The 57,671-nt window shown below is 63.8% G+C and carries 51 protein-coding genes and 3 pseudogenes (2 of these 54 only partly in view); 26 read left to right on the forward strand and 28 right to left on the reverse strand.

Annotated elements, in window-relative coordinates:
- The 3 genes from ctaD to ACIGGF_RS17415 all read left to right on the forward strand — a co-directional run.
- Positions 1-630: the final stretch of a cytochrome c oxidase subunit I gene (ctaD, locus tag ACIGGF_RS17405; protein WP_072692203.1), read on the forward strand. The gene continues 1,143 nt to the left of window position 1, outside the view; 630 of the gene's 1,773 nt are visible here — the last part of the coding sequence; its start codon lies off the left edge, out of view; its stop codon occupies positions 628-630.
- Positions 631-721: 91 nt separating this feature from the next.
- Positions 722-1,315 carry a copper resistance CopC family protein gene (locus ACIGGF_RS17410; RefSeq protein ID WP_008720475.1) on the forward strand — a complete coding sequence of 198 codons (594 nt, stop codon included), beginning with the start codon at positions 722-724 and terminating at the stop codon, positions 1,313-1,315.
- A gap of 10 nt (positions 1,316-1,325) precedes the next feature.
- Positions 1,326-2,282 carry a cytochrome c oxidase assembly protein gene (locus ACIGGF_RS17415; protein WP_027494218.1) on the forward strand — a complete coding sequence of 319 codons (957 nt, stop codon included), beginning with the start codon at positions 1,326-1,328 and terminating at the stop codon, positions 2,280-2,282.
- Positions 2,283-2,366: 84 nt separating this feature from the next.
- Here the strand turns inward: ACIGGF_RS17415 and ACIGGF_RS17420 are convergent, their stop codons facing one another.
- The 3 genes from ACIGGF_RS17420 to ACIGGF_RS17430 all read right to left on the reverse strand — a co-directional run bounded on the left by ACIGGF_RS17420 (position 2,367) and on the right by ACIGGF_RS17430 (position 5,274).
- Complete coding sequence (locus ACIGGF_RS17420; protein WP_237606110.1) at positions 2,367-3,488, reverse strand: M23 family metallopeptidase; 1,122 nt, start codon at positions 3,486-3,488, stop codon at positions 2,367-2,369.
- Between the two features lie 239 nt (positions 3,489-3,727).
- Positions 3,728-4,486 carry a DUF305 domain-containing protein gene (locus tag ACIGGF_RS17425; protein WP_008720482.1) on the reverse strand — a complete coding sequence of 253 codons (759 nt, stop codon included), beginning with the start codon at positions 4,484-4,486 and terminating at the stop codon, positions 3,728-3,730.
- Complete coding sequence (locus ACIGGF_RS17430) at positions 4,483-5,274, reverse strand: DUF3105 domain-containing protein (RefSeq protein WP_032373348.1); 792 nt, start codon at positions 5,272-5,274, stop codon at positions 4,483-4,485. The genes ACIGGF_RS17425 and ACIGGF_RS17430 overlap by 4 nt, the downstream gene beginning before the upstream one ends.
- 80 nt (positions 5,275-5,354) lie before the next feature.
- On the opposite strand from ACIGGF_RS17430, the gene ACIGGF_RS17435 reads away from it, so the two are divergent.
- The 3 genes from ACIGGF_RS17435 (at position 5,355) to ACIGGF_RS17445 (ending at position 8,513) form a co-directional block, all read left to right on the forward strand.
- Positions 5,355-5,666 carry a DUF4229 domain-containing protein gene (locus tag ACIGGF_RS17435; protein WP_008720486.1) on the forward strand — a complete coding sequence of 104 codons (312 nt, stop codon included), beginning with the start codon at positions 5,355-5,357 and terminating at the stop codon, positions 5,664-5,666.
- Between the two features lie 846 nt (positions 5,667-6,512).
- Positions 6,513-7,238 (forward strand): YoaK family protein, encoded by a 726-nt coding sequence (locus ACIGGF_RS17440; protein ID WP_008720488.1) that lies wholly within the window; start codon positions 6,513-6,515, stop codon positions 7,236-7,238.
- 978 nt (positions 7,239-8,216) lie between these two features.
- A complete protein-coding gene (locus ACIGGF_RS17445) occupies positions 8,217-8,513 on the forward strand; it encodes a hypothetical protein (RefSeq protein WP_008720468.1) in 297 nt (98 codons plus the stop codon).
- 494 nt (positions 8,514-9,007) lie between these two features.
- On the opposite strand, the gene ACIGGF_RS17450 is transcribed toward ACIGGF_RS17445, so the two are convergent.
- Together ACIGGF_RS17450 and ACIGGF_RS17455 are read right to left on the reverse strand one after the other, a co-directional pair.
- Positions 9,008-9,964: a M56 family metallopeptidase gene (locus tag ACIGGF_RS17450; protein WP_008720467.1), complete on the reverse strand. Its 957-nt coding sequence runs from the start codon at positions 9,962-9,964 to the stop codon at positions 9,008-9,010.
- Entirely contained in the window at positions 9,961-10,338 is a 378-nt protein-coding gene (locus tag ACIGGF_RS17455; protein WP_008720466.1) for a BlaI/MecI/CopY family transcriptional regulator, read from the reverse strand. Before ACIGGF_RS17455 ends, ACIGGF_RS17450 begins: the two co-directional genes overlap by 4 nt.
- A 428-nt stretch (positions 10,339-10,766) precedes the next feature.
- On the opposite strand from ACIGGF_RS17455, the gene ACIGGF_RS17460 reads away from it, so the two are divergent.
- The 9 genes from ACIGGF_RS17460 to ACIGGF_RS17500 all read left to right on the forward strand — a co-directional run bounded on the left by ACIGGF_RS17460 (position 10,767) and on the right by ACIGGF_RS17500 (position 21,598).
- Positions 10,767-11,126 (forward strand): MerR family transcriptional regulator, encoded by a 360-nt coding sequence (locus ACIGGF_RS17460; protein WP_008720465.1) that lies wholly within the window; start codon positions 10,767-10,769, stop codon positions 11,124-11,126.
- Between the two features lie 297 nt (positions 11,127-11,423).
- Positions 11,424-11,804: a helix-turn-helix transcriptional regulator gene (locus tag ACIGGF_RS17465; RefSeq protein ID WP_008720464.1), complete on the forward strand. Its 381-nt coding sequence runs from the start codon at positions 11,424-11,426 to the stop codon at positions 11,802-11,804.
- A complete protein-coding gene (locus ACIGGF_RS17470) occupies positions 11,801-13,756 on the forward strand; it encodes a cation-translocating P-type ATPase (protein ID WP_008720463.1) in 1,956 nt (651 codons plus the stop codon). The genes ACIGGF_RS17465 and ACIGGF_RS17470 overlap by 4 nt, the downstream gene beginning before the upstream one ends.
- The gene (locus ACIGGF_RS17475; RefSeq protein ID WP_008720462.1) at positions 13,753-14,298 is read left to right on the forward strand and encodes a signal peptidase II; all 546 of its coding nucleotides are present in this window, start codon (positions 13,753-13,755) and stop codon (positions 14,296-14,298) included. Before ACIGGF_RS17470 ends, ACIGGF_RS17475 begins: the two co-directional genes overlap by 4 nt.
- A 94-nt stretch (positions 14,299-14,392) precedes the next feature.
- Positions 14,393-14,995 (forward strand): cadmium resistance transporter, encoded by a 603-nt coding sequence (locus ACIGGF_RS17480; protein ID WP_008720461.1) that lies wholly within the window; start codon positions 14,393-14,395, stop codon positions 14,993-14,995.
- 339 nt (positions 14,996-15,334) lie between these two features.
- Positions 15,335-17,944 (forward strand): AMP-binding protein, encoded by a 2,610-nt coding sequence (locus ACIGGF_RS17485; RefSeq protein WP_237606109.1) that lies wholly within the window; start codon positions 15,335-15,337, stop codon positions 17,942-17,944.
- Positions 17,941-18,969 carry an iron ABC transporter substrate-binding protein gene (locus ACIGGF_RS17490; RefSeq protein ID WP_008720459.1) on the forward strand — a complete coding sequence of 343 codons (1,029 nt, stop codon included), beginning with the start codon at positions 17,941-17,943 and terminating at the stop codon, positions 18,967-18,969. Before ACIGGF_RS17485 ends, ACIGGF_RS17490 begins: the two co-directional genes overlap by 4 nt.
- Before the next feature lie 71 nt (positions 18,970-19,040).
- On the forward strand, positions 19,041-20,555 hold the full coding sequence (locus tag ACIGGF_RS17495; RefSeq protein ID WP_080733225.1) for an iron ABC transporter permease: 1,515 nt from the start codon (positions 19,041-19,043) through the stop codon (positions 20,553-20,555).
- The gene (locus ACIGGF_RS17500) at positions 20,552-21,598 is read left to right on the forward strand and encodes an ABC transporter ATP-binding protein (protein ID WP_008720455.1); all 1,047 of its coding nucleotides are present in this window, start codon (positions 20,552-20,554) and stop codon (positions 21,596-21,598) included. The genes ACIGGF_RS17495 and ACIGGF_RS17500 overlap by 4 nt, the downstream gene beginning before the upstream one ends.
- Before the next feature lie 428 nt (positions 21,599-22,026).
- Here ACIGGF_RS17500 and ACIGGF_RS17505 read toward each other — a convergent pair.
- The 3 genes and pseudogenes from ACIGGF_RS17505 to ACIGGF_RS17515 all read right to left on the reverse strand — a co-directional run bounded on the left by ACIGGF_RS17505 (position 22,027) and on the right by ACIGGF_RS17515 (position 24,891).
- Positions 22,027-22,375 (reverse strand): annotated as a pseudogene (locus tag ACIGGF_RS17505) (divalent metal cation transporter).
- Positions 22,376-22,651: 276 nt separating this feature from the next.
- Positions 22,652-23,719, reverse strand: coding sequence for a hypothetical protein (locus ACIGGF_RS17510; protein WP_032373364.1), 1,068 nt, complete (start codon positions 23,717-23,719; stop codon positions 22,652-22,654).
- Positions 23,720-23,724: 5 nt separating this feature from the next.
- Positions 23,725-24,891, reverse strand: a complete 1,167-nt coding sequence (locus ACIGGF_RS17515; RefSeq protein ID WP_008720452.1) for a site-specific integrase — start codon at positions 24,889-24,891, stop codon at positions 23,725-23,727.
- Positions 24,892-25,400: 509 nt separating this feature from the next.
- On the opposite strand from ACIGGF_RS17515, the pseudogene ACIGGF_RS17520 reads away from it, so the two are divergent.
- Positions 25,401-25,541: pseudogene (locus ACIGGF_RS17520) on the forward strand (hypothetical protein); the annotation flags it as partial.
- Here the strand turns inward: ACIGGF_RS17520 and ACIGGF_RS17525 are convergent.
- The 3 genes from ACIGGF_RS17525 to ACIGGF_RS17535 form a co-directional block, all read right to left on the reverse strand.
- Positions 25,511-25,702, reverse strand: a complete 192-nt coding sequence (locus ACIGGF_RS17525; RefSeq protein ID WP_032407491.1) for a hypothetical protein — start codon at positions 25,700-25,702, stop codon at positions 25,511-25,513. The pseudogene ACIGGF_RS17520 and the gene ACIGGF_RS17525 sit on opposite strands and share 31 nt — an antisense overlap.
- Positions 25,703-25,706: 4 nt before the next feature.
- Positions 25,707-27,386, reverse strand: coding sequence for a Mu transposase C-terminal domain-containing protein (locus ACIGGF_RS17530; RefSeq protein ID WP_397522465.1), 1,680 nt, complete (start codon positions 27,384-27,386; stop codon positions 25,707-25,709).
- Between the two features lie 722 nt (positions 27,387-28,108).
- Entirely contained in the window at positions 28,109-28,912 is an 804-nt protein-coding gene (locus ACIGGF_RS17535) for a ParA family protein (protein WP_032407517.1), read from the reverse strand.
- A 1,494-nt stretch (positions 28,913-30,406) separates the two neighbouring features.
- Between ACIGGF_RS17535 and ACIGGF_RS17540 the strand changes: the two are divergent.
- Positions 30,407-31,579: pseudogene (locus ACIGGF_RS17540) on the forward strand (integrase).
- 466 nt (positions 31,580-32,045) lie between these two features.
- Here ACIGGF_RS17540 and ACIGGF_RS17545 read toward each other — a convergent pair.
- The 6 genes from ACIGGF_RS17545 to ACIGGF_RS17570 all read right to left on the reverse strand — a co-directional run bounded on the left by ACIGGF_RS17545 (position 32,046) and on the right by ACIGGF_RS17570 (position 39,409).
- Positions 32,046-32,528 carry a WhiB family transcriptional regulator gene (locus ACIGGF_RS17545; RefSeq protein WP_072692200.1) on the reverse strand — a complete coding sequence of 161 codons (483 nt, stop codon included), beginning with the start codon at positions 32,526-32,528 and terminating at the stop codon, positions 32,046-32,048.
- A gap of 36 nt (positions 32,529-32,564) precedes the next feature.
- Positions 32,565-34,034: a pyruvate kinase gene (gene pyk, locus ACIGGF_RS17550; protein WP_032407516.1), complete on the reverse strand. Its 1,470-nt coding sequence runs from the start codon at positions 34,032-34,034 to the stop codon at positions 32,565-32,567.
- A 57-nt stretch (positions 34,035-34,091) separates the two neighbouring features.
- Positions 34,092-35,378 carry a phosphopyruvate hydratase gene (gene eno / locus ACIGGF_RS17555; protein WP_222090467.1) on the reverse strand — a complete coding sequence of 429 codons (1,287 nt, stop codon included), beginning with the start codon at positions 35,376-35,378 and terminating at the stop codon, positions 34,092-34,094.
- Between the two features lie 97 nt (positions 35,379-35,475).
- Positions 35,476-36,648, reverse strand: a complete 1,173-nt coding sequence (locus ACIGGF_RS17560; RefSeq protein ID WP_052060747.1) for a glycerate kinase — start codon at positions 36,646-36,648, stop codon at positions 35,476-35,478.
- A 55-nt stretch (positions 36,649-36,703) separates the two neighbouring features.
- Positions 36,704-38,173 (reverse strand): C4-dicarboxylate transporter DctA, encoded by a 1,470-nt coding sequence (dctA, locus tag ACIGGF_RS17565; protein ID WP_397522466.1) that lies wholly within the window; start codon positions 38,171-38,173, stop codon positions 36,704-36,706.
- A 135-nt stretch (positions 38,174-38,308) separates the two neighbouring features.
- Entirely contained in the window at positions 38,309-39,409 is a 1,101-nt protein-coding gene (locus ACIGGF_RS17570) for a tartrate dehydrogenase (RefSeq protein ID WP_027494113.1), read from the reverse strand.
- A gap of 205 nt (positions 39,410-39,614) precedes the next feature.
- On the opposite strand from ACIGGF_RS17570, the gene ACIGGF_RS17575 reads away from it, so the two are divergent.
- The 6 genes from ACIGGF_RS17575 (at position 39,615) to ACIGGF_RS17600 (ending at position 45,516) form a co-directional block, all read left to right on the forward strand.
- Positions 39,615-40,523, forward strand: a complete 909-nt coding sequence (locus ACIGGF_RS17575; protein WP_027494114.1) for a LysR family transcriptional regulator — start codon at positions 39,615-39,617, stop codon at positions 40,521-40,523.
- 536 nt (positions 40,524-41,059) lie between these two features.
- Entirely contained in the window at positions 41,060-41,677 is a 618-nt protein-coding gene (locus ACIGGF_RS17580; RefSeq protein WP_027494115.1) for an SMI1/KNR4 family protein, read from the forward strand.
- A gap of 148 nt (positions 41,678-41,825) precedes the next feature.
- A complete protein-coding gene (locus ACIGGF_RS17585) occupies positions 41,826-42,404 on the forward strand; it encodes a hypothetical protein (protein WP_027494116.1) in 579 nt (192 codons plus the stop codon).
- A gap of 143 nt (positions 42,405-42,547) precedes the next feature.
- Entirely contained in the window at positions 42,548-42,754 is a 207-nt protein-coding gene (locus ACIGGF_RS17590) for a hypothetical protein (RefSeq protein ID WP_027494117.1), read from the forward strand.
- 204 nt (positions 42,755-42,958) lie between these two features.
- A complete protein-coding gene (locus ACIGGF_RS17595; RefSeq protein ID WP_237606104.1) occupies positions 42,959-43,960 on the forward strand; it encodes a hypothetical protein in 1,002 nt (333 codons plus the stop codon).
- Between the two features lie 383 nt (positions 43,961-44,343).
- A complete protein-coding gene (locus tag ACIGGF_RS17600; RefSeq protein ID WP_027494118.1) occupies positions 44,344-45,516 on the forward strand; it encodes an ATP-binding protein in 1,173 nt (390 codons plus the stop codon).
- A gap of 206 nt (positions 45,517-45,722) precedes the next feature.
- On the opposite strand, the gene ACIGGF_RS17605 is transcribed toward ACIGGF_RS17600, so the two are convergent.
- The 3 genes from ACIGGF_RS17605 to ACIGGF_RS17615 all read right to left on the reverse strand — a co-directional run bounded on the left by ACIGGF_RS17605 (position 45,723) and on the right by ACIGGF_RS17615 (position 50,207).
- A complete protein-coding gene (locus ACIGGF_RS17605; protein ID WP_139278506.1) occupies positions 45,723-47,552 on the reverse strand; it encodes a hypothetical protein in 1,830 nt (609 codons plus the stop codon).
- A 523-nt stretch (positions 47,553-48,075) separates the two neighbouring features.
- The gene (locus tag ACIGGF_RS17610) at positions 48,076-49,155 is read right to left on the reverse strand and encodes an acyl-CoA dehydrogenase family protein (protein WP_051364802.1); all 1,080 of its coding nucleotides are present in this window, start codon (positions 49,153-49,155) and stop codon (positions 48,076-48,078) included.
- Positions 49,152-50,207 (reverse strand): DUF3068 domain-containing protein, encoded by a 1,056-nt coding sequence (locus ACIGGF_RS17615; protein ID WP_051364804.1) that lies wholly within the window; start codon positions 50,205-50,207, stop codon positions 49,152-49,154. Before ACIGGF_RS17615 ends, ACIGGF_RS17610 begins: the two co-directional genes overlap by 4 nt.
- Positions 50,208-50,534: 327 nt before the next feature.
- Here ACIGGF_RS17615 and ACIGGF_RS17620 point away from each other — a divergent pair, with 327 nt between their 5' ends.
- The gene (locus tag ACIGGF_RS17620) at positions 50,535-50,879 is read left to right on the forward strand and encodes an isoprenylcysteine carboxylmethyltransferase family protein (RefSeq protein ID WP_231893830.1); all 345 of its coding nucleotides are present in this window, start codon (positions 50,535-50,537) and stop codon (positions 50,877-50,879) included.
- Here the strand turns inward: ACIGGF_RS17620 and ACIGGF_RS17625 are convergent.
- From ACIGGF_RS17625 to ACIGGF_RS17660, 8 genes are all read right to left on the reverse strand, one after another.
- Entirely contained in the window at positions 50,869-51,717 is an 849-nt protein-coding gene (locus ACIGGF_RS17625) for a hypothetical protein (RefSeq protein ID WP_139278505.1), read from the reverse strand. The two genes, ACIGGF_RS17620 and ACIGGF_RS17625, sit on opposite strands and share 11 nt — an antisense overlap.
- Before the next feature lie 92 nt (positions 51,718-51,809).
- A complete protein-coding gene (locus ACIGGF_RS17630; RefSeq protein WP_027494121.1) occupies positions 51,810-52,421 on the reverse strand; it encodes a hypothetical protein in 612 nt (203 codons plus the stop codon).
- The gene (locus ACIGGF_RS17635) at positions 52,421-52,768 is read right to left on the reverse strand and encodes a hypothetical protein (protein ID WP_139278504.1); all 348 of its coding nucleotides are present in this window, start codon (positions 52,766-52,768) and stop codon (positions 52,421-52,423) included. The genes ACIGGF_RS17630 and ACIGGF_RS17635 overlap by 1 nt, the downstream gene beginning before the upstream one ends.
- A gap of 320 nt (positions 52,769-53,088) precedes the next feature.
- Positions 53,089-53,904, reverse strand: a complete 816-nt coding sequence (locus tag ACIGGF_RS17640) for a cytochrome c biogenesis CcdA family protein (protein ID WP_068049642.1) — start codon at positions 53,902-53,904, stop codon at positions 53,089-53,091.
- Positions 53,901-54,485, reverse strand: a complete 585-nt coding sequence (locus ACIGGF_RS17645) for a TlpA disulfide reductase family protein (protein WP_397522473.1) — start codon at positions 54,483-54,485, stop codon at positions 53,901-53,903. Before ACIGGF_RS17645 ends, ACIGGF_RS17640 begins: the two co-directional genes overlap by 4 nt.
- Before the next feature lie 44 nt (positions 54,486-54,529).
- Entirely contained in the window at positions 54,530-55,156 is a 627-nt protein-coding gene (locus tag ACIGGF_RS17650) for a TlpA disulfide reductase family protein (RefSeq protein WP_068049644.1), read from the reverse strand.
- A gap of 55 nt (positions 55,157-55,211) precedes the next feature.
- Positions 55,212-55,850, reverse strand: a complete 639-nt coding sequence (locus ACIGGF_RS17655; RefSeq protein WP_397522467.1) for a vitamin K epoxide reductase family protein — start codon at positions 55,848-55,850, stop codon at positions 55,212-55,214.
- Positions 55,825-56,484 carry a thioredoxin domain-containing protein gene (locus tag ACIGGF_RS17660; protein WP_094656090.1) on the reverse strand — a complete coding sequence of 220 codons (660 nt, stop codon included), beginning with the start codon at positions 56,482-56,484 and terminating at the stop codon, positions 55,825-55,827. Before ACIGGF_RS17660 ends, ACIGGF_RS17655 begins: the two co-directional genes overlap by 26 nt.
- A 326-nt stretch (positions 56,485-56,810) precedes the next feature.
- Between ACIGGF_RS17660 and ACIGGF_RS17665 the strand changes: the two genes are divergently transcribed.
- Together ACIGGF_RS17665 and ACIGGF_RS17670 are read left to right on the forward strand one after the other, a co-directional pair.
- A complete protein-coding gene (locus ACIGGF_RS17665; protein WP_068049649.1) occupies positions 56,811-57,191 on the forward strand; it encodes a helix-turn-helix transcriptional regulator in 381 nt (126 codons plus the stop codon).
- On the forward strand, positions 57,188-57,671 hold the beginning of the coding sequence (locus ACIGGF_RS17670; protein WP_397522468.1) for a heavy metal translocating P-type ATPase. Its footprint extends 1,472 nt past the window's final position; the window shows 484 of its 1,956 coding nt (coding positions 1-484); it begins with the start codon at positions 57,188-57,190; its stop codon lies off the right edge, out of view. The genes ACIGGF_RS17665 and ACIGGF_RS17670 overlap by 4 nt, the downstream gene beginning before the upstream one ends.

Here is a 57,671-nt window from a genome sequence, read left to right on the forward strand (position 1 = left end):
CCCATCGACTTCAACGTCACCGACACCTACTTCGTCGTCGCGCACTTCCACTACGTCGTGTTCGGAACGGTCGTGTTCGCGACCTACGCCGGCATCTACTTCTGGTTCCCCAAGATGACCGGCCGCATGCTCGACGAACGACTGGGCAAGTGGCACTTCTGGCTGACGTTCCTCGGCTTCCACGCCACCTTCCTCGTCCAGCACTGGCTCGGCGCCCAAGGAATGCCGCGCCGCTACGCCGACTACCTCCCGTCCGACGGATTCACCACCCTCAACCAGATCTCGACCGTGGGATCGTTCGTCCTCGGGGCCTCGACGCTGCCGTTCATCTGGAACGTGTTCAAGAGCTACCGCTACGGCGAAGTGGTCACCGTCGACGACCCCTGGGGCTTCGGTAACTCCCTCGAGTGGGCGACCAGTTGCCCACCCCCGCGGCACAATTTCATCGAGATGCCCCGGATCCGCTCCGAGCGGCCGGCGTTCGAGCTGCACTATCCGCACATGGTCGAACGCATCCGCGCCGAGCAGCACGTCGGTGGCCCGCACTCGGATTCGATCGCGCCCTCGGAAGTGATCACCGAAGCGATTGCCGGACCGGACGTATCGAAACGGCCGGACGTCGACAAGTAACACGGTCGACCGACCCCCGTAGGCTCACACCCCCTTACTACTAGTGCGCATAGTAGTAAGGAGAATCAGTACGACCAGAGGAGAACCGAACGTGAAACGATGGATGCTGGTCGCCGTGCTCATGTGCGGCACAGCACTGTTCTCCGCGGCCCCGGCATCGGCGCACAGTGAACTCGTCAGCTCCGACCCCCCGGCCGATGTGACGCTCGAGTTCGCACCGATCGGCGTCGGCCTCAAGTTCAATCAGGACATCAACGAATCGTTCGCGACCATCAGCGTGGTAGGTCCTGGCGATACTCAGTGGACGCAGGGTACGGCCACGGTCGAGGGCCCCGACGTATCGGTCCTGCTCGAGGACGGCCTACCCAACGGGCAGTACACCGTCGGCTACCGCGTCACCTCCGCGGACGGGCACCCGATCACCGGGTCGTACGGCTTTTCGGTCGACGTCGCGGAGACCGCCACCCGCCCGGACGCTGCTGCACAGCAATCGCAGGGCGGTGCGACCTCGCCGGCTCCCTCGACCACGCCGACGCAGGCCTACGATCCGAACAACCCGTCCGCCAGCGAGGACCGGCCACCGAAACAGAACACCATGATGCTGCTCTCCATCGTGGGCCTGACTGTCCTCGGTCTCGCTGCCATCGCCCTGACGTTGGTGATCCGAGGCAAGGACAAGCAATGACAGGGGCCCGATGAACATCGCCGCCGTAACTCCCCCGGAAGGCCCGCCGACCCTGGCAGCGTTGCTGAGCTTCGATCTTCCGCCGCTCCCGATCCTGCCGATCGCCGGCATCGTCATGGCCGGACTGTACTGCTGGGGGCTCTACCGGATCCGCGGCCGGGGTATCGCATGGTCACGGTGGCGGAGTGCGAGTTTTCTGCTCGGCTGCGCGGCGCTGGTCCTGGTGACCGGACTGCAGGTCGAACGCTACGGATACAGCCTGTTCAGCGTCTTCATGTTCCAGCATCTGACGTTGTCGATGACCATCCCACCGTTGTTGGTGGTGGGTTCGCCCGGACGACTTCTGTTGCGTGCCACCGCTCATCACGGAGCCGGGCGGTGGGTACTGATCGCGGCGCTGACGGGGTTGCGTAGCCGCGCCGGGCGCATCGCACTACATCCAGGTCTGACGATCCCGTTGTTCCTCTTCAGCTATTACGGGCTGTATCTGTCGTCGATCTTCGATGTTCTCGCCATCACAGTCATCGGGCACGTATCGATGGAGATCTTCTTCTTCGCCAGCGGGCTGCTGTTCATCATCCCTGTGCTCGCCGTCGGCCCCCTCCCCGTTCGGCAGAGCAATCTGGGCCGGTTGTTCGACCTGTTCGTCGAGATGCCGTTGCATGTGTTCTTCGGTGTCATCCTGATGATGTCGAGCACCCCCATGCTCGCCACGTTCGCCTCCCCACCCCCGGACTGGGGTGTCGATCCGGTATCCGATCAGAAGCTCGCCGGAGCGTTGGCGTGGTCCTACGGTGAGCCGGTGGCATTGCTGGTGGTGCTCATCTTCTGTATTCGGTGGAACCGGGACGAAAAGGAGGAATCGGCTGCCGCGGACCGGCACGCCGAAGAGGACGGGTACAGCGAACTCAACGCCTACAACGACTTTCTGAAAAAGATCGGTAGCGAGACCAGTCAACGGACCTGAGCTGTCGCGGCCGTCCCGCGCTCGGGGACTGCCGCGAGCTCATCGCCTGATCGCGCTTACTGGCAAGGGCACGATCGGGCGCATTCATCGCGCACGTGTGCCCGCCCCGATTCTGGCTCCCCGCTCACCGAGCCAGGCTTGCGGATCGACCTTCTGCCCCGCGGGAGATGTGGTCTCGAAATGCAGGTGCGGACCCGTCGAGTTACCGCGGTTCCCGACCTCTGCAATCCGATCGCCCTTACGGACGCGCTGACCCACCGTGACCGAATTTCCGTTGTTGTGCCCGTAGGTGGTGATCGATCCATCGTCGTGTCTGATCCGAACCCACAGCCCGAAGCCCTGTGCGGGCCCGGCGCTGATGACCGTTCCATCGGCCGCGGCGACGATCGGTGAGCCCAGTGAGTCGGCGATGTCGACACCGCCGTGTTGTGTCCCGCTTCGGGTGCCGAAATTCGAGGTGACCAGTCCGCTGCTGGGTGCGACAGCAGACGCAGTACCTCGGGAGGTGGCCGAGCCACCGGACGTGGAACCGCGCTGCTGTGCTGCATCAGGAACAGAATCTTCGGGCGCGGTCGTCTCGGATGCGGGAGGGGTGTCGGTGGTGCCGGGCACGGGCGAATCGCGGCCGGTGTTGCCCGTCACCGGATCCTGTTCCCCACCTCGGTCGCCGTCATGCGGGACTGCGGGGTCGAGGGCGTCGACCTGGAGCGATGCGGCGATACGAAGGGCCAGGAGTGGGTCGAGAGTCGCCAACGGGGCCAGGCAGGACAGGGACTGCGCCGGGGCATTCGAGACTCCACGGGCGATGGCGTCGACGATGCATCCTGCCGACGCGGACACCGGGCCGGCGGTGTCCGCGATGACGCCGCCGGCCTGGGCGGCGGCCCACGTCGAGGATGCGAAGGCTGCGAGGTCTGCCACCGCGATCGGATCGGTACCGATTGTCGCGGCCCGATCGGCCAGGCGGATCAACCGGCTGACGGCGTCGGCGGTCTGCTGACCTTCGACCTCGTCCCCGGACTCCACGGCCGGTTGACCCGGATTCGCTTCGGCTACCGGGGCGTGCAGGAACACCGCACCGAGTGCGGCACCGACGATCACGTATGTCCGCGCACCTCGGCATGCGCGACGTCGCCCGCCGCTCGGCGTCGTCTTTCCCGCGTTGTTCACGTGGTCACCCCACCCTTCTCGTTGAATGCCGGTCACGATCGCAGTGGATGCCGTGTCGGCCGTGGGTCAGTGTTGCGTGATCCCATCGACACCACAAGCCCCTTCTGTCACACTCTCGACTGCATTCGTCGCTGTTTCGCCTATCGATTCGGCGTCGAAAGTGAGTGCTTTGCACAGTAACTCGACGATTCGACGCCTTTTCATGCGTGCCGATGCCGGTCATGGGGGTCATCCCAATCGTTATTACTATGCAACATAGTATTTAGATATCGGCGTCAGCTCTCCGGCAACGGTGAGACCCCGTGTGCGCTCAGCAGGACATCGATCTGACCGACCTCGGCGGTTTGCGCGGAGGCGATCGAGCCCGCGAGCGCGGCGACAGCGGGAACTGTCGCGTTCGCTGCTCCCTGCTCTGCCATCGGGATTCCCCCACGATGGTGGCGGCGGAGCAGTTGTAGATACCGGCCGTCGAATTCTTCGGCGTTCATCCGGCGAAGTGCCGTCAGCTCGGCGGTACTGGCCATGCCGGGCATCGACGTCGCGTCCTGTCCGCTGTCGTTCGCGGACGCGCTCATGTCCATCGGGTGACCCCCTGTCGAGCTGGCCCCGGTCATCCACGTCATCGTCGGGCCGTCGGGCAGATATGGCCTGTCCCACAGTGTCAACCAGCCTTGCATCGTGCCGACTTGGCTCTGCTGCGAGGTCAACACGTCGAAGGCGAGGGTCCGGATGACCGGATCCGTCGAGCGTCCCAACGCCATCGCCGACATCTCGATCGCCTGGTTGTGATGGACCGACATGTCCTGCGCGAAACCCACATCCACCGAATTCGATGCCGGTACGGCCACTCGTGCGCTGTCCGGTGTGAGCAGTACGCCGATGAGGACGCCGGACAGGACGAGAGCTGTCACCGCCAAGCCGATGAGCAGTGCCCTGGGCCTGGATCTGGGTCCCGTTTCCGCGGCGTCATTCTGTGCACTGTCGTTCTGTGCATCGTCGATCTGGGCATCGTCGGCCTGGCCGTGCACGGTCATCGACTCCCCTCCCCCATCGGCGCTGGCGCACTGTCGAGGGCCGGGTCTTCCTCGAGGGGCACCGCGTCCGGTCCTGGCTCGCTGGCGTCGAACGGCGGCGGGTTGTCGGGATCGAACGCGCCGGGAATGGTCGAGCAACTGGCTCCGCTCTCGGGGTGGGTCGAGGGGTTCTGTCGCAGAGCAGCGACGAACTGAGTGATGCGCCGGTCGGAGGCATTGTCGAGCTCGAGTCGATGGCCCCACGACTGCAGCGTGATCGGTGCCGTCAGGCCCGGGTAGGGCGACATCATCGTGTAGGGCTCGCCCTCGACCCGCCCGGCGAGTGAACCGACCTCGTCGGAGGAGACCCGGTTCGGGTCGTACGTCACCCACACCGCCCCGTGTTCGAGCGAATGAACCGCGTTCTCGCTGCGTAGCGGGACGGGGTACACCACTCCGGTACACGTCGCCCAGGTCTGGTCGTGAGGGCCGCCGAACGGCGGACTCTGATCGTAGGCAACTCTCTGAGCTGGTTCGACGTGCCGCGCGGCCGGATACTCGACCTCGACGACGCCGTCGATGCCGCGGGAGGGGTCCGGGTCGTCGGCGGTCGGCGCGAACCGCTCGGCCTGATTGCGTTCGAGGACGCGGGGGGCCAGGTTGTATCCGATCGCACCGACGAGCACGACGATGACGACACCCGCGCCTATCACCGCCCAGGGAGCGCGCACGCCCCCGGGCACTCCGGCTGGGCGTGATCGCCGAGTCGAGCTCCGTCGGCCTCGGGCGGGGTTTCTGCTGCTGTTCATATTGCTCCTCCATCAAATACTATGCACCATAGTATTTGAATCAAGGTCCCAGGAAGCCCCTACGCACGACAGGACGGCCGATGCCGGTGTTCCGCGCACCCTCAACTGCTCGCGGGCAGCTTGCCCTTCATGTGCTGGCCTACAACGGTGCACGCCTGCTCTTCGTGTGTGTCGCCGCAGGAGTGCTTTTGGCCGTCGACGCACTGACGAGCCTTGACATTTCCTTCGTGTTGGTACTGCTTGGCGCACTTGCAGCAAGCCTGCCGCTGTCGGCACTGACCCTGAGGAAGCTCCGCCGAACCATCAATGCGGACATCGAAGCAGTCGATCGCACGCGCTCGATCAAGAAGCGAGGCCCCGCGGCGGGACGACCCGGCACCGACAAACCGTGACGTCGGCGCACGGACTTCGGCGTTGGCGTTGGCGTTGGCGGATCGTCCGTGTCGGTCACTGTTCGCCGACCCATTCGACGGACGCTTCGGCGTCCGGCTCGATGTCTAGTAGTTCCAGGGTGCGGTGCATCAGAGTCTCGATCCGATACTCGAGATCATCGACGAGGTCAGGCACATCGGCCAGAGCGGCGTGGGCACGGCGGCGGGCATCGACACCGATTAGCTAGTAGTCCGAGCCTGGTGCAGCTGACACCGGGTGCGGTGGTGTGCCGGTGACGTCAGTTTCCCGCTCGCCACGACCGCGTCGCCACGACAGGGGCGGGCGTGGATCGCGCCGGGGCAGTCGCCCGGAGCGGTGAGCAGCGATGACCGCCCCGACCGCTACCTGGGGCATCGGGTCGGCGGGAAACGGCACGACCCCACCGGTCGATCGGAACGGCGACGGGGCCTGGACGCACCGGCCACCTGCACATACCGGGAAAAGTCTCCCCCGGTACGTGCTCGGTGAGTAGTAGCGTCGAGGGGTAGCGATAGAACCGCAGGACAGTACGCCAGCGTTCCCACATCTCGGCGGGACGGAAGCCTTCCGACTCATCGGCTGATATCCGGACACTGTGCCGCCCACCGATCCACAGGGATGGAACTGACCACGCGCGGATGGGCCGCGAGTTCGTGCTACTTGAGCACGCAAATTACACCGCTGGGTGGGCTTGTCACCGAGGTCGGCAGACGAGGTGCAGGTGGGAGTTCGATTGCTTCCGAAGGGAATACGAACACCGAAGAACCGCCGAGTGAGCTGCACCTCATCGACTTGCGGCTCCGTACACGGCCGGGAGACTTGGTTGCATGACATCTTCTGTGGCACTCAGCCGCGAAACAGCCGTCGGCGCGGAGGCGCGACTGTCGTGGATACTGTCCGCGCTGGCCGGAATGGTGGGTGCTGTCGCATTTCTGCATTCGGCGGGGTATTTCGTGACGTTCATGACCGGCAACACCGAACGCGCCGTCATCGGGCATTTCGGCAGTCCGGAAGGTAAGCCCGTTGCACCCGGCGCATCGCCGTGGGCGGCGCTGGCTTTGATGGGTGCCTTTCTGGCGGGAGTGGTGATCGCGTCGATCTGCCGCCGCCGATACTGGTCCAATCACCCACACGGAGCAACAGTTGTCACGACCATCGCCCTCGCCGCGGCAGGGCTCATCGATATCGGGATATCCGGCTGGGCGTCCGACGACGTAAATTTCTATCCCATTCTGTTGGTTGCGTTCGCTCTCGGCGCGCTCAACACAGCATTCACGAAACGAGAAGAAACCTACATCCCCCTGAGCTACGTCACCGGCACCGTCGTCAAACTGGGCCAAGGGATCGAAAGACACCTACTGGGCGGCGGTACTTACCTCGACTGGCTTTGCTATGCAATGCTTCTCGGGTCCTTCGCAGCCGGAGGCGCAGCCGGGGCTCTGATCGGTGCCGCGATCACCGGACCTCAAGTACTCCTGGTTACCGCAGCCATCAGCCTGCTTGCAAGCATCTTCACCTTCACTCACACCGAGCGACGATCCCTATGGGGATAGGTCTATTCCCGGCCAGCGAAAACCTACGGGTCCGCGCTCCCGAGATCGTTCTGCTCCACCGGCGGACTCGACCAACAGAAACACTGTCGCAACGTGAATCAATCGGTTTGAGCGTGTGGAGAGGATGTTCGATACACACCATCTCTCGCTTGGCCCTGATCTCTTCGCCAAGGCGTCAGCGATGCCGGTAGTTGCTAGGTGGGTTGGGAGGTCGGTGCCGAAACCGTCAATAGTCGGCGACGCCGACGAGCGAGCTCGGTTTCGCAGCTACGTCGTGCACGGCCGCATCGGTCCCCGTGTGCGATCCGGATCGGAGCCATTGCCGACGACGGATACGGCAGATTCTGGGTCTCCCGCTGTGGACAACCGCGGGTGGTTCGCCCGCATCGCTACGCGTTGGCCATCGCGCTCGGTGGGTCGATCGACGAGTCGGTGAACGCATTGCACATGTCCGACAACCCGATCTGTGTACGAGTGACGCTGGACGAGGCGCAGCAACAGCCTCTTCACGTGGTCGACGGGAACCAATCGCAGAATCTGCGCGACATGGCCGCGAAAGGTCGCGGCGGTGGACGCCGCCGACCCGGGCTTTGGTACGGGCCGGATCGAGCCGCACGGGCGACGCGCGCCGGTTGCGTACGGCGGTACGCCATGGCCGAGACGACGTATCGGTGCAGGCAGCCTACTGAAGAGCGGTACACCCACGCTGTTCTCTCTAGCGTCGACGGATCGCAACCCACAGTCCGCAACGTCGGCAGATATAGGCAGCTCCCCCTGCCAGGGAGTGCAACTTCACGGTCGGGAAATCGCGACCACAGCAGGAACAGGCCGAGGTGCCGTCACTCTCACTGGACAGATTCATGAGCAAGCCCTTTCCGTCGAGAGTGACGGGAGAAGTTCGGCACTCCGTCTCCTTCCGCGTAATCGAATTCTACGACCTGTGCGCTGCCAACTTCAGCACGGATATACCGTGGGTGGATGGAGATCACCCTGCAGTATTTCGACGGTTGCCCGAACTGGACGGTCACTGCTGAACGGTTGCAGCTCCTCGCCGCGGAACACTCGGACGCCGTGCTCGTCTATCAACGCGTGGACACGGTGGACATGGCCGAACAGGTGCGTTTTCGTGGCTCTCCGACCGTTCTCGTCGACGGCGTCGACGTCATGGGCGACACATCCGCCGCAGTCGGTCTGGCCTGCCGTGTGTACATGACAGGTGACGGGCCGGCGGGTGCGCCGAGCATGGCTCAGCTCCGGGAAGCCATCCTCGGCTGACACCCGAATCGGGATACCCCAGGGGGTACTCATTGGTATCGTCGGTGACATACAGTCAGCTGATCGGCATGGTCGACGGGGCACAGCTCCGGCGGCCGGTTTGCTGAAAGCACTGACGGTGTTCGGCGTGCTGTTAATGCCTTCGGTGACACCGAACAATGAAGGTGATACAGCCGTGCTCGGGGGCCCGCATCCCTTTTTGAGTGCGGAGTCGCGGACGTCGCTGAATCCGGCGGTCGTCGATCCGACGAGATGTCCCGTGCGGGCGTTCTTCATCCCGCAGATGCGGGCCGTCCCGTCTCGACGGACCAGGGATCGACGCAGTTCGCAACCGTCGACACCGACGGCAACCTGATCGCCTTGCATAACGACGCCCCCGCACCCGAGGGACAGTTCTACCCGTCGCTCGACGGACGAGGGCGCACGATTGAAATTGGCTCGGCGCGGCGACTGCCGTCACCACTGACCGATCGACCCGCTCTTGGCAGGACCACTCAAGAGCCCATCGGACCACACATGATCACACCCGCAGCGGCGAGGGCACCGAACACGATCGGACTCGCGGTGATCGAGAGGACGATCAAGGACAGTTGGGTGCGGGCCCGCGCGTGCACGGGGGTGGACACAGCGACGGTGAGGCGATGAGCACGAGCGAGCACGTCGCCTCCGCTCGCGCCGAGGGCACCCGCGGGAGCGACGGACGAACCAGTGAGGGCGAGCAGACCACCGAGTAGCGCCCGCCGACCATGGGAGCGGGCAGCGCTGTCGTCCGCGCACATCTCGAGCAGCAGGGCGATCTCGGTCGCCCCGTCGCGGAACAACCGCATCCATGGAGCTGCCGCGGCGAGTCCGCGAACAGAGGCGAGCAGCAGGTGATGGCGACCGATTAGGTGAGCACGTTCGTGCGCCAAGACGGCGCCTAACTGATCCGGGACGAGTGCATCCAGGGCACCAGTAGTGATCACGATGGTCTTCGGACGGCCAGCAACGCAGTAGGCGAGCCGATCCGCGGTGTCGACGACCACCGCGTCGGTACCGGGCAGGCGTTGGCCGATCACCCTCGCCGTCCGGGCGTGGCGAAGCGTGTGCGTTCGCATCCGCAGCATGCCCCGCCCAGCCCTCCACACCACCAACGGAAGCGCCGCCGCAGCGACCGCGGAGACTGCTATCAGTGTTCCCTGAAGCAGTGCTGCGGCACGGCCGTCGATCGACCGGAGCACCTCGACGACGCACGCTGACACCCAGTGAGCGTCTCTGTTCCAATGCACCGCTTCGGTGACGAGCATGATCGCCGCGCCGGTCCAGGTCAGGATCACCACCGCCATTGCTGCACTCCAGGCAGCTATCCCGAGCTGCGGAGCGATGCCCCGGCGGGTCAGTCGCGCGAGCACAGGCGGACCGGCTACCGAGACCACGAGCCCGTAGAGCAGCAGGCACAGAGTCAGAGTCATCGCGACTGGCCGGGGTCGGTCAGTCTGCGCAACGCTCTTCGCACACGCTCCGACTCTTCGTCGCTCATCTGCTCGACGAAATGGGTGAGCACCAGGTCCGACTTGCCGCCCGCAGCGAACGCGTGACGCATCAGCCGGGCACTGTGCTCCTCGCGAGACAACGTCGGCCAGTAGTCGAACGCCTTGCCCCTACGGGTGCGCTCCAACCAGCCCTTACGGTGCAGGTTGTCCATCGTCGACATCACCGTGGTGTAGGCAATCACCCGCTGCTCGGCCAATTCGTCGAACAACTCCCGCACGGTGCTTCGCGCACCGCGGGCCCACAGGCGATCCATCACTACCGCCTCGAGTTCACCGAATCCGTTCACCCGCACCTATCGCCTCCTGCCCTGTCGTCTCCTGATCCTAGGGTCGTCGGTAACACGACATCTACTATCTATGTACGTACTCAGTATATGGTCGTGATGTCCCGTCTCCTCGGGACCAGAATTGAGGGAGATTCCGATGACCGAACTGATGACCAACCTGCAGACGTGGTGGGATTGCCAGATCATGATGGCCACCGGCATGTGTGGGGACATGTGCGCCGCAATGATGTGTTGCTGACCGGCTGACGACCTGCGATAGGATACTTCCCCCGACTTCCCGAAAGTCGGGGGAAGCTTGCCGGGCGAGCCTCTCGCGCGGCGTCGTACAGAACGAATCGACAGGGCGAGCGCAGTCTTTGACGATTGCGTACGGACGAAGACCAGGCTTGCCGAAGCCCTGCTGATCTGATCTCGTAACTCTCCTCGGCGACGGGGTGCCGGCGACGACGCTGCGCTTCCACGAAAGCGAGGGGCTGCTGCCGGCGGACCGAGCCCCGAACGGGTACCGCGTCTACGACAAACGAGCACAGCAACGGTTGGCGTTCATCACCGCCGCGAAAAGCTCGAAACTGACGCTGCCACAGATCAAGACGATGCTGCGCGCATGGGAGAACGACTCCTGCGCCGCTGTGAAGACCGGGCTGCGGCCAACACTGCGCGAGCACATCACCCGGGAGGAGGAGTCGATCGCGCAGCTCACCGAGCTGCATGCCGCAATGACCGGTGCGTTCGATCGTCTCGACGACACTCCCGACGCGTCGGCGCGCCGTTCGACCCGCAATGCAGCTGGTTGACCTCGGCCTCCTCGCCGTCTCGGACGGATTCGGCGAGTAGGGAATCGAAAGCGCCTTCGTAGCAGGTGCCACCGCGATCGGGAAGTCGGCGATCTCGACCGCGCCGTACGGAGCAACTGCGGTTTGTCGCGTGCGTCCGCAGGTCCGGTGACCGGGTCCCACACCACGGAGGTGTTCTTCGTCGTGCCGTCGTCCTGTCTCAGTACGGCACGACGAGGATCGGACTCGTGCCGACGAGACCGGGGCCGAGCATTCACGCATAGCGATCATACCGGGCTTAGATGCTATCATCGTTGCATGACGATCAATAAGGATGGCCGCCTGCCCGGCGGTTCCACGTCGACTTTCGATGCGGCAGTGTCGTTGTTCCACAGCCTTTCCGATGCGACACGGTTGGCTATCGTTCGCCGTCTCGCCAGCAGGGAGGTGCGTGTAGCGGACCTGGTGAGCGAGCTGGGGCTGGCACAGTCGACGGTATCGGCGCACATGGCGTGCCTGCGGGACTGCGGATTGGTCGTCGGTCGCCCCCAGGGCCGGCAGGTGTTCTACTCCCTCGTCCGGCCGGAACTGTTGGACCTGCTCGCTTCGGCCGAGACCCTCCTCGCCGTCACGGGGAACGCGGTGGCACTCTGCCCGGTTTACGGCACCGCGCCCGCCGGGTCGGCGGTGACCGGATGAGCGACGCATGCGGCTGCGGCCACGACGAACCCCGCCTGGACGGCGACGAGGAGCACGAACCCGACAAGCTGTGGCAGATCACCGAGATCCGAGCTGCCGCGGTGGCCGGTGCACTGCTGGCGGCAGGGCTGATCATTGACTGGATCGGCGGCCCTGATCGGCTGACCCTGGTGCTCGAATCACTCGCGTTGATCGTCGCCGGCTACACCTTCGTCCCGTCGACCCTTCGGCGGCTCGCGCGCGGCAAGATCGGTGTCGGCACCCTGATGACCATCGCGGCGGTCGGTGCCGTGATCCTTGGTGAGGTCGGCGAGGCCGCGATGCTCGCGTTCTTGTTCGCGATCAGCGAGGGCCTCGAGGAGTACGCGGTCGCCCGCACACGGCGAGGTCTACGGGCACTGTTGTCCCTGGTTCCCGACACCGCCACAGTCCGACGAGACGGCCTCGAGCAGGCGGTGTCGCCGACCGAGTTGATGCTCGGGGAGATGATGATCGTCAAGCCCGGCGAGCGCATCGCCACCGACGGCACCATCCGCCGCGGCACCACCGCGCTCGACACCTCGGCGATCACCGGCGAATCGGTGCCCGTCGAGGCCGGGCCCGGCGACGACGTGTATGCCGGGGCGATCAACGGAACCGGCGTTCTCGAGGTGGAGGTCTCCGCACGTGCCGAGGACAACTCGCTGGCCAAGATCGTCCGGATCGTCGAGGCCGAGCAGTCCCGCAAGGGTGAGGCTCAGCGGTTGGCCGACACGATCGCCAGGCCCCTGGTGCCGGCAATCATGGTCGCCGCCGCCCTCATCGCCGCCGTGGGCAGCCTGCTCGGCGAACCACGGGTATGGATCGAACGCGCACTGGTCGTCCTCGTCGCCGCCTCACCGTGCGCACTGGCCATCGCCGTCCCGGTCACCGTCGTCGCGGCGATCGGCGCCGCCAGCAAACTCGGCGTCCTGGTCAAGGGAGGCTCAGCTCTTGAGGCGCTGGGCCGCATCCGCGTGATCGCGCTCGACAAGACCGGCACCCTGACCCGCAACAAGCCGGTCGTCATCGACGTCGCCACCGCGGACGGTGCGACCCGCGAACAGGTCCTCGCCGTGGCCGCAGCGCTGGAAGTGCGCAGCGAGCACCCCCTGGCCGCGGCGATCCTCGCCGCCGTCGACGACCACACACCCGCCGACGACGTCGTCGCAGTCACCGGAGCCGGCCTCACCGGCCGCCTCTGCGGCGACGACGTCCGCCTCGGCCGACCAGGGTGGATCGACCCCGGCCCGCTGGCCGCGGACGTGGAACGGATGCAGCACGCCGGAGCCACCGCCGTCCTCGTCGAACAGGACGGCCGCACCCTCGGCGCGATAGCGGTCCGCGACGAACTGCGACCCGAAGCCGCGGAAGTCGTCGCCGGTCTCCGCCGCGACGGGTACCACGTCGCGATGCTCACCGGGGACAACGAACGCACCGCCCGCGCACTGGCCGCCGACGTCGGCATCGAGGAGGTCCACGCGGATCTGCGACCGGAGGACAAAGCACGCATCATCGGCGACCTGAAGGGCCGCCGGTCGACCGCGATGGTCGGCGACGGCGTCAACGACGCCCCCGCACTGGCCACCGCCGACCTCGGTATCGCCATGGGCGCCATGGGCACCGACGTGGCCATCGAGACCGCCGACGTCGCCCTGATGGGTGAGGACCTGCGGCACCTGCCGCACGCCCTGGCCCACGCGCGCCGATCCCGACGCATCATGCTGCAGAACGTCGGGCTGTCGCTGGCGATCATCACCGTGCTGATGCCGCTCGCCCTGTTCGGAATCCTCGGCCTGGCCGCGGTGGTGCTGGTGCACGAACTCGCCGAGATCGTGGTCATCGCCAACGGAGTCCGCGCCGGCCGCACCCACCCCCTGTCCGCCGCAGCGGTGCCCGCACCTGCCCCGGCAGCAGCCGAGGCCTGGACATGAGCCCAGACCCCACTTCGGGCCCGATGCCGGGTGTCTCGACCGGGGGACGCTCGGCGACTCGATCCCGGTGGACCCTGGCGATCGTCGTCGCCGTCCTCGTCGCGGCGGCACTCGCGGCCGACCCCGTCGCCCGCCGCGCACTCTCCGACGGCCGCGTCATCGAACTGGGGTTGCTGCAACTCAGGCTTGCCTACAACAGCGGTGTCGCCTTCAGCGTCGGGAACGGGCTGCCGCCAGGGGTCATCATCGCGGTCACCGCCATCATCACTCTCGCCATCGCCGTGTACGCGTGGCGCACCGTCCCCGTCGGCTCACTGACCGGGACGGTGGGGCTGTCGGCGGTCGTCGCCGGAGCGGCCGCCAACGTCATCGACCGCGCTGCCGACGGCCGCGTGACGGACTACTTCCACACCGGATGGTGGCCCACCTTCAACCTCGCCGACACCTACCTCACATGCGGCGTAGTCCTGGTCGTCCTCGCGTCGCTCCGGGAGGGCCGAACCCGCGTCGATCCCACGGGCACGGAGCAACGATCCGTATGACTGCTCCCCGACCTCGAATCCGATCGACCTCCATGACGGTCGCGTGCGGCACCGGGGGCGTCCGGTTACATCCTCACCGACGCCCGGTGCGGCAGTGATCACCACCATCGCCGCGGCAGTGGCGATGTTCGCCGGCACCAACATCGACGACATCGTCGTGCTGACGGTGCTGTTCGTCGCCTCCGCCAGCCAGGGTAGGCCGCGGGCGTGGCAGATCGTCACCGGCCAGTACCTCGGCCTGATCACCCTCGTCGCGACCAGCGTCGTCGCCGCTCTGGGACTGGTGATCGTGCCGCAAGAATGGGTCGGGCTACTCGGTGTGCTGCCCCTGTCGCTGGGGCTCTGGACGCTGATCCGCTGGCTGCGCAGCGACGACGAGGACGAACCCCCGGTCGCTGCCACCGGAATGGCAGGCGTTGCTGCCATCACCATCGCCAACGGTGCCGACAACATCGCCGTCTACACCCCGGTCTTTCGGACGCTCGGTCCACCACAGACCGCAGTCACCATCGCCGTGTTCCTGATCTGCGTCGGGATCTGGTGCTACGCCGGCAGGCTGCTGGGCACTCGCAGGAAGGTCGTCGACACTCTCGAACGGGTCGAGCACTGGCTCGTCCCAGCGGTGTTCATCGGCTTGGGTCTCTTCATCCTCCTCGAATCCGGAGTTCTCGCCCGGCTGATCGCCGCCGCGTCATGACCGACACCCGCTCGCGCGCAGCCTGCGGAACCGCTACGGCCCGACTCAGATCGGTTCCCGCCACCGCCCGGTGGCGTCACCTCCATGCCATCGATCGAAGCGTGAGGGTGAGCAAAGGGCGGCGCATCGATACTCGGTCGATCCGTCGGCGATCATCAGATCGACCACGGTGCGACAATCGGACCGGACTTGCCGAATCGACCGCCGAGTAGGCGTCGCTGACCCCGATCATCTGTGTCCGAGCGGTGTGTGGACAGACGAGCCACGCTCGTCCGCGCGGGCGCGGAGTCGTATTCGTCGCCGGAAGGTTAGGTTCGGCAGCCCTTATAGACTCGCTCGGTGCCCAGAGACTTCAACCGCCCGAAACGCCCCAGTGTGCGCTTAGCGCACGATTTGGGCAGATTCGGTGACGCACCGGGTCTGATATCGGTGAACGAGACGATCACCTACCGCGACCTGGACGAGCGCATCGACCGGCAGGCGGCCAGACTTGGACGTGGCCGTCGTCTGGTACTGATCGCCGGCACCAACAAGGTCGAGGTCGTCGTCACCTACCTCGCGGCGCTGCGTGCAGGACACCCCGTACTGCTGGCCTCGGACGACAATCCCGACCATCTCGACGGGCTCATCGACACATATCGGCCCGATGTGGTGGTGCGCACCCTCGACGGCAACACAGTCGTCGAAGAACTCGATCGACAATCCAGACATGAGCTGCACCCTGATCTCGCGTTGCTGCTGAGCACCTCGGGTTCGACCGGATCACCCAAACTCGTCCGTCTCTCGCACGACAACGTGCAGGCCAACGCCGAGTCGATTGCCGAATACCTGGGCATCCGCCCCACCGACCGTGCCGTGACCACGCTACCCATGCACTACTGCTATGGGCTTTCGGTCGTCCACAGCCACCTCCTGCGCGGTGCCGCCTTGATTCTGACCAACTCTTCGGTCACAGATACTCGACTGTGGGACCTTGCGCGCACCCACCGCGCCTCCACCTTCGCGGGTGTGCCGTACACCTTCGATCTGCTCGACCGTATCGGGTTCGAACAGCTGAATCTTCACGACCTGCGGTACGTCACGCAGGCCGGCGGAAAGCTGTCGCCCGATCGCGTCCGCACGTATGCCGAGCTGGGCCGACGCCAGGGATGGGACTTGTTCGTCATGTACGGGCAAACGGAGGCGACCGCCCGAATGGCGTATCTGCCACCGGATCTTGCCGCCGCTCATCCGCATTCCATCGGACGGCCGATTCCCGACGGGTCCTTTCGGCTCGATCCGGTCGCGGATGCCCCGGACGGGACGGGTGAGCTCGTCTATTCGGGGCCGAACGTCATGCTCGGCTACGCACACGACCCCGGCGACTTGCGCCTGGGTGACACGCTCGCCGGCGAGCTGCGAACAGGCGACCTGGCCCGGCGAACGGCCGATGGACTGTACGAAGTGGTCGGCCGACGCAGCCGTTTCGCGAAAGTGTTCGGTCTACGTATCGATCTGCACCGCGTCGAGTCCGCGCTCGCACACCTGGGATTGACCGTGTGCTGCACCGACGGCACGGACGAACTCGTCGTCGTCGCGGAGAACGCTGACGTCGCCGACGTGCGACGCTTGACAGCACAGTTCAGCGGCCTTCCCGCAACAGCAGTTCGGGTGTGTGTCGTCGATGAGCTGCCGCGCACCTCCACCGGCAAACCCGATGCGCGAGCGGTCGCGGAATTCGCAGGCAAGCCCGGCCCTGTTCAGCCCACCTCGACGACGACAAAGCCCGAGACCACCGATGTCAAAGCGATGTATGCCGAGGTCCTGCATCACGCAAGGGTCGACGACGACAGCACGTTCGTGAGCTTGGGCGGTGACTCTTTGTCGTATGTGCGGATGTCCATTCGGCTGGAGGAGCTGCTCGGTCACCTCCCGGCGGACTGGCACAACACCCGAGTCGTGGACTTCGTTCAGGCACCGCACCTGCGCCGCGGCTGGCGACGGGTGGAGACCAACGTTGTGCTGCGCGCCCTTGCGATCGTGCTGATCACCGGCTCGCACATACACCTGTTTTCGGTGCTCGGCGGGGCGCACGTGCTTCTCGGAATCGCCGGCTACAACTTCGCCCGCTTCCACCTCGGCGCGGTCGATCGCACCGCCCGCGCACGCAATGCTGTGCGCAGCGTCGCTCGGATCGCCATCCCCAGCATGGTGTGGATCGGGGCCATCATCGCTCTGACCGGGGACTACCGCATCACCAGTGCATTGCTGCTCAACGGAATCTTCGGCCCGGACGGTTGGTCTGTCGAATGGCGATACTGGTTCGTCGAGGCGATTGTGTACATCGTCCTCGTAGCCGCCGCTGTGCTCTATGTTCCGGCGGTCGCACGTCTCGAACGCAGTCACCCGTTCTGGTTTCCTATGGGGTTGGTGGCATTGGGCCTGGTTACCCGTTACGGATTGATCGAGATCGACGACAGCCGCAATCGCATTCTGACCGCGGCGGTTGTCTTCTGGTTGTTCGCCCTCGGCTGGGCCGCCGCCCGGGCGCAGACCGTGTGGCATCGAGTGGGGGTCACCGCGGCAATCGTGCTATCGATTCCCGGGTTCTTCTTCGGCGACATCCAGCGAGAAGTCATCGTGATTGTCGGACTTTGCCTGCTGGTGTGGCTCACATCCGTCCCATGTCCCGCAGTTGTGGGCCGGGTTGCGGGGGTGTTGGCAAGCGCGTCACTCTACATCTACCTGACCCATTTTCAGGTCTATCTACCGCTGCGCGACGACCATCCCTGGACAGCATTCGCCCTGTCGATCGTCGTGGGGGTTGTCTACTGGCAGGCCGCGACCTTCGTGCTCGCCCGTCTACCGTGGAGCGGGACAGGGCCGGGCATTAGGTTTGCCAATCCTCTAAGTACCATGGCGGCGGGGACGACCGGAGGTGGTCCGGTAAATGCGAAGGACGGACGATGAGCAAGCGGATCGAACTGATGGCGGGCCTCGCACTGGCGACCGCGGCACTGTTGACGGTGTCGGGGTGTTCGAGCGCTGAGTCCGACCCGGGCGGGGACAACCGGATCACCGTCTACAACGCCCAACACGAGTCGCTGACGAAAGAATGGGCCGACGCGTTCACCTCGGAGACCGGCATCGAGGTCGACCTGCGCCAAGGGAGCGATACCGAACTCGGCAACCAACTCGTAGCGGAGGGTGACCGATCGCCAGCGGATGTGTTCCTCACGGAGAACTCTCCGGCGATGACGCTCGTCGAGAACGCGGGTCTGTTCACCGACGTCGACCAGGCCGTGCTGGCCCAGGTTCCGAGCCAATACCGCCCGTCGAACGGCAAGTGGACGGGTATCGCCGCCCGCTCGACCGTGTTCGCCTACAACACGGACATGCTGACCCCCGATCAGCTCCCGGCCTCACTCCTGGACCTGCAGGACCCCGCCTGGAAGGACCGCTGGGCAGCATCGCCGTCGGGAGCCGATTTCCAAGCCATCGTCAGTGCGCTGCTCGAGTTGAAAGGCGAGGACGCTACACGCACCTGGTTGGAGGGGATGAAGAACAACGTCCGCGCCTACAACGGTAACGGCACGGTGATGAAAGCCGTCAACGCCGGAGAAATCCCGGGCGGCGTGATCTACCACTACTACTGGTTCGGCGATCAGGCCAAGACCGGAGAGAACAGCAGTAACGTCGCCCTGCACTACTTCAAGAACGAAGACCCCGGCGCATTTGTCAGCGTCTCCGGCGGCGGCGTCCTGCAGTCCAGCGCGAAACAGGATGCAGCGCAGCAGTTCCTGGCGTTCGTCACCGGACCGAAGGGTCAGGAAGTTCTGCGGGACGGGATGTCGTTCGAGTACTCGGTGGGCAGCGAAGTGGCGGCCAACGCGGATCTGGTCCCCTTGACCGAACTGCAGGCCCCGCAGGTGGACCCGGCGAAGCTCAACAGCCCGAAGGTCACCGAGCTCATGACCGAAGCCGGTTTGCTCTGATTCCAACGACGAACGGTCGAGAACAACGGGGGCCGGCCCACACGCTGCGGTGCCCAGCAGGCCGGTCGCGTATGCCCTTGCCTCTGGCTGTCACCGCAGTGATTGTCGTGGCGATCTCGCTCATCCCGCTCGGGTACGTGATCGTGGAGAGCGTGGACACCGGCTGGGCCACCGCGTCGGCGCTGCTGTTCCGATCGCGGGTCCGCGAATTGTTGGCCAACACCGTGATGTTGGTAGTGATCACGGTGCCCATCTGTGTCGCAATCGGCGTCGCGGCTGCTTGGTTGGTCGAGCGCACACGAGTATTCGGAGCGAAGGTGTGGGCGGTATTGCTTGCCGCGCCGCTGGCTGTCCCGGCGTTCGTGAACGGCTACTCGTGGGTGACGGCGATCCCTTCCCTCGGCGGGCTGCGCGGCGGCGTTCTGATCGCAACGCTCTCGTATTTTCCTCTCGTCTACATTCCCGTGGCCGCGACGCTACGCAGGCTCGACCCCGCGGTCGAGGAATCGGCGCGAGGACTCGGAATCGGACCGTGGGCAGTGTTCTTTCGCGTCGTGGTGCCGCAGCTGCGGCTGGCAATCGCCGGCGGCGCGCTTCTGGTCGCGTTGCACCTACTCGCCGAATACGGTGCCTTCGTCTTCATCCGCTTCGACACATTCACTACAGCGATTTTCGAGCAGTATCAATCGACGTTCAACGGAGCGGCGGCGACCATGCTCGCCGGGGTGCTGGTATTGCTGTGCCTCACATTGTTGGTGATCGAAGCGGTTGTGCGTGGCAGTGCCAGGTATGCCCGCATCGGCTCGGGTGCAGCCCGCCCGGCCGTGCCTGCAGAACTCGGTTGGCAGTATTCGCCGATCGCGCTCGTCTTCCTGGGGATGTTGATCGCACTGTCTCTCGGAGTCCCGATCGCCAGTGTTCTGCGGTGGCTTGTCGTCGGCGGCAGCGCGGTGTGGGAGTGGGACGAAATCTCGTCCGCGCTGCTGCAGACGCTCGGGTTCGGAATTGCCGGTGCGGTCATGACGTGTGCACTCGCGTTCCCGGTCGCGTGGATCTCGATTCGCCACCGCGGACGGTTCAGCCGTGTCCTCGAGGGCGGTACCTACATCTCGAGTTCGTTGCCCGGCATCGTGGTTGCGTTGGCGTTCGTCACCGTCGCCATTCGGTACGCAAATCCGCTGTATCAAACAGTTGTCGTCGTGATCGCGGCCTACGCATTGCTCTTCCTGCCACGCGCATTGGTCAACCTGCGGGCGGGGCTCGCGCAGGCGCCCGTCGGGTTGGACGAGGCGGCTCGGTCGCTGGGTCTGTCACCGCTGTCGAGTTTCTTTCGGGTGACTCTCAGATTGGCTGCGCCGGCCACCGCAGCGGGCGGTGCGTTGGTGTTCTTGGGGATCGTGAACGAGTTGACCGCGACATTGCTGCTGGCACCGACCGGAACCCGCACTCTGTCGATGCAGTTCTGGTCGCTGAGCAGCGAGATCGACTACTCGGGGGCTGCTCCGTACGCGTTGATCATGATCGTGCTGTCTCTGCCCATGACCTACGTTCTCTTCTCCCAGTCGAAAAAGGCGGCAGGACTATGACATACGCGGTGGAGGTGGATGGGCTGGACAAGTCGTTCGGTCCTGTGACGGTGCTACGTCGTGTTGAGTTCGCTGTCGATGCCGGGTCGACCACAGCCATCGTCGGACCGTCCGGTTGCGGTAAGACGACGCTGCTGCGTCTGATCGCGGGTTTCGACAAACCCGACGCAGGCACTGTCGCACTGACCGGGAAGGTCGTCGCGGGATCCGGCTGGACGCCTGCGCACCGAAGGTCGGTGGGGTACGTCGCCCAGGACGGGGCACTGTTCCCACACGCCACGGTCGGCGCGAACATCGGGTTCGGCCTGCCACGCCGTGCCCGCACCGTCTCGAAGATCACCGAACTGCTCGAGATGGTGTCGCTGGATTCGTCCTACGCCTCACGTCGACCCGACCAGCTCTCCGGCGGCCAGCAGCAACGGGTCGCGCTCGCGCGGGCGCTGGCGCGTGAACCTGAATTGATGCTGCTCGACGAACCGTTCTCGGCACTCGATGCCGGCTTGCGGGCGAACACTCGACGGATCGTCGCCGACGTCCTCGCCAAGGCTGGGATCACCACCATCCTCGTCACCCACGATCAACCCGAGGCCCTGTCGTTCGCCGACCGGGTTGCGGTGATGAGCTCGGGCAGGCTCGCACAGATCGGTACACCTCGTGAAATCTATTCCCGCCCTGTGGACGTCACCACCGCGGAATTCATCGGTGACGCCGTGATCTTGACGGCCCACATCGAGAACGGCCGTGCCCGCTGCGCCCTCGGCGACGTCGCCGTCGCCCCTTCCCCGAACGCCATCGAAGGTGCAGCCCGAATCATGTTGCGGCCGGAGCAAATCGAGGTGACCACCGACGGCGCGGGTGCATCGGGGGCCGTCGTCGACGTGGAGTACTTCGGGTCGGAGATGCTGCTCGGGATCCGCCTCGACACCGCGGACACCGCTATGGCCCAGCGGGTCACCGTGCGCCGCTTCGGCGCCACGGCTCTGACGCCCGGCGACAGGGTCGCCATCCGCGTCATCGGCGACGCCGTAGTGTACGACCTGTGAGAGAGCTACTCAGTGTGAGGCAGCCTCTCGCGTCCTGCTCGATCATGCGATCGATGCCGAACAATGTGCGTAGTTAGTGGGCAGACTTGCACCATCCAGACTGAGGCAACGCCCCGGAGGCAATCACGTCTCGACCCCAAGCATGGAACGGGCCGGCCGGCATCGACTGTCACCGCCGTCTACGATCCGCACGCGGGTTGATGTCTTGAAGGTGGTGGGCGGCTTCGTCGTCATCCAAACTGGGGGCATCGATTGCGTTGCTTGCAAATCTGGTGGCCCGCACTAAGTCTTCTTTCTTTCGAGGACGGACTCCCCCTGAGCGGCGGAAGAACCCACTGATTCCGATTTCCCACGCACACCACCACCATCGCGAGCGGTAATCGGTCCTGGAACACAGAGGCAAGCAGGAGACGTTCACCCGCGCACAATCAGACGACGGTTAGATGGATCAGTGCAATGCTGAGTGCGACGACGATTCCCGCGATGAACCGGGCTGCATATCGAGTGATCCGGTAATTTGACATCGCTGCCCATCAACATGCGGTCAGAGGTGAACCGCACCAACGGAATCAGCGCGATCGGAATACCGAAGGACAACACGACCTGCGAGACGACGAGAGCGCGACTGGGGTCAACCCCAGCGGCGAGGATCGCCAGTGCCGGAACCAGCCGCCGCACACGATCGGGATGCGCTTGCGTGGACGGTGCACGCCTGCTTTTCGTGTGTGTCGCTGCAGGAGCGATCGTGACCATCGACGCACTGACCAGTCTCGACATCCCCTTCGTGTTGGTACTTCTCACCGCGCTTGCCGCTGTCGGCACTGACCCTCAGGAAACGTCGCCGAACCATCAACGCAGACATCGATGCAGTGGATCGGAAGCGCACCGCGAGACGAGGTCCAGCGACACGACCACCCCGTACCAAGAGACCGTGAAGCCCGCGTGCGAACTTTCGACACAGACCCGGTCGTCGTTCGGTGCAATGTTCGCTGACTCACTCACAACAGGGGTCGCTCCTGCGGGGTGACACCTGGGATCGTCGCGCGCTGAAGACTATTGCTCGCACTCCGGCATTTCCGCATCTAAGAACTCGAGAAGTTCCCTGAGCAGTCGGTCTGCGCGGTTTTCGACATCGGCAAGAACCGAATCGACGTCGTCGAGGAGCGCGTGGGAGTGCCTTCGTGCGAGTGTGCCGCGTTCGTAGTAACCAGGGTCGAGCGAGACCGCCGATGCAGGCTCGAGCGTAAAGACACGCTTTGGGTTCGTCTCTCGGACGGGGGGCGGTATGTGCGTGGGAGCGCGTCCCCCGAGGTGTGCTCGAACGATATCGGCTATTCCCCGGGAGGTGAGAGGGGTTGCGACCAGCGGGGTATGGCCCCACCGGTCGATCGTGGTCAACAACGGCCGTTCGCTGCCTGGGTCGAGATGAGTAACGGAGTCGGCGAGTTCGGTTCCGTCGACGTGCTCGATGGCGTCGGCGAGCATGCGTGTGCTGGGGTGCCGCTCGCCGTGGGCCAGGACCTCGTACCAGCGCCTGTACACCTTTCTCGGTGATGCGCCCGCCCTCACGAGCTCCAACGAAGTGACGGCATGTACACCGGTGCCCGTTTCGATTGTGAGGGCATCGAATTCGGGTTCGACGGCGACATCTCTTATTCGCAGTGCCGCGATCTCGGTGTATGGCAGCCCGGCCGCGGCAAGAGTGAGGACCAGTGCATCTCGGCGAGCGAACAACGCCGCCGGCCACCCTGTTCCGGGGAGGCGCGTGACGATGCCGCCGATCCGAGTTGCGGTGTCGCGCAAACGCGCTGCACGCAGCGCGTCCAGAGCCGCTCGCACGCTCTGACCGCGACCCGGCGGGGGCAGGGCGCGGTCTCGATGAACAGCGTCGATGACGGCGATGCGACGACGTTGCGTTGCCGGCGCGGCAGGGTTGGCTCGGAGGAACCGAACGAACAACTCCGGTGAGACCGGCAACGCCGACTGATCATGAGCGGTGCACCAGTCCGCGAACAGCGACCACGTGTGTCGACCCCGTTCCGGGACAGTGTCGTTCGATACTGGAGTTGTTCGGACAAGGTCGGTGTTGTCGCCGCTCGTCGAGGTGTCGGTGCCGTGCATGAGGGTCACAAGCCGAGATCGTTCACGGCGTTGCCGACCAGAGGCGCGTTCTCGCGGGCATAGATTTCGACCATTCCCGGGCTTCTGTGTCCGGTCTGTCGCATGATCGCGTGTGCGTCGGCACCGTTACGGAACGCTTGAGTGACGAATCCGGCACGCAGTGAATGTCCGCCCAGCTGGGCGAGAAGGTCTGCGTCGTAGCCGGCGCGGCCGGCGCGGCGGCGGATCGCGGCGTGCACTGCCGCACCCGACAGTGCGGTCTGGGATAGGTTGCCGTTCTTGCGGATCGACCGGAACAGCGCCGACCGCGTGTCAGCGGTGGGCAGGGTGCTGTGGCAGAGATGGGAGTCGAACTTCGCTGCGCGGGAAAGCAAACGAATGATCGCGGTTCTGCCACCGGTATCGAATGCAGCAACGATCTGCAGCCAGCGAACCCACGCGCAGACCGGGCATGATTCGTGCCGGTCGGTGAACGGCAGCGCCTTCACCGTTCCGGTTCCGTCCTGGTCGGTCTTCGAGTGCCGCAGGCGGACATGCGCACCGTCGAGGCGATCGCGGCGCACATCACGACATTCGAGGTCCACGAGTTCGCTGCGCCGAAATGCCCCGGAGTACCCCATCAGCAGTAGTGCGGTGTCGCGGCGTTCGAGCACTTCACTGGCCCAGCCGGTGACACCGGCACGTGCTACGTCAACGATGGCAGTGATATCGGACGTCAGGAGTGGGGCGCGGGGATTGCGGGGGCGCTCCCCCGCGGCGGCGTAGTCTCGGCGGATACCGGCGAGGGTGGCGCGCACCATCTCGTGGCCACACGGGGTGTCGTGGCCGAGCCCGCGGTGACGGTCGGTGATCGCAGCGACCCATTTGCCGAAGGTCGACGGTGCATACGCCCGGACTCCGTCGACGGTCAGCGAGTCCGCCGCGTCAACGAGATACGCAGCCACGGTCGCAGGGTGCGCCGGCAACGAGATGTGCCCGGCGGCAGTGCACCAGGTCTCGAATCGCCGCCACGCCGAATCGTAGGCGCGGCGGGTTGCGGCAGACCGCGCCGACGCCATCGACCGTTCGATACGCGCAGCCACCTCGGCCGACAGGTCCGGAAACACCACCGCACCACTCACCAGGGCAACTGAATCTGCGTCCAGGACCTCACCGAGCTGCCGTTCTGCCATGGCAAGAACTGTAGTGCGCACCTCCGACAGGCTTTTTGATTTCAAAACACGCTCACCTGGTGTTTCGCCGGGGATGGTGCGGGAAAATGGGCGTACGACGGCCTGCAGTACCACTTCTCGGTGCTCTGAGCGTCGGTTGAGGAGCAGAAGTTTGCTCCGTACACGGCCGCACCGGTCTGTTCGAATTGCTCGACAGTTGAGTATCCCTGGGACGGGTCGCAAGCGTAGCCGTCGAGGACTTGTCCGGCCACGAGATCAGGTCGTTCCACTGAGCAGTAGCTCTTTGGACGGGAAACCCGTCGAATCTCCTTCACTTTGACACCTACACCGGCAGCTCGTGGCGGGGTCGCAGCCCTACGAGGACCTAGTCGGGGCGTGACACCCGAATAGTTCTCGAGTACGCGGCTCGGAATTATCGGGAACTTCCGGGACCGCTGGCCCGACTACTGCACGAGTAGGACCGGCTGAGCGCCCAGTGCAGCCCGAGGAGAAGGAACCGAAACACGCAGATGTCCACCAGTGAAATCGATCGACCGCCTGCGCCCGGTGACACCCCGCCTTCGGTGACGAAGATCCCGTTGTGGCCACAGATCAGGCCGTTCGTGCTGCGGTTGCACTTTTATGCCGGCATCCTGGTCGGACCGTTTCTGCTGATCGCGGCCGTGACCGGCCTGCTGTACACCATCAGGATCAACCGGATCCGGTCCGCGTCGTCGAGTGCGGCGAGCGGACGAACCGACTCCCGAAGGTGCCCCAAATCCTCGCTGGACGACTCGGTGGGTTCGTCGCTGCTTCCTGTCGATGCGGTCATCGCCTCACCATTCCTCGATGTCGCTGAAGACAGGCGTTGCGGTGCCGCCGTCCGCTCGAGGCTCCACCGGCGGGTGGATCGCCGGGATCGGTGCAGACGCGGCGCCGGTGAGATGCGTGCGGCGGGCACGGTTGCGCCGGGCTCTGCGGGTGGCTTTCTGCGAGCGGTCGGTGACCTCGCGCATCTGCTCGATCATCGAAAACAGTGCGCTCTCATCGACGTTCGACCGACCTTGTTCGCGGAGACGAGTGATAGCAACTCTGTGCTCCCACAATGTCACCGCGGGATGTGACATCGTCCGGTACGGCACCTCGACATAGCCGGCACCGTCTGGTTCGAGGACCCAGATTCTGCTCAAATCGCGTGGGTCACGTCGTATCACGAACCGTCCCAACTCCTCTCGCCGCGCAACCCACGGTTTGAGCGCGTTCGAGAAGTAGTGCACGTGATCGAGGACGAAGCCCGTGCGCGTCAGACGTCGCCGGATGACGGGAAGAAAGTCCACCAGGAACGCGGTTTCGCCGAGCACCACACGAGGGGCATGACCAGCTGCGGCAACCGCGCCGGCCCACACGGCGGCCGGAGTGTTCCCGATCCCTGTGTGAACACTCGCGTGATACGAGGCTATGGCCAGGACCAGCCAGCGCTCCAACTCACGCAATGTCAACGCCGCATGCTTGTCCGAGTCGTACCTTCCTCGGTCCGCGGGGCTCGAGAAGGTGGTCCCCGGCAGCTCGTGCACCGCCGTCATCGCCGTTCCGATGATGCGTTCGACGATCCCGCCGTAGTGCGGTCGGCCCGGAGGACGGTATTCGAGTGTGATGGCGTGCTGGGCGCATCCGCGGCGCAGCGCTTCGCTTTTGAACTCTGAGGCGTTGTCGAGATACAACTGTTTCGGCTTCCCTGCCATCGGCCACTGCACCTGCTCCGCGAGCTCGCATGCCTCCAGCCATGTCTGCTTCTCGCAGCACACGCGGCCCAGGCACAACCCGACCGATATCGACGACGGCGGCTCCAAAGTGACGACGAACCCGAGTACGGAACGGCTGAGGACATCGATGGCGATCGTCAGGTAGGGGCGGCCGATCGGTTGACGCTCGTACTCGTCAACGACCATCAGATCGACGACGGTGTGGTCGATCTGGACCTGATCGAGAATCCCCGCAACCGTCGGTGGACTGTCGCCGGCGGACTGACGTGGGCGGGCGGCATCGGGTCCTCCGCGCGACCTGGCCACCGATGCCGGATGGAGCGCTGCGATACGCGCGGTGACGGTATTTCTGGCCGGCACTGGCAGACCCGCGCGGTGACACGCCAACGCGATACGTCGATGCAGCGCAGCGACACTCAGCTTCTGGCGGTGAAGAAAATATCGGGTGAGATGATCGCCGATCACCTCTTCGACCTCAGCCGCTACTCGGCTGCGGCCACGCCCACCCGGCGAGACCTTCGTCAGAAGATCGGTGACCGTACCTGTCCCGTCCCTGAGTTTGCCAAGCAACGCATAGACCCGACGCCGCGACAACCCCAGTCGTTCGGCCGCATCATCGACCGCTGCCAAACGCACCGGATGCATCTCCAGCAAGGGAGCCAAGACAGCGAATCGGGTCTCTGCCTGCGCCCACCGCTCCCCCGACGCCGTCAGCACACCGGTCTCCACGACGTCGAGCTTGCCCGGGTCCACCACAAGCCTCCCCTGTCACCGAGAGCCGAACGCGATCGTGCAGCGCACTTCTGACATCAGAATGTCAGAAGACCACTGCACTCACCCACAAATCGCCAGCAAAAAGTGCCGCCGTCTTCTGAAACTGACACGATTCGGCCGCGGGGTGTCTCGATAGACGATCGTCAAAAAGGACGCCGAGCCTCGGTGGGGGTGCCTGAAATCTCGGTCCCGCCTTAGGTCTGCCATCGCGCACATGTACGTGACTGAATACTTATGGGTCACAAAAAGGGCTGTGCTAGCAACGCTAGCTAGCACAGCAAGCGGGGATCCTCATTCAACGGTCTAGATGCCCCGCTTGTCGAGGTACTCACAGAGCGCTGCGTCGGTCAAGGAAGCAATACTGATTGATCGGTCCCCTGTCTCGTACCGCAGCCTGTCGACGGCTCTGTTCAAACGAAGCTTGGTAGAACTCCGTATCCGCACATTGTGCTGCTCAGTAAATTTTTCTCCGCCTGGTCCTGCCGCCGGCCGCGCATTGTGCTGAGCCAACGGTTCGTTCGTTGCCGGAAGAGTGGGCTCGTTTGTCGGCCTGATACCGCCAGCACTGGTCGGAACGTCGACGCTCGGCGACCCGGTTGATTCTTGCTGTGCTTCGAGCCCAACGCGCCGGGGTGAAGCGGTCGGTCGCGAAGGGAGGTCTGCAGCCGGATGGCGGCGGATGGCGGGTTCGCGTTGTGCGTTCATGCGGCAGGCTCTCCTAGGAGGTCGATAGACAGTTCTTTCAGCAGGGCGTCGTAGGCGACTTGCAGGTCTATCGCCCGGCCTCCCTTGTAAGAATGGATGGGAGTGTGGCTGCTATGAGCGTCTTGGCGCGCCGCCAGCTCCGGGATCCCCGCTCTTGCAACCAATTCGCCGTATGCAGCACGCAACTCGTCCTCGCGATACTGATGCTCCGAGGTCCTTCGTTTCTTAGACAAGACGATCTTCTCGAGCTCGAGACGAGGGTTCGCACGCCGCTTGACGTTGGTGATGGTTTCCTCAACCTTGGTAATCGCTCGCACGCTGTCGATGGTGGGTTCGGTGACCGCGATGACTGAGTCGCAGGCGCAGAGGACCGCGAAAAGTAACTTTCCAAGCGACGGCGGGCAGTCGATGAAAACTGCACTGTAAGGCGACAGATCGACACCCTCAAGCGCGATATCCAACCGAAAGATCAAGTCGTTTGCACCGTCAGCCTCAAGATTGGCGAGGCTCTGAGTCGCCGCGATCAGGTCGACCCGATCCCATTCGGTTGCTACTACCGCATCCGCTGCTGCACCCTCGCCAGTGACCGACATCAGGTCGAAGGTAGTTCGCATGTCGTCATCAACGTCGACTCCCAGACCGGTCGTCGCGTTGGCCTGAGGATCCATATCGATGACGAGGACGTGTTTGCCCTTGTCTGCCAATGCACTCGCCAATCCGAGTGTTGTCGCTGTCTTCCCAACCCCACCCTTCTGGTTGCATATCGCGAACTTCCTGGGTTGCTTCGACGACGTCGACATTGGGATTCGCGTTCCTTTCTCTGTTTGAGGATCAAGGCCAACGAACTTTTCTCCGAGGAAAACTGCGTTGGCTCGCACCCTGGACGTATGCCCTGCAAGCCTTCTGGCTCGCTACGCTATAGCCAATTGCTTCGTGTGCTGCGTTAACACGCGGAGCGAACCTTGCGACGAGTGCTTTGCTCGCTTGCGTAGCTCGCTTCGCCCGTCTCGCACTGCTTGCACGCCGCGCTGCAGCGCCTTGCGTATCTAGCCAAGCGCATTTAGTTACGCAAGATTACCGTGCTAGACAAGCAACTCTCACTTGCCTCGCTAGCACCGCGTGTGTAGCAATCGCATCTAGTGCATCACGCCTATCTAGCGTTGTTTTGCTAGCTATGCCAGCTACGTTAGCCTACGTTCCGACGCTCCGCTCGCTTTGCATTCTTTGCTAGCTACGCTAGCTATCATTGCACCCATACCTCTTCAATTACTGCTCAACAGAACGCGAACGGAGCGAACCCGGTTAACTGCCCGTCTGCGCGCAGGCGAATCTCGCGTGCAACGGCCCTCAGCAGGATAAATAGCAATGCTAGATGGCCTAGCACTCGCGTATGCCGAAGCCCAAGAGTGTCTGTACAGGGCTGGCGTTGCAGAGCCTTGCAACACCTTGCTCCACAATGCGTCAGTTCAATCCGCCGGACCCACGGTTCGGCGGATTGAACTGAGAGGCGATAAAACTGCGACGGACTGCGCCAGGCAGCAACATCGCAAACCGAACAATCGCGAGCTGTGATCACGTACGGACTGGGCGCTTTGTTCAACCCAGGCGAAATCATGCCCGGCGTCAGAACCTCTAGCGTTGCTAGCATAGATAGCTATCATCACTAGCGTTGGCATCCATCACAACAGGTTGGACGGTCGTCTCACAAGATGGTGACCTATGGGGTGTCGCGCGACTCGTCGGCTGCAACCGACTCAGCCTGCGGCGAGTTCAGTGTCGAGGATGGGGACTTGACGGTTGGCTGCGTCCACAAGCGCCGCCGCCACCATTCTCAAGGTGGGCAACGTGCGTCTTACCGACACCCAAAACACAGCGCCGCACCGCGAGGCTGTTCCCTGTCTAAGTCGCAGGAACGGTCGGAACCACGACTGCGCCCGAACTCAACCAATGATTCGGTGGAATACCGCAGTAACGGCGGGCCCCACGGCCACGAGGGAATCCCACAGTTCGAAGCCCCAAAAAGCAGACGCGAAACGGACGATCGTTGTAACTACCGGGGGGAGCAACGACCGCCAAGATCGCCTGGTGCAGCCCCGGGCCGGATCAAACTGGGGTCTATTACGGCGGCTCTTTCAAGTTGATTAGCAGGGACATTCATCCCGCCTTCGTTGTCACCCATAGTTCAATGGATCTGACCCACGTAAATTGCATTTTCCGCACCATGCGAGCCAAAACGCCCGGTCAGCACAGTTTTGCTACGCATGGATGTCGGTGACCTGGGCTAGGCTCTCTAAATGGACTTCCGACCGGGCCGCACACCTGCGGTGAGCCCATCGGCGGGCTCTACGGGGCTCGTATCCACCGCTGTGGAGCCCGAGATTCCGCTGGCGGTGGCCAAGCGGATCGCCAAAGCGGTCGAATAGTCCCGTTCCGAGGGGACCCGTCGCACCTATGCCGCAGGGTGGCGACGCTTCGTCGGCTGGTGTGAGAGGGAAGGACATGTTGCGTTGCCGGCGCACCCGGTGACCGTCGCCGCGTATCTGGTCGATGCCGCGGACACCCGCACGGAATCGGGGGAGCGGGCCTACGCCGTCGCCACCTTCGGTACTTGGATCGCGGCGATCAATCATCAGCACCGCACCACGGGACATCTGTCTCCGTCGGCACACGAGCTCGTCACCGCGACATTATCCGGGATCCGCCGCGAGTATGCCGCGGCGGGGGATCGGCCGCGCACACCGCGGGACCCGCTACTGGTCGACGACATCAAGGTCTTCGTCTCGACGGCGCGGAAGCGATGCCGGGGGTGGGCCGACGCGGTACTCGAACGACGCGATTCGGCAATCCTCCTGCTCGGGTTCGCCGGCGCGTACCGCCGCAGCGAACTCTCGGAGCTCTTGTGCGGCGACGTGACCGTGCACCGGCACGACGGCCTACACGTGCGGCTACGGAAATCGAAGACCGACCAAGAGGGCAGGGGAGCGATGAAAGCCTTGCCGTACACCGAGTCTCACGAGACATGCCCGCCCTGCGCCTACGTCCGCTGGGCACAGGTCGTGGCCGCGTTCGATGCTGGTGGCCGCCCGTCCGTGATCCGACTGCTCCGTAAGCAGGAGCCATTCGCCGAGCACGTGTGCCGTGGGGGAGTGCCCCGCACCGCAGCCCGCGCCCCGCTACTTCGTGCCGTCGCCAAGAACGGCAACCTTGGCTCCACATCGCTGTCCGGTGCCGCGATCCACCAGACCATCCGCCGCCGCGCCGAACACGCCGGCTACGACCCCACCGCGCTCGCCAAACTCGGCGGCCACTCGCTCCGCGCCGGCTTCGTCACCCAAGGCACCCGCAACGGCGCCGACGGATCCGCCATCGCACGCCAAACCGGCCACGCCAGCCTCGACTCCGTCGAGGTATACCGCCGCGAACACGCACCACTGGTGGGAAACGCTGTGAACCAGATCGGACTGTAGCGAGTCAACTGAGCGGAATTGTGTTCGATGCAACTGTGCGACAGCGAGTACGGAATTCGTGACCTTCACGTGAACGCTAAATCCAGCGTAGCGTTTTCGGGCTTCGCGCCAACGTCGGCCTGCGTATATGCATCGCACACTGGACGAGGTTCAACGTCGTTGTGTTTGATGCAACGCGTGGGTGGGGGCTAAAGCCCCAGGTGCGGCGCATCTGGTCTCGGTTCCTGAGCGGCGAGGGGGACGATCAGACCGCGATTATCGCCGGTGCGCCGAATTGCGGGCAACCAGAAGCACTGGTTTATCGTGCCGAATACCGCACCTTCGAATTTCGTCACTCCGCCAGTCATATCCGCGGGCAAGGTAGTGAGAGTGTTCTCTGTTTGAGAGGGGCCGCCGATGATGAAGGTAACGGTTGGGAACCCTGCATGTCACTCGTCTTACCGTGCCGTTCGAATGCACGGTTCGGTCAGAAACCGGGTTTCGGACGTCGGTCATCAACGTCGTAACTACTGTCTACGGCGACCGTTGACTCAGGACGCAGCTCTCGGCGGCGGTCTCCGGCGCTGAGGGGGGCGCCGGCTGGTGCCTCGTGGCTTTGACCATCTCGGCGCGTGGGTGGTCTGCGCACGGGAGGCCCGATTCGATGTCTCGGACGAGGAACATGGGCCGGTGCGGTGAGAGTTGCAGCGCGTTCGCGCGCTGACATTCCGCCCCAGACTCCGTATGGCTCTGCGTTGTTCAACGCGTGGCTTCGGCAGTCGTTGAGAACTGGGCACCGAGCGCACACCTGTTTGGCGGTCTCCTCCGCTCGTCGGAGTTCGCTTCCGCGTGTACCGCGGGCCGGGAAGAAGGTCGATACGGCAAATCCTCGGCAGTGGGCATGCAGTTGCCAGTCCCAATTGGATGTAAGTGGGGCCGGGAGGATTCCGGTAGGGAAATAGATTCTCATGGTTCCTCGGTGCGGGTGGTTCGGCGACGGTGGATGTCAGTCGTTGTGGCCGATTCGGTGGACGCGGATCATGGTGGTGGTACCGGTCAGATCGTGGGGTCCGCCGGCCACGATGACGACGAGGTCACCGCGTCGATAACGGTCCATGCTCAACAGCGCCCGGTCGACTTGCTCGATCATGAGGTCGGTGGATTCGGTGGGCTCGACGACGAAGGTCTCGGTCCCCCACGTCAGTGCGAGTTCATTGCGTATCTCCGCAACCGGGGTGAACGCGAGCACGGGCAGCGGCGTGTGCAGCCGCGCGAGGCGGCGGACGGTGTTGCCGGAACGCGTGAAGGCAACCAGGGCGCAGGCGCCGAGTCGTTCTGCGATGTCGCGTGCTGCATAGGACACCACACCGGCTCTGGTCTGGGGGAGATGGGTCAACGGGGGCACGTCGGTGGAATGAGTTTCGACCGCATCGAGAATCCGCGCCATCGTGCGTACTGCGTCGACAGGGTATGTGCCGATCGATGTCTCGCCGGAGAGCATTACTGCGTCGGCGCCGTCGAGTACGGCATTCGCGACGTCGGCGGCCTCGGCCCGGGTGGGGCGCGAGTTGTCGATCATCGATTCGAGCATCTGAGTTGCGACGACAACCGGGCGGGCATTCTCACGGGCGATTTGGATTATGCGTTTCTGTATCAGCGGTACGTCCTCGAGAGGCACTTCGACGCCGAGGTCGCCGCGCGCGACCATGATCGCGTCGAAGGCGAGCACGATGGCTTCGATGTCCTCGACTGCCTCCGGTTTCTCGATCTTGGCCATCACCGGGACGCGCCTGCCGACTCGGTCCATGACCGCGTGTACCCGGTCGATGTCGGACGGTGACCGGACGAACGAGAGCGCGACGAGGTCGACGCCCATGCGCAGCGCGAACTCCAGGTCGTTGATGTCTTTGTCCGAGAGAGCGGGAACGGAGACATTCATACCGGGGAGGGATACCCCTTTGTTGTTGCTGATCGGCCCGCCTTCGACGACCCGGCACACCACGTCGTTTCCGTCGATGTCGATGACGACGAGGGTGATCTTGCCGTCGTCGACGAGAAGTCGGTCCCCAGGCGATGCGTCCTGCGCGAGTTGGTTGTAGGTGGTGGATACTCGCTCGTGGGAGCCGTCGCAGTCCTCGACGGTGATGCGAACGATGTCTCCGGCCGCCCAGAGGGCGCCGCCGTCGGTAAATCTGCCGAGCCGGATCTTGGGTCCTTGGAGGTCGGCGAGGACGGCGACGGCACTGCCCAGTTCGTGTGCTGCGCTGCGGACACGGTCGTAGTTCTCTCGATGATCCTGGTGTTCGCCGTGGCTGAAGTTCAGCCGTGCGACGTTCATTCCTGCAACGATCAGGGCTCGGGTTGCGTCGTCGGTCGCGGTAGCAGGCCCCATTGTGCAGACGATTTTTGCGCGGTGGGGGGAGAACATCGGCGCGAGCTCATCGGGCCGGGTGGAGTGGACGTCGGTCAGTGTCATCGGAATCCTTTTGTGTCGCCGTGTTCACCTCAGTCGGGACGCGGGTGTGATCGGCGGTCAGTGTGGCAGTGCGAACCGGGGGAATGCAGTGCGGCCGGCGTAGTGAGCGCTCTTGCCGAGGAGTTGTTCGATGCGCAGAAGTTGGTTGTATTTCGCGACGCGCTCGCTTCTGGCCGGCGCGCCGGTCTTGATCTGACCGCTGCCGACTGCGACAGCGATGTCGGCGATGGTGGTGTCCTCGGTTTCGCCGCTGCGGTGGCTGATCATGGTTTTGTAGCCGGCGCGGTGCGCGAGGTCGATGGCGTCGAGGGTTTCGGTGAGCGTGCCGATCTGATTGAATTTCACCAGCAGAGCGTTGGCGGCGCCGAGGTCGATACCATCCTGAATTTGTGTGGGGTTGGTGACGAAGAGGTCGTCGCCGACCAATTGAACAGCGTCACCGATGTCCTCGGTCAGACTGACCCACCCTGTCCAGTCGTTCTCGCTCAGTGGGTCTTCGATGGACACCACGGGATAGTTGCGAATCAGCTCACGGTAGAACCCGATCATGTCGCTGGTGGAGCGGTCCTTGCCTTCGAATCGGTATCCGGCCCCGTCGGTGAAGAACTCCGACGCGGCGACGTCGAGGGCGAGTGCCACGTGGTCGCCGAGGCCGAACCCTGCGGTGTCTACGGCGATGGTGATGAGGTCGAGGGCTTGGCGGGTGTCGGCAACGTCGGGTGCGAATCCGCCTTCGTCGCCCAGTCCGGTCGACAGGCCCTTGTTCTTGAGCACCGACTTGAGGGCGTGGTAGATCTCTGTTCCCCAGCGCAATGCTTCGTCGAACGAATCGGCAGCGAGTGGGACGATCATGAATTCCTGAACGTCGACTCCTGTGTCGGCGTGCGCGCCGCCGTTGACGATGTTCATCAACGGTACGGGTAGGACGTGGGCATTGGACCCGCCGATGTAGCGGTACAGGTCCATACCTACGGCAGCTGCTCCCGCTCGTGCGACTGCCAGCGAGACACCGAGAAGGGAATTCGCTCCGAGACGCGACTTGTCTGCTGTGGCGTCGGTGTCGATCAGGATGCGGTCGATGCGTCGTTGATCGTGGACGTCGCATCCGACGACGGCGGGGGCGAGTTCGGCGCGGACGGCCTCGACCGCTCGGCGCACACCTTTGCCGTTGTACCGGTCCTGTCCGTCGCGGAGTTCTACCGCTTCGTGTTCGCCGGTGGATGCACCAGACGGGACAGCAGCGCGTGCCGAGGTTCCGTCGTCGAGAACGATGTCGACCTCAACGGTGGGATTGCCACGGGAATCGAGGATTTCGCGGGATATGACCTGGCTGATGGTGGGCACGGGGGAGCTCCTCTGGAAGATGTATGCGGCCAGTCCGGATGCGAGGCGGGCGTCGTGTGCCCGCGCGCCGGGCGTCGCCGGACAGCGGGGCGAACGGTCAGCGGTACGCGCGCCCCGCCGCAGCTGGGACCGACGACGCGGTCGGTGTGCGCGGGGTGTCGGCGGCGTTGTCGAGTGCGATGTCGCGTCCGATGCGCACGAGCAGCTGGGCGGTGAGTTCGGGGTCGCGTGAGGTATCGCGGCCGGTGTAGTCGGTGAGGGAGCGGATGTCGCTAAATCCTGCTGTGTGCCAGCGTGATCTGGGGAGTGTATTTCGTCCTGCGGCGACAATGACGGGTACCGGTTGTGCTCGTCGTGCTAGGACGGAGAGCAGTTTGCCGTGTTCGGTTTGCTCGTCGATGCTGCCTTCGCCGGTGACGACCAGATCCGTACCGGCGAGGTGTTGTTCGAAGTCGAGTAGGTCGAGGAAGTACTCCGCTCCCGATGCCATGCGGGCACCGAGTAGCAGTGCTGCGAAGCCAAGTCCTCCTGCGCTGCCCGCTCCTGCGGTGTCGGCGAATTCCCTGGCCTGGGTGTAGCCGCTGCGGGCGAATGCTGCGACCAGAGTGTTCAGGCCTTCGTCGAGGTAGTGCACCGCATCGGGGTCGGCGCCTTTCTGCGGCCCGTAGACCGCCGCGGTGCCGGTCGGCCCGGTCAGGGGGTTGGTGACGTCGCCTGCGATGACGAGGTCAAGCCCGGTCAACGACGCGGCCTGGGAGGTGTCGACGGTGTGGATTTCGGTGAGTCTGCGTCCGCATCCTCGGACTTGGCGTCCCTCGGCGTTACGAAAGATGTAGCCCAGTGCTGAGAGCAGTCCGGTGCCGCCATCGGTGCTGGCGCTGCCGCCGAGCGCCAGCACCAGTCTACGAGGATGGTGTCGAAGGGCGCTCTTGACTGCTTGACCCATTCCGAGGCTGGTGGCCTCGAGTGGCGAGCGGCGACCGAGCGGCAGGGTGCCCAGTCCGCATGTGTTGGCGACTTCGACCACCGCGGTATCACCGCGGTGGGCGATCGTCGCGGTCTGCGGTGTGCCGGTGGCTCCGGCCACGGTGATCGTGTTGGGGGTGAAGCCGGCGGCGATGGCGGCGTCGACGCTGCCGTCACCGCCGTCGGCGAGGGGGAGCGCGGTGGTGTGGGCTCCGCCCGAGGTCAGTCCGATCGACAGGTGCTCGGCGACATCGCCCGCGGTCAGTGATCCCTTGAACTTGTCGGGTGCGACAAGAACCCTCATGGTCGGCCTTTCTCGGTGTTGGCGAAGCAACGGACGGGTGTGTGCAGATGGCCTGTCAGTGTCGGACCGAGCTCGCGGACGACGCCGGTGCGGGGAGATGCTCATGTCGGCTGCCGGGATCGTCTTTGACGAGGTCGACGTCGCGGTGGTGGTGTTTGTCTGCGGGTTCGTGTTCGAGGATTTCCATGTCGAAGTCGTTCTCTACTTCGCCTTCGGGCGGGGGGAGTATTTCCCCGGCGAAGACGCGGCGGGCGCGGTCGACGTCGAGTTCGCCGTTCCACTTGGCGACGAACAGGGTGGCGACGGCGTTGCCGATGAAGTTCACCAGTGCGCGGCATTCGGACATGAACTTGTCGATGCCGAAGATGAGCATGATGCCGGCGGCCGGGATGGTGCCCAGCGTGCTCAGTGTTGCGGTCAGGGCGATGAATCCGCCGCCTGCGACACCTGCGGCCCCCTTGGAGGTGAGCAGCATGACGCCCATGAGTCCGAGCTGCTGCGCGATCGTGAGGTCGGTGTTGGTGGCCTGGGCGATGTAGAGCGCGGCGAGCGAGAGGTAAATTGCTGCGCCGTCGAGGTTGAAGCTGTAGCCGGTGGGGACGACGAGACCGACGGTGGTCTTCTTGACGCCGGCGTATTCGAGTTTGCGCATCAATCCGGGCAGGGCCGGTTCGGCGGTGGAGGTGCCGAGGATCAGCAGGAGTTCTTCTTTGAAGAAGCCGAGCATGCGGAAGATGTTCAGGCGCAGGTAGGCCATTACCGATCCGAGGACGACCACCACAAAGAGCGCCGAGGTGACGTAGAAGAGCAGGATGAGGCTGCCGAGGCTGGTGAGAGTCGAGACGCCGTACTTGCCGATGGCGAATGCCATGGCGCCGAATGCGCCGAGCGGGGCGAGCTTCATGATGAAGCCCAGGACTTTGAAGATCACTGCGGTGAGGCGTTCGACTGCGTCGCGGATCGGGTCGGCGATCTGTCCGACAGCATTGATGGCGACACCGAAGATGACGGCAAGGAAAATGACCTGCAGGATGTCGCCTTCGACGAAGGGGCCGACGACACTGTCCAGGACGAGGTGAGTGATGAACTCCCACCACTCCTTTTCTTCGCCTGCCTTGATGAAGCTGCTGGCGGAGTCGGTGGTTTCCAGCGATGCTGCGTCGGCGTTGACACCGTCACCGAGCCGGAAGATGTTGATCGCTACCAGGCCGGTCATCATCGCGATGATCGTGCCGACCTGGAAGTAGGTCAGCGCCTTGATGCCGGTGAGGCCGACCTTCTTCAGGTCGGCGACCGAGGCGATGCCGCCGACGATGGTCAGGAACACGATCGGTCCGATAAGCATCTTCATTGCCGTGATGAAGGTGGTGCCGATCGGCTCCATCGCTTCGCCGGTGCTGGGCCAGAGCCATCCGACGCCGATACCGGCGATGATGGCGACGATGACCCAGAAATAGAGCTGTTTATACCAGGGTTTTTTGACCGTGGTCGGTTGGTAACTCGCTGTGCTGCTTGTGGTTCCCATGAGATTCACCTCTGGTGAGAGTTCGCGATAGTCAAGGTTGTGGTCGAGAGTTACCGACCGACTGTGGTGTCGGCCGGCTCGACGGGATCACCTGTCGAGCCGGCCGGGTCTGGCGTGGTGCAGGTCCAATCAGGATCAGGCTGGGGTCAGAGCGTTCTGCAGTGCGTGCACGATGGCTTCGGTGACCTCGTGGGTGTCCGAGGTGCCGCCGATGTCGCGGGTCAATGCTCCGTTGCCGGTGGCGGTTTCGATGGCAGCTTCGACGCGGCGCGCCTCGTCGTGCAGGCCGAAGTGGTCGAGCATGAGTGCTGCGCTGGCGATCGCGCCGATCGGGTTGCTGATGCCCTTGCCTGCGATGTCGGGGGCCGAGCCGTGGACGGGTTCGAACATGCTCGGGAAGCGGCGCTCGGGGTTGAGGTTGGCGCTCGCGGCGATACCGAGGGAGCCTGCGAGGGCGGATCCGAGATCGGAGAGGATGTCGGCGTTGAGGTTCGAGGCCACGACGACCGAGAGGTCCTCGGGGTGCAGGATGAACTTGGCGCTCATGGCGTCGACGAGCACGCTTTCGGTGGTGACGTCCGGGTAGTCGAGGGCGACGCGCTTGAAGACGTCGTCCCACAGCACCATTCCGTACTGCTGTGCGTTGGACTTGGTGACACTGGACACCTTTTTGACGGTGCGGGTACGCGCGAGATCGAACGCGAAGCGCATGATCCGCTCGCAGCCTTTCTCTGTGAACAGGGCGGTTTGTAGTGCAACCTCGTTGCCGGGGCCGCGGCCGCTGAGGTTGCGTCCGCCGAGTCCGGCGTACTCGCCTTCGCTGTTCTCGCGAACGACGACCCAGTCGAGTTCGGTATGGTCGGCTTTGCGGAGCGGGGACTGGACGCCGGGCAGGAACTTCACCGGTCGGACGTTGGCCCACTGGTCGAAGTTCTGGGTGATGTTCAGGCGCAGGCCCCACAGGCTGATGTGGTCGGGGACGTTCTCCCAGCCGACGGCGCCGAAGTAGATCGCGTCGTAGCTCTTGAGGGTTTCGAGTCCGTCGTCGGCCATCATCTTGCCGGTCTCGGCGTGGTACCCGCAGCCCCAGGGGAATTCGTCCCACTGGAAGGCGAACTTGCCGGCGGACTGTTCGGCCAGGACGTCCAGTACGCGCTGGCCCGCCTCGACGACCTCGCGACCGACACCGTCAGCCGGGATCGATGCGATCTTGTAGGTGGTGAGTTCGGTAGCCATGAGTTCCTCCGTAGTAGTGCACATCACATTCTGTCTTGAACCATTAAGCGGTCACAGGCGGGCGTGCGTCCATGACCAAAAGCCGATGCGTCTTATCGGTTTTTCCTAACTGTGAGAGATTCCCGCAGCTAGACTGGCCAGCAGATGAATTTCTGTCAGCCCTACACACCTGCACACCCGGCGCAACCGGAAGGAACGATCCTGTATGGATGCGCGGCACCTGAAGTACTTCCTGGCCGTAGTCGACGAGGGCGGCATCAACCGCGCGGCAGAGGCGTTGCTCATTGCGCAACCATCGCTATCCCAATCGATCGCGACGCTGGAACGGGAGCTGGGTGTTCCGCTTTTTCATCGCATCGGACGCAGGCTGGTACTGAGCGAGGCGGGTGAGACCTTGATCGGCCCAGCGCGAGTGGTGCTGCGTGATCTCGACGACGCCACCGCATCGATCGATGCTCTGAAGGGTCTGCGACGTGGACGCGTGGATCTGATTACGATGCCCTCGCCCGGGATCGAACCGCTGACAACGATTCTGACCCGGTTCAGCGCGTTGTATCCCGCTGTGACGGTGAACGCCGAGGCTGCGTTCACGCCGGAAGAGGTACTGCATGCGGTACGAACCGGGGCATGTGAAGTGGGCATTCTGGGCTCGCCCAGCGAGGTCCGCGCTCCTGAGCTCGAGGTCGTTGCGCTGGAGAGTCAGCCGTTGATTCTCATCTCGAGCGTAGACGCGGTTACACCGGACTCACCGGTCATCGAACGCTCCGAGCTGTCCGGGTTACGGCTGATCGTCTCGCAGCACGGTTCCTTGATGAGAACGCTCGTCGACGATGTTCTTGCGAGCGGCGTCGATGCCACCATCGCCGCCGAGGTAGCGCACCGCACCTCCATCCTTCCTATGGTGCTCAGTGGATTCGGTCAGGCAGTGATGCCATCGTCGTGGGCTCCGACCGCGCGCCAATCAGGAGCCAGAGTGCACCGCATCGTTCCCGGGTCCTATCTGCACGTCGCTGCCGTGTGCCGGACGACCCATCTCACGCCGCCCGCACACAAACTGATGGACGTGGCACGACTGTACGCAGCGGGCCACCCAACATCGTGGGAAATAGATTGACGCACAAGGCTCAAGAGGTTTTGCCGAAAACAATGAGCACTGCTGCGTCGGCCTGGAGGTGACACGCCACGGGAGCTTCACCTCGTCCTCGTAAAGCAGGATGCCCGTGTCCTCCTGCTTCACCAGCTTGCCCCCTCCCAGGTCGGCGGCGACGAGACCGAACAGCTGGTCGCTCACCCATCCCCGGATGCGTGACGGCGATTCCAGGGGAATCACGGGGGCCCGCTTCGACATCGACCGCAGCGTGGAAGTTAAGGGTCTCGATCTGCGTGGGTCGCCGGGGGTTTCTTCACCCGACCGAGGCCATCGACATCAAGGTCGTCTTACCAGGCACAAGAGGCCATAGCCGGCAATTTCGGCGTAGGTGTTGGAGTGGCCGAAGAGTAGTCCAGGCGGCACTACAGACCGGCTATCCGACAACCACCGGCAGTCAGCTGAGCCGTCGATCGTCAACGCCTGTTGACGGTGCGGTAACTGTCTCGAAGCGATCTGCGTTGCGATAATCGAAAGATCCCTCTGCGCAGTATGGTCGGGCAATGTCGTTGACTCAGGAGTGGAACCTCCTCGTGACTGCGCTGCGGGACGTGGCACCGGTGACGGCGCGAACGCTCAGGCCATGTGCGTCGACGAGCGCGGTGAAACGGGCCGAGGCAGCGACGGTTCCGTGGCCGGACGGGCTTCGCGAATTCTTCGGCCTTCATGACGGTCAGAACGAGGTCGGCGGCGCGGGACTCGTCGTTCCGGCTGGACGTCTGCTGCAGGTCGCGGAGATACCTCAGCGGCATTCCGACATGGTCGAAGTCATGGCGGATATCGTTGCAACAGAACCAGATATCTACGACGGGACCTACGCCGAGATCGTCGACAACCTGGTCGAGGCGGGCGTCGAGGCAGAAGATCACCTGTTCCTACCGGGGTACGTCCCTATCGCGGCTTGGGATTCGAATCTGATGTATTGCGACACCCGTTCGGGAGAGATGCGGGGGAGTGTGTCGTACCGATCAGACGACGGCGGGCACCTGGGTGTGCCAACCTGGCCGTCTTTGGAAGCATTTGTTTGCGACGTCAGGTCGGCCGTGACCGATCAGATATCGATCGGCTGGTACACAGCAGCGGTCGACAACGGGGTACTGGACTGGGACATTGTCGAATGACGTTGTGGCAGGGCGAGAGCGCCGAGATGGCGGTACGGGTACCAGCGGCCGGCCTTGGAGCGGCCACCCTCCGAAACACCTGGTGTTGCAGTCCACACCCACCGGTGTCGTGCGGTCAGGCGCGTAGTCGGCAGACGGCGGCGTCCAGATGACCATCACTCCGTGTCGTGACGGCTCACCCGCTCGATGGTTGATCGATCAAAGACGCGACTGGTGGGATCTGGTCACCCGCGGCCCGTCGGGGTACGAGCGTTACGCACGGTTGAGATTCATCCCGGATCCGACTTACGACGGTCAGCGCGAAATGGACACCGACTTCGCCAACGACGGACCGCCCGAGATCGCCCAGCTCGGAATCGCTGTCTCCACCCTCGCCCGGTTCACCACAACTCCGGACGACTGCTATTTCCTGATCTGGGAGGGCTACGAAAACCTCGACCACATGCAGGCCGCGACAGTCTCGATCCCGGAGCGGCCCTGCTACCTCTTTCGAGGTACTGCGGAGGACGTGTCGACGTGGAAGGACGCCCGAGACGGCACTGGTGAGCTGCCGATACCTGCGTTTGTGTGGCCAGCCGATCATGCGTGGTGCATCGCCAACGACGTCGACCCCCACTTCGCCACCATCGGTGCCGGCGAGTCCGCTATCGCAGATCTTCTTCGGACCGCACGAATCGATACGACGCCGGACAATCCCACCACGTACCCACCGTTTTACGGATTTTGAAGGCCACGGTCCAAAGGACGCGTTCGAGGCGGTCGCCGATACGGCGCAGTGCCTGCAGCGCAACGGTTTCTAGTGGGCGTTCCGTACCCTCGGGTGGCGGTGTCGAACAGGCACCGCTACCCGAGACGCAAGGAGGCACCTCCATGGCTGGAATCGCTGACAAGCTCGACAAAGCATACGAAGACAAGCCACTCACCGAGCTCGTCGACGCACCCGTCGAAGCACTGCAGGGCGTTAGCCCTGGCGATGCCGAGCATCTCAAGGCCGCATTCAACATCACGACCATCGGCGATCTCGGACGCAACAAGTACTTCCTCTGGGCGCAGTCGATCGCCAAGCTCGCCGAGTAAGACTCGAGTACGGCACACACGATGAAGCCACAAGACTGGCTACGTCCTGTGGCTTCATCGCAAGCCGACATCGATGCCTGTGGCGTACCTGCACCATCGACCGTCGACAGCGATGCCGTCGACGCGCATGCGTGCCACGTTCGCGGCGGGCGACCCTCGGCGACGTCCCTGATCGGTCGGCCTTCAGCCCGGTACCGTCGCACTGTGACACCGAGACAGGTCAGCACGGTGAGCGGTTACCGCTATCAGTGGTCACTGTTCGTCGATTGGTGCGCTGCGGCCGACGTCGAGGCTCTACCTGCGTCGCCGATCACGCTGGCGCAGTTCCTCGATGAGAACCCTGCCGGCGACGCGGTTCAGTTGCGCCGGGTTTCTGCGATCAACCGCGCTCACCTCGATGCCGGCCAACCCGCCCCCGGCGGAGTCACCTCGATTCGGATCGCACTGGACTCGGCACGTAGTGAGCGAACGATCCGGCGTGCTGAGCAGGACCAGATGATGATCGCGGCCGGACTGCCGACCTCCGGATCGACAGCGGCACTGTTCGGTCGCCGTGACGCCGTTCTTCTCATGCTCGCCGGAGCAGGCCTGTCCCACAAAGCTATTGCGAAAGTAGACCGCACCGAGATCACCACCGACGGCGACGCTGTGTGGATCGGCAGCCGCCACCGCATCCGTATCGCCCCCAACGACTCCACCGGTTTCGAACCGGTCACGATATGGGATCGGTGGCACCCGGTCCTGCAGTTCTCCGAGCGCTACCCGTCGACCACGCTGCTGGCAGAACATTTGCAGCGCAACACTTTTCCCGACATGACGGGGCTGCCGCTTCGCAGTGGTCCGGTCGCGGTGCCGATCGACCGGTGGGGCCACCTACCCTTGCCGGTGACGGCGATGACCGCCGCCGAGGTCGGAGCGGTGATCGCCAGGCACCGCACCGGGGCTTCTCCACTGCACACCCCGCGCCGCCTCCTCGCCAGACCCACCGACGGTGGTACCGATCGGCGTGACCCCATCGTTCCGGAGCCAGTGCCCCTGGAGCTCGACTCCGGGTACTACCGCTCGGGTGTCGAGGCACGTCGACGCGCCCACACGGCGTTGGCCGACGTACCGGACATGGTCGACGACGTCGAGGACCGCATCGAGCAACTCCTGCAACGCACCCTGCAGCTCCTCGACCCATCCACCAACGGCGACAGCACCTGATGCGGCGCACTCACGACCCGGCACACCGACACCTTGGTCGTCGTCCAACTCGTCGAGCACAGAGATCGGACACCGCCACGTTGCCGCAACCTGGGCGCAGCACCTAGGTTCAGTGAGCCGCGACAGATGACGTTTGAAGGCTCAGGCGCGGGTTCGAGACCTTCCGGGCCAATCGTCAACATACCTTGACGGTGTGTAGCCGCTCTTCATGCCATCAGCCGACATCGACACAGTAGAGACGTCGCAGCACTTGCCTTTGCGCCCGGCCCTGCTTGTCGACGTGGCGCGCCCGGATCTGCACCGAGTTACCGATCTATCGGTATGTATCTGACTGTATATGAATAGGACTGATACAACTACATACAATCCGATAGTCTATGTGCATGGAGTACGGACTGAACCCCTTCACACCCGGGTCTGGCACCCGACCCCCCGAGCTCGTCGGACGCACCACCGAGCTCGAACGGTTCGACTTGTTGGTCGCCCGCGCGAAACAGCGGCGCTACGACCGTGGGTTGATGCTGCAGGGCCTCCGGGGGGTAGGGAAGACCACGCTCCTGGCGACCATGGCGGATCAAGCTCGCCGCCACGATTGGGTGGTGGTCGAGGTCGAAGCTCAGACCAGTGTGGAAGGTGCCGAGGCCCTGCGGAGGCGTATCGCCAAAGATATTTCTCGCGCTGTACGCCGTCGTCAGTTCGCCGGCCCGGTGGCGGACAAGATCCGGCAGTTGACCGAAGAGTTCTCGATGTCCGCCACCGCGTTCGGTGTCGGAGTCGAGCTCGCTCGCTCCGCCGGTGCCGAGAAACCAAGCCTGGGGGTCGAATTCGAGGACCTCGTCGAAGATCTTACCGAGGAACTCCGCAAGGACGGCACCGCGCTGGGGCTGTTCATCGACGAGATGCAGGAACTCGAGCCGGCGCTCTTGCAGGTGATCCTGGCTACCCAGCACCGTGCGGCTCAGCGTGAGTGGCCGTTCTTCGTGTGCGGTGCCGGCCTGCCGAACCTTGCGCAAGCCTTGGCCGACGCACGGTCCTACGCCGAGCGCCAGTTCGACTACAGGACCATCGGTCCGCTCGCCGACGATCAGGCCCGCGATGCGATCGTCACACCCATCGCCCGGCTGAACCAGGACATCGACGCCGAGGCAGCAGATTACGTCGTCGCGGCGAGCGATGGATACCCGTACTTCCTTCAGGTGTTCGGTCACGAGCTCTGGCAGGCAGCCCAGCAGTCCCCGTTCACCCTCGCCGATGCCGAGGACGCCGTGGACACCGGCCACGCCTCGCTCGATTCCGGCTTCTACAGCTCACGGTGGCTACGGGCCACCGACGCCGAGAAACGCTATCTGGTGGCGATCGCACGCAGCGGAACCGATACTCCGCGGACGGCAGCCCTCGCCGAGGCCCTCGGGTCGAATCCGCAATCGATGGCACCGCACCGTGACTCCTGTATACGCAAAGGACTCATCTGGTCGCCGGCCCGCGGCCTGGTTGCGTTCACCGTCCCCGGGATGGCGGACTTCATCCGCCGCCAACCCAACGCACCGATTATCTGACCTCGACACCCAAGGACGTCGACTGGGCTGACATCGAGCACGTCGATCGCTCACGCCGCCCTGCATCCACACAGCGCCAGTGCACCAAGAGTCCAGTTCGGTCCGGCGTTGCAGCCTCCAGCCGCGCTGGAGGAGGGCCAGAGCGAGTAAAGCGAACAAGGCCGGTGCTCGGTGTCACCCTGAACTCGTGGCCGATACACGGTGCGTTAGAACGGGTCCGGTGGGCCGGTGTTCATCACGGCCAGGATGTAGTCGTGGTCGGGTGAATCGGCCGGGTGATCGTCGGCGACCGCGAACACCGACCGATCGGGCTCCGGCGGGGTGCGTGCTTCCTCCCGGGCTGCGAGCCATTCTCGCCAGACGATGCGTTCGGCGCGGTGGCGCACGATGCGGGCACGAACGGCCGAGGTGAGGCCGTGACGATGGCCGATGTCGTCGAGTTCGACGGGCCCGATACCGATGTGGGTGTTCTCGATTGTGAGGAGCCCGGCGACGCGTAGATCCAGCAGAGCCTCGTACCCGCTGGTGCGTCCCATCCCGATGGCAGTGAACAACTCATCCGCCGTCAGAGGCTCGGCTGCGGCAACTACTGCGTCGTAGAGGACGCGGTGACGCCACCCGATGACACTCCACGCCGGGTGTACCGACTCCACTTCGGCTGGCCCTGCCACGGTGTCGACTACCGCCGCACGTCCCGCATGTGTGGGCACTAGTGCGTACCGATCGGGGTTCTGGCCGACTCCGCGTTCGATCAGCAACAGCGGTGAGCCTTCCATGTCCCGCAGCCGCTCCAGAACGGACCACACCGTCGATTCGGGGAGCATGCCGGCGGCGATGGACAGTGACCGCCCACCGACACCGACAGTGGGGACGCCTTCCACTAACTGCCCTGACATTGCGGCAGCCCACGCCAGTGCCTGAACGACTGCATGGGTGGTCCAGCGATCCCGGCGATGAAGAAACTCGGAGGCGACCCAGGTTTGGGCGTGGGTAAGCCATAAACGAAGTACCGGATCGTAGGTACCCCCTGTGTGCTTTTGCTTGTGCCCGGTATCCCGGACTGGCTCGGGGAGTGTCGATGCGGCCCAGTCGAGGGCGCGGGCAGTGTCGCGGCGGATGGCGCGTTCGGGCTCGGCGTAGCGGGCGTATGCGGCACGCACACCCGCCCATGCCGGCTCAGAGACGCGGGTGAGGATTTCGGTGGCGCTGGCTCCGGCGAGGACTGCGTGGGTGATGACGGATTGGCGTGCTTCCGAGCGTGAGGGCCAGCGGCGGGTGTCGATGCGGCCGGTGCTGGCGAAGTCGAGGACGCAGCGAGGCGGCGGGGCGGAACGGCAGAAACGTGGGTGCAACCGGGCGTCATCGCTGCTGCCGAGGACGCGTTCAGTGGACGTCTCGGCGCGGATGTGGGTGTCGATCGGGCTGGTGACCGTGCGGCCCGTTCCTCCGAGCAGGGCTTCGAGGCGTTGGAGTGTGCCGGCATCGGACCCGACGGTCAGGATGTCGGCCGCTGTAGCCGGGTCGAGGTCGACGAGGGTGCGGTAGCCACCTTCTTTGCACTGCGAGCCCGGCACGGTGATGCACCCGGATTTGTGGTTGGTCATCGGTGTGATGTCCAACGTCGGAAGTCGCGCTGCAAGAAGACGTAGCAGTGGCCGTACTTCGTCGGCGGTGACTGTTTTTCCCGGTGCCAGCGGTATCAGCACGTGTCGGCCGCCGCTGGCCGATTGGTCGACGACTGCGCGGCCACCGCATTCGGTCAACCAGGCCAGCAGACGCCTCACGTCGGCGACAACGCAGGCGTGACCGTGGTGTTTGGTGTCGAAGTCGAGGGCAACGATGCCGGCGCGCGCGCGTGAGAACAGCGGCACAGCCGCTGGCAGTACCGGCCGTTTGACGGTCAACGGTCCCGCGGACACGTATTTACGGGTCGTCGGGTCGTAGAGACGCATCGATCGACGCGCAGCAATGGCCGGTGCGAAACGACGCCACAGCCGGTCCGCAGTCGCATCCGGATGGACGACACGAGCATTCAATCTTGTACCTACTTCAGGGCACGATGTACCCTGAGACATGTCCTCCAAGACAGTCCCTTCGGGGAAAGCACCACAGAACGAGTTGCGAGCTAGTCACTCGCTTCTCTGACTTCGAGAACCCTCGGCCCGCCCGCCGGGGGTTTTTCGTTATCTGTGCTGCGCTAATTCAGTTGGTCGTATGTGCCGAATGTCAGTTCGGGACAGAACGATCATGCAGTCAGCGGCAACACTCCTTGGTTTCGCGGTCGGTTGAGTTCAAGCGCGAGGTCCTCGCGGTCATTCACGATCGCGATGAGATCGGCCAGGTACTGACCCAGAGATGTCACACCTGCTGAACTCTGTTGTTCTTCGAGCGTTTTTATGAGCTCTAGCGGGATTCGGACAGTCAACGGCTTCCGGTCACCCTTACTGGGCATCGGCATAGCGTGGCCTCCTTCATCTGCATCATCGGTCCCAACCAGTGCCTATCCTGATGCAGAATCATGTTCGACGGGCTCAGACACGCCGAGAGCGTCGAAGGAAATTACATTGATGTGAGTAACCCGTTCGATTGGAACCCTTCTGAGCTTGTTTGGGCAATCGACTGCTGCTGCTCAATGCTGGCCAGTAGATGAGCGCGTATCTCGGCAGTGGCAGTGCAAACCAGCGCGAAATTCGCCTCGCGTGCGGTGCGTTCAGCCAGCCCCCCGCGCCTCACAGCCTTGCTGCCCGCTACAGCTGTGAAGTATGCCGATACGTCGACGGCGAAGCGGCAGACCTGCGCTCGTACCTCGTGAATATCGATCCTCGTGTCGGTTACGGCCTCATTCAACGACTTTCGGAGGTTGATAAACCCGTCTGTGAGTGCTTGGTTGTTCTGACCAAGCTCATCCAAGGCAGTCAGGCATCGACTCGACAACCCGAGTGCCAGCGAGCCGTTGATACGAACGATTGCACGATCAATCGTCGACATTGGCCCTTGCTTGCTCAGGCTCTTTCGTTGCACGTGCATGACATTGCTGTCGGCTACGGCAAGGCCGTCGAATTTAAGCGAGACAGTGCGAGATGCGTTGGCTGCAGCCAAGTGAAGCGGCTCATGGGACAGGCCCCTACCGCCTGCTGCCGAAACGAGGAACGTGACCGTCGAGTCGTTTAACTGGTCGTACGCCGTTACTCCAACGACGTCGATCATGCCCCACCCAGTCACGAATGGCGCACAGCCTTCGATCCGATAGCCATCCGCAGTCCGGTGGGCCCGGACGAGGGGTCGCTGCGGTGAGGCGTAGCCACTGCCTGACACGCCAGCGCGAATCGTGCCCATCCGTAAGCCTGAGAGATGTTCTGCTTTGAGTGACTCGTTCCCCGACGTAGCGAGTCTGAGGAGAGTGCCGTGATGCTGGGCCCATACGAACGCTGTTGCTAAACAACCGCTTACCAGGATCTCCCCTACGGCGGACATGGTCTGGAGCGGATTGTCGCTTCCTAAAGCTACGCCGTAGAGCCCTTGGCTGACCAGTAAGTCGAAGTGCGACTCAGGAATCTCAGCGGTCTCGTCGACCACTGCCGCAGCAGGTTCCAAGACCTCTTTGCGAAGCTCCTGTGCCTTGGCTATCCAATCGATCACGACAGTGTCCTCTCGGTCGCTTGCTGCTGCATGTCATCCCCTCTGTCGCCAGGAGCCGGTCCGTCAGAATTCAGCGAACTCGGCCCTGGGGGCCTCGGACGGCAACACACCCCAACGCCGAGTGCGAATGCAGAGAGACCGGCGAGCCCGAGAAGAACGGGACCGTATGTCTCAGCCCAGTCGATGAGACGCTTGGACTCGACTGCCCGCTGCACCTGCTCGTCGACCGTGGCAGCGTCGAGCTCTGGCGACATTTCCACGATGGTGACCGCCGACGGGTCGTTAGCGGTACGTCCGTAGTACTGGTGAACCGCTTGTTTCCCGAAGACGATTGCACCCGTCGTGGGCTCAACGAGCAGCTCACGGCGTGCCTTGTAGAACCGGTGCATCAGAATCTCTTCGTCCCCGTCGATACCCCAGTACGACGCAGGGAGGCTGAGCTTGCCGCCGGTGTCGAAGGGCGCGATGTCCTGAACGAAACGGTAGACGTCCAGGCCGTTGATGTTGGTCTCGCCGTCGAACTGGACGTCCTGGCTGCGGCGCGTGGTCGTATCGAAGTACGGATAGGACCTCTTTTCGACGTCGAACGGAAACTTGAGCGAGAGCCCGTCGTGCGTGACTTCGTCGGCGGGTTGATCGTCGTACTTCTGGATCGACCCGATCGGATCGTCCATCGGCATCGCAGTTCTGCGGTCGGCGGTGAATCTGTCGACGGTTGCGTTGACCGTTCCTCGTTCACCAGGTCTGTCGTCTCGTTGCAACAAAACAGCGGATTGCATGGTGATCTTGTTGCTGTCGGACGGTTCTTCGACAGTAACCTGCTGTAAGACACGAATGGGAACGTCGCGATCGACTTTCGAGACGCCCTGAACGAGCGCTTCGGTGTCGAGCAAGGTCGCGGTGCCCGTTGCGACCGTTGCGGAGTCGACGTCGAGAGGCGTTTTCACCAGCTGTGGAGCCATGTACAGGGACATTGTTGCGGAGGATGCGGCGAGGAACGCACCGACCCCGACCAGTGCCAGGCCTTTGATCGGTAGTGTCGCCGTCGTCATGCGTTGGTCCTTAAAGTTGGTCGGTACCCTGCTCGTCTCGGAGCGGCTACTGAGTCTGAGAAGCTGTGTCGCATGATCGTCAAGAGGCTGCCCTTGTTCGTGACCAGTCGACCGGCCGCTGTGGTTTTGGCTACCGCTTTCGCGGGATTTGCGTTGTCGGAGTACAGGATGGGCAAGCGGAGGCCGCGAGCGGGCTCTGTGAATCGGGACAACGGGTCCGGTAGAGCAGTTGGCCGTGGCCTTGCACTGGCGTACGGCGGAGGCCTCGTGCTGAGCGTGGCCTCGCCGGCAACCGTCATTAATCGGCACCGGAGAACGATTTTCGTCGTGGGCTTGACCACCGCTGCACTCGGGCAGGCCCTCCGGCTGGCTTCGGCGCGGAAGCTCGGGGAGTCCTTCACGTTCAAGGTCCACACGCATCCAGAGCAACTGGTGGTGCAGACGGGCCCGTACCGGTTGATTCGGCACCCCTCGTACACGGGGGCATTGATCTGCGCGCTGGGATTCTCCATCGCGTACGGGAACTGGCTTGCCCCCGTCATGGTGTCGTTTCTGGCGGGGGGATATGTCCACCGGATCCCGTCGGAAGAGTCCGCGATGCTCGAGGGCATAGGAGAGGGGTACGCCGAATACATGACGCGCTCTAAGCGCTTGATCCCGTTCATCTTCTAGTCGCCCCCGCGGAAGTTGCCTTACCGTCTTCACCGTCGACCATCTCGACCATGAGTCGGGTAGACGCGACGGAGTTTCTGCTGGCACGCCAGGCAGCCCGCTTGGAGCTCGGGATCAGAGTGTCCGCAAGGATGGCGTTGCTTCGAGTCGCCAAGGCCTGCCACTCATCCATGTACGCAACGATGCGTCGGTACCGCTGGACGCGAGGAAGCAGTGTCGTCCAGATGTACACCCACGCAACGTATCCGGCGACGAGCAGGGGCGACATGATGAGGAAGAGCGATATCTGAACGGTGTGGTCGGTGTACCAGTTCTCTGTGCCGCGGGTGAACGCAACTAGGTAGACGATTTTGTGAACTGCGTAGAGCAGGATCATCCCGCACGCCACCGCAGCAGCGGTGAGAACGCGCGCTAGTTCTCCGGTCTTCACGATCAGAGCCATGCGAACCAACAGGTAGAACGGCACTACCACGCACAGCGACAGGCTTCCGAGGAAGATGACCCAGTAGACCAGCATCCAGCCTTCGGCTGGAAAGGTCTGACTTAGGTAATATGTAGGTCTCGACGGCGCGGGGGAAAGGAGAAAAGAGACGACCAGACCGACAACCAACGCCGCGGTGACCGCGTAGCGAGAGCGACGCGAGAAACTACGTTGGGTCGAGTGAGCCACCATCCCGACCCATTGGGTTGCGGCGCAAATCGCCATGGCCTGAGCTATCAGAACAGATATGTTCCACAGGCCCGTTACGTCGTGTATGACAGGGTCAAGCTTGTCGTCTGCCAGCGCATGAATTCTGAACATCTGCGCAACGCTGAGAGTGAGCAGTAGCACCGTCATGGGGCGAGTTTGCGGCCTCCGCCTGTACAACGGTAGGCGTTGAAGACCGAACACCAGCAACACTATTGGCAGTATCGCCTCGAAGAACGTGCTCACATCTGCCACCCAAAAATTGTGGCCACCCGGCGCAGGGTCTCCTTGTCTTTCGAGTCGATGTTCTCCGGGTAGAACGGCTTGCGTAGGGAATCGGCGCGGGCAAGCATGAGTGTGCCGAGCCATTCGGCCTCTGCTTCGATGGGCTGAAGGAAATCCGGGACTCGTGTGAAGCACACCTTCGCCCGTTGTTCCTCGGCAAGTGCGCTGATCATTGTCCTCGGAATGGCAGGAGCCATCCTCATGAACGATTCGACCAGAATGTCCTCGGTGACAACAACATCGGCATCATGACCGAGAAGTATGTGTGCGACTTCGTGGAGGATGCATTGTTCACGGAAGAGCGGATCTACGTCCGCACGGACGTAGATGACATCGACCGGGGCAGTTCGTACCCAAAAGCCCGAGACCTCGCCGCTTTCGCTCAGATCGTCAGGTAGATCGAGGATCACAATGACGCGGCCGATCTTGAACCCAACCTCGGCAACGAATCGGTCGATCGACCAGGGTCTCGTGAACTGCAGTTGCAGTGTGTCGAGGAAGGATCTGGCACGTAGCTCGGGGTCGTCGATAGTTCTCGCTGCAGCGGCAGCGTCTCGGACCGAGCTCATTATGTCGATTCGCCAGCTTCGGCCGGTTCGTGCCGATTCTGCTTCTCGAAACGTCCGTGCGTGTCCCGGACCAGCTCGCTCAGACGCTCAGCGATCGCCGGAGTCAGCTGCGGTACCCGAGTTCGTAGAGCAAATACCGTGGCCTGGGAGTTCCGAACATTGTCGAAGTAATCGAGCTGCGCGTTATAGTCCATCTGCTCGGCAGTGGTGCCGACCAGGTAGGTAACCGGCGACTCGAAGAAGGTCGCTACTGCCTCGAGGACGTCTCGTTCGGCGTCGTCGACCGCCTGGCTGCGGAGCACTTTCACTTCTTCCGCAGTGACGTGGCGACCGACGCTTTTGCTCACATGCGCCGCGACCTGCGGGTCCAGATCATCGAGTGTCCCCAGTGTCAGTTTCAGAAGACGACTGCATTGTTTCAGAAGTGGACTGCACTACCCGCCTTTCAAACGATCGCGAGCGCGTCTCGTTCTACCCGTGCGAGGGTGAAGTTGTCGTGCAGGGCGGGACCGTACTCTCGGGCACCCGACGACCATCGGACGCGTTTCGGGCCGGCAGGCCTGCGGCACCGACAGTCAGATCACGGTCAGATAGATCAATGCGACCCTGAAAATAGTTCGGGCACCCGAACTTCGCAAACGGGGGTTGGCGACACTCCACACTTACCTCAGATAGGCAACACGACGGCAGTGACGAATTCGTTGCGTATCCAGGCGATGAACAGCCCCCATGCGCCTGTCAGGAGCGCGACGCCGACGGCGATCATGATGATGCCGCCCGCTGTCTTGATCTTCTGGGAGTTCCTCCGAAGCCACCCGACGCTGCGCATCGCCGAACTCGAGCCGAACGCAAGGACGACGAACGGCAGGCCCAGTCCCAGACAGTAGGCGACGATGAGAGTGACCCCGCGCGCTGCGGTTGCACCTTCGGTGCCTGCCGCAACGGAGATCACTCCTGCCAGAGTCGGACCCAAACATGGTGTCCAACCGAGAGCGAACACACCACCGAGTAGCGGTGCGCCCGCGAGCGAGGAGATCTGTTGGGGTGCGAATCGGGTGTCGCGTTGAAGGGTGGGAATCAACCCGATGAAGGCCGCACCCATGATGATGGTGATGACGCCGCCGATGCGTTGGAGTACTTGCTCGTTGATGCGCAGTGTGCCGATGACTCCGAAGATCGAGGCTGTGGCGAGGACGAAGACGATCGTGAATCCGGCGACGAACAACGACGCGGCGCCGGCCACACGCCACCGGCGTGCCAGCGGCGCCGAGGGCGCTGTGCTGTTCGGGGTTTCGAGCGATCGGGCATCGGCACCGGCGATGCCCGCCAGGTAGGACAGGTAACCCGGAACCAGCGGCACGACGCATGGGGAAGCGAACGAGACCAGTCCGGCGAGCATGCATGCACCGATCGCCAGCACCAAAGGGCCGCTCGATGCGGCGTTCTGAAATGTCGACCCGATGTCTTGGGCGAGAAGGGTCATTCGGCCGCTATCCGTTCGACGACGGGAAGGAGGTCTTCGGTGAGCAGGGCGCGCATGAAGACCGCCGCCACTCGATGCTGGCGATCGAGTACCAGCGTCGAGGGAATCACGCTGGTCGGGTAATTCCCGCCGAGGGCGATCAGCGTCCGCATCGAGGGGTCGTAGATCGAGGCGTAGGAGACATTGTTGTCGACAACGAAGTCCTGCGCTTTGTCCTTCTGCGGATCTCGAACATTGATACCGAGGAACTGCACACCGCGCTCGCGGGTTGCTTCGTAGACCTCTTCGAGGTCGTCGGCTTCGCCGCGGCAGGGGCCACACCATTGACCCCAGAGATTGATCACCACTACCTCACCGTCGTAGTCCGACAGAGCGGTGTTTCTGCCCTCCTCCATCAGATCGGGACCTGCGAGTTCACCGATGATTCCCCGTGTTTCGGGCGGATCGTAAAAAATGTCGGTTTGGCCACCGGGTGCTACGAAGTCGAAGCTACCGCCGGTCGAGGCGGCGTCGGCACCGACGGAGCATCCGGAGCTCACCACTACGATGGCAAGGATCGATGCTAGTGCCGCGGCAGGCATCGAGACCTGGTGGCGTGTACGTACCCACGTATCTCGGCGACGTCTCATGAGGTGAAATCCTTTACTGCAGTGCGGATCTGATCCGTTGTCTCGAACACCGTGGGGTCGGTCAGACGCACGATGTCCCCGCCCGGTGTGAGGAGGAAGCTCAGGGGCAGAACCGGTGGAGCCGACAGCGCGTTCTGGACGTCGCCGTCGTCGATGTAGTTGGGGTACCGAATGCCTAGTTCCGTGAGCAGCGCGGCCGCATCCTCGGGTCGGTCCTCGACGTCGATTCCGACGACCCGGATCGCGTCGGGTTCGGCGGCGTAGCTGTCGAGTACAGGCATTTCTGTGCGGCACGGGGCGCACCAGGAGGCCCAGAGATTGATCAGAGTCATCTCACCGCCCAGAGCGTCGGCGAGGTCGACTTCGGCGTCGTCGCCGATGCAGCTCGCCGTCACCCCGGCAAGTGGTCCGCGGCGTCCGGGCACCGGAACCGGGCACGGCGACATTGCTGGGTCCGCGGTGGCGGTGGCGGTGCCGGGGTGGGGCGGGCTGGACGGTGTGGGTCCGACCGGCACGATGGTGTTCGTGACGGATGCTCGATCGTCGGCGCTGGACCGGGGCCACAGTGCGACGATCGATGCGACAACAACTATGAGCATGACAATCGACCAGCCGCGCGTCATCGGCCCGACCTTCTCTTTTCAGAGCGCGGCAGAGGGGCCGACGGTTCGTGGCGGGTCATAGCAGCGTGGACCAGTACGGCCAGAAGCGTTGTGCGATCAGGGTGATCAGGGCGAGAAACCACACGGTCAGCGGGATGGAGTGATTGCCGAGCACAGCGTCGGACCACTGCCGGAGAGCGGGTGTGGACCCGGCGCGGTGAAGGTTCCGCAAGGTGACGTACCAGAATATCGGGACGGTGACTGCCCACACTGCCATGCAGTACGGGCACAGGGCGCCGATCTCGTAGAGGCTCTGTCCGATCAGCCAGTGTACGAAAACTGCGGCGGCAGTGACACCGACCTGCAGTGCACCCCAGAACCACTGCGCGAACACAGCACCGGAGACAAGGCCGGCACCTACTGCTGCCACGACGGCGAAGCCTGCGATCCCGAGGAGGGAATTGGGGAATCCGAACACCGACGCCTGATCGGTGTTCATCACCGATCCGCAGTTGAGTACCGGGTTGATGCTGCATGTCGGGGCGTAGGCAGGATCGAGGGCAAGAGCAAACTTTTCCGCCGTGAGTACGAATGCGGCGGTCAGTCCGATCAGCCCTCCCACCAGCAGAACCCAGGGCAGGCTCCGATCGAAAAGCCCGCCCTGACGGGGTCCGGTGGCAGCCGTGGGGTCAGCCGAGTGCAGCGTCGAGGGCATCGGCGAGGTCTCCGTAGGTGGTGGGCTCGATTTTGGTGCCGTTGAGGAAGAAGGTCGGGGTGCCTTGCACGCCGAGCGCTATCCCGTCCGCGACGTCGGCTTCGATGCGGTCGAGTGTCGCAGGGTCGGTGTAGGCGGCATCGAAGGCGCTCATGTCCAGTCCCTGCTCGACTGCGAAACTGCGAAACAGCTCGTCCTGGGGAACCTGCTGCTCACCCCACTGCGCCTGCGTCTCGTACATCCGCTGATACATCGCCTCGAAGCCGCCTTGCTGGGCTGCAGCTTCGACTGCTCGCGCCGCGCGTTCGGCATTGAAGTGCGAGGTGATGGGAAAGTAGCGGGCCACGAAGCTCACCCGGTCGCCGTACTCTTCCCGCAGTTGTTCGATCGCCGGGTAGGCCGACCGGCAGGCCTCGCATTCGAAGTCGAGGAACTCCACGAACGTGACCCGGCCGTCGGGCACCGAGTTCAATCGATGACTGTTCTCGCGCACCGCGATCGAAGCCGGGTCGATGGCAGCCTGCTCAGCGGCCGCGGCGTCCGGTGACCCCGATCTGTCCACCACCAGAAACAGAGCCAACGCGGCGGCGAACACGACCACCAGGGACAAGGAAATCTTCAATGCTCGGCTCATGCAGCTACCTTCTCGATTCGTTGCGGGTCCCCAGCGTCTTCCTCGTCCGCCGCCGATGCCCGGAGTTGTTCGAGATCCAGAAAACGAACGACGCGAGAGCTACCGCGAGAGCGGCGATCAGAACAATCGAGACCTTGACGGACCGGCCCCACCCATTCCTCCGGACGATGCGTGAAGCGTAGGCGTGAGCCTGAAGTCGAAATACTACGACCCATAGTAGTTGTGGGCATCGGATCGTTCGCCGCAGGGCGTGTCACTTCGTCCCGCCCCTGCCGCTCGAATCGTCCACGAGCGATCATACTGCCATACGGTGCTATCATCGGTGCATGACGATCAATAGAGGGGCGTGTCCGGTCGGCCGCACCGGGTCTACGGTCGATGCCGCAGTGGCGTTGTTCCACAGCCTTTCCGATGCCACTAGGTTGGCTATCGTGCGCCGACTCGCCGATGGGGAATCGCGTGTAGCAGACCTGGTGAGCGAGCTGGGGCTGGCCCAGTCGACGGTGTCGGCGCACATGGCGTGCCTGCGCGACTGCGGGTTGGTGATCGGTCGCCCCGAAGGGCGGCAGGTCTTCTATTCACTCGCCCGACCGGAACTGTTGGATCTGCTCGCCTCGGCAGAAACCCTCCTCACCGCCACCGGGAACGCGGTGACACTGTGCCCCAACTACGGCACGGACTCCGCCGGAGCGGCGGTGACCGGATGAGCGACGCGTGCGGCTGCGACCACGACGAGCCCCGCCCGGGCGGCGACGACGAGCAGGAACCCGACAGGTTGTGGCAGATCACCGAGATCCGAGCCGCGGCTGTCGCTGGCGCTCTGCTGGCGGCCGGACTGACCATTGGCTGGACCGGCGGTCCCGATGGTCTCACTCTGGTACTCGAATCGGTCGCGTTGATCGTCGCCGGCTACACCTTCGTACCGTCGACCCTGAAGCGGCTCGCCCGCGGCAAGATCGGCGTCGGCACCCTCATGACCATCGCGGCGGTCGGCGCCGTGATCCTCGGTGAGGTCGGCGAGGCTGCGATGCTCGCGTTCCTGTTCGCCATCAGCGAAGGCCTCGAGGAGTACGCGGTCGCCCGCACCCGGCGAGGTCTGCGGGCGCTGCTGTCGTTGGTTCCCGACACCGCCACCGTCCGACGAGATGGTCGAGAACAGGTGGTGTCGCCGACCGAGTTGACGGTCG

This window comes from Rhodococcus sp. NPDC078407 (genome assembly GCF_044542515.1).
Taxonomy (GTDB): Bacteria; Actinomycetota; Actinomycetes; order Mycobacteriales; family Mycobacteriaceae; genus Rhodococcoides.

Bases quoted from the DNA above. Each gene is read 5' to 3' on its own strand.
- ACIGGF_RS17625 (WP_139278505.1), bottom strand. From the start codon at position 51,717: ATGACGGTGCTACTGCTCACTCTCAGCGTTGCGCAGATGTTCAGAATT.
- ACIGGF_RS17645 (WP_397522473.1), bottom strand. From the start codon at position 54,485: ATGCCTGCCGCGGCACTAGCATCGATCCTTGCCATCGTAGTGGTGAGC.
- ACIGGF_RS17585 (WP_027494116.1), top strand. From the start codon at position 41,826: ATGACCATCACTCCGTGTCGTGACGGCTCACCCGCTCGATGGTTGATC.
- ACIGGF_RS17600 (WP_027494118.1), top strand. From the start codon at position 44,344: ATGGAGTACGGACTGAACCCCTTCACACCCGGGTCTGGCACCCGACCC.
- ACIGGF_RS17515 (WP_008720452.1), bottom strand. From the start codon at position 24,891: ATGGCAGAACGGCAGCTCGGTGAGGTCCTGGACGCAGATTCAGTTGCC.
- ACIGGF_RS17535 (WP_032407517.1), bottom strand. From the start codon at position 28,912: ATGTCGACGTCGTCGAAGCAACCCAGGAAGTTCGCGATATGCAACCAG.
- ACIGGF_RS17575 (WP_027494114.1), top strand. From the start codon at position 39,615: ATGGATGCGCGGCACCTGAAGTACTTCCTGGCCGTAGTCGACGAGGGC.
- ACIGGF_RS17580 (WP_027494115.1), top strand. From the start codon at position 41,060: ATGTCGTTGACTCAGGAGTGGAACCTCCTCGTGACTGCGCTGCGGGAC.
- ACIGGF_RS17475 (WP_008720462.1), top strand. From the start codon at position 13,753: ATGAGCCCAGACCCCACTTCGGGCCCGATGCCGGGTGTCTCGACCGGG.
- ACIGGF_RS17510 (WP_032373364.1), bottom strand. From the start codon at position 23,719: ATGCACGGCACCGACACCTCGACGAGCGGCGACAACACCGACCTTGTC.
- ACIGGF_RS17590 (WP_027494117.1), top strand. From the start codon at position 42,548: ATGGCTGGAATCGCTGACAAGCTCGACAAAGCATACGAAGACAAGCCA.
- ACIGGF_RS17495 (WP_080733225.1), top strand. From the start codon at position 19,041: ATGCCCTTGCCTCTGGCTGTCACCGCAGTGATTGTCGTGGCGATCTCG.
- ACIGGF_RS17615 (WP_051364804.1), bottom strand. From the start codon at position 50,207: ATGACGACGGCGACACTACCGATCAAAGGCCTGGCACTGGTCGGGGTC.
- ACIGGF_RS17525 (WP_032407491.1), bottom strand. From the start codon at position 25,702: ATGACCGCATCGACAGGAAGCAGCGACGAACCCACCGAGTCGTCCAGC.
- ACIGGF_RS17655 (WP_397522467.1), bottom strand. From the start codon at position 55,850: ATGCCCTCGACGCTGCACTCGGCTGACCCCACGGCTGCCACCGGACCC.
- ACIGGF_RS17660 (WP_094656090.1), bottom strand. From the start codon at position 56,484: ATGAGCCGAGCATTGAAGATTTCCTTGTCCCTGGTGGTCGTGTTCGCC.
- ACIGGF_RS17470 (WP_008720463.1), top strand. From the start codon at position 11,801: ATGAGCGACGCATGCGGCTGCGGCCACGACGAACCCCGCCTGGACGGC.
- ACIGGF_RS17545 (WP_072692200.1), bottom strand. From the start codon at position 32,528: ATGAGAATCTATTTCCCTACCGGAATCCTCCCGGCCCCACTTACATCC.
- ACIGGF_RS17630 (WP_027494121.1), bottom strand. From the start codon at position 52,421: ATGAGCTCGGTCCGAGACGCTGCCGCTGCAGCGAGAACTATCGACGAC.
- ACIGGF_RS17415 (WP_027494218.1), top strand. From the start codon at position 1,326: ATGAACATCGCCGCCGTAACTCCCCCGGAAGGCCCGCCGACCCTGGCA.
- ACIGGF_RS17500 (WP_008720455.1), top strand. From the start codon at position 20,552: ATGACATACGCGGTGGAGGTGGATGGGCTGGACAAGTCGTTCGGTCCT.
- ACIGGF_RS17560 (WP_052060747.1), bottom strand. From the start codon at position 36,648: ATGAGGGTTCTTGTCGCACCCGACAAGTTCAAGGGATCACTGACCGCG.
- ACIGGF_RS17490 (WP_008720459.1), top strand. From the start codon at position 17,941: ATGAGCAAGCGGATCGAACTGATGGCGGGCCTCGCACTGGCGACCGCG.
- ACIGGF_RS17425 (WP_008720482.1), bottom strand. From the start codon at position 4,486: ATGACCGTGCACGGCCAGGCCGACGATGCCCAGATCGACGATGCACAG.
- ACIGGF_RS17430 (WP_032373348.1), bottom strand. From the start codon at position 5,274: ATGAACAGCAGCAGAAACCCCGCCCGAGGCCGACGGAGCTCGACTCGG.
- ACIGGF_RS17435 (WP_008720486.1), top strand. From the start codon at position 5,355: ATGCCGGTGTTCCGCGCACCCTCAACTGCTCGCGGGCAGCTTGCCCTT.
- ACIGGF_RS17445 (WP_008720468.1), top strand. From the start codon at position 8,217: ATGGAGATCACCCTGCAGTATTTCGACGGTTGCCCGAACTGGACGGTC.
- ACIGGF_RS17465 (WP_008720464.1), top strand. From the start codon at position 11,424: ATGACGATCAATAAGGATGGCCGCCTGCCCGGCGGTTCCACGTCGACT.
- ACIGGF_RS17450 (WP_008720467.1), bottom strand. From the start codon at position 9,964: ATGACTCTGACTCTGTGCCTGCTGCTCTACGGGCTCGTGGTCTCGGTA.
- ACIGGF_RS17570 (WP_027494113.1), bottom strand. From the start codon at position 39,409: ATGGCTACCGAACTCACCACCTACAAGATCGCATCGATCCCGGCTGAC.
- pyk (WP_032407516.1), bottom strand. From the start codon at position 34,034: ATGACACTGACCGACGTCCACTCCACCCGGCCCGATGAGCTCGCGCCG.
- ACIGGF_RS17440 (WP_008720488.1), top strand. From the start codon at position 6,513: ATGACATCTTCTGTGGCACTCAGCCGCGAAACAGCCGTCGGCGCGGAG.
- dctA (WP_397522466.1), bottom strand. From the start codon at position 38,173: ATGGGAACCACAAGCAGCACAGCGAGTTACCAACCGACCACGGTCAAA.
- ACIGGF_RS17665 (WP_068049649.1), top strand. From the start codon at position 56,811: ATGACGATCAATAGAGGGGCGTGTCCGGTCGGCCGCACCGGGTCTACG.
- ACIGGF_RS17640 (WP_068049642.1), bottom strand. From the start codon at position 53,904: ATGACCCTTCTCGCCCAAGACATCGGGTCGACATTTCAGAACGCCGCA.
- ACIGGF_RS17650 (WP_068049644.1), bottom strand. From the start codon at position 55,156: ATGACGCGCGGCTGGTCGATTGTCATGCTCATAGTTGTTGTCGCATCG.